68 protein-coding genes and 1 pseudogene (2 of these 69 cut by a window edge) are annotated in these 57671 nt (G+C 37.8%); 20 read left to right on the top strand and 49 right to left on the bottom strand.

Translation table 11 applies throughout. The features are described 5' to 3' along the window. From IEV41_RS00650 to IEV41_RS00635, 4 genes and pseudogenes are all read right to left on the bottom strand, one after another. On the bottom strand, positions 1 to 1751 hold the 5' portion of the coding sequence (locus IEV41_RS00650) for a restriction endonuclease-like protein (protein WP_188386539.1). It extends 745 nt beyond the left edge of the window; only the first 1751 of its 2496 coding nucleotides appear in the window; its start codon is at positions 1749 to 1751; its stop codon lies beyond the left edge, outside the window. Continuing rightward, positions 1723 to 4256, bottom strand: a pseudogene (locus IEV41_RS00645) (MrcB family domain-containing protein). The gene IEV41_RS00650 and the pseudogene IEV41_RS00645 overlap by 29 nt, the downstream one beginning before the upstream one ends. 171 nt (positions 4257 to 4427) lie before the next feature. Then, positions 4428 to 4628, bottom strand: coding sequence for a hypothetical protein (locus tag IEV41_RS00640; protein WP_188386538.1), 201 nt, complete (start codon positions 4626 to 4628; stop codon positions 4428 to 4430). Positions 4629 to 5025: 397 nt separating this feature from the next. Further along, complete coding sequence (locus tag IEV41_RS00635; RefSeq protein WP_188386537.1) at positions 5026 to 6087, bottom strand: patatin-like phospholipase family protein; 1062 nt, start codon at positions 6085 to 6087, stop codon at positions 5026 to 5028. 207 nt (positions 6088 to 6294) lie between these two features. Here IEV41_RS00635 and IEV41_RS00630 point away from each other — a divergent pair, with 207 nt between their 5' ends. Beyond that, positions 6295 to 7455: a transglutaminase domain-containing protein gene (locus tag IEV41_RS00630; RefSeq protein ID WP_188386536.1), complete on the top strand. Its 1161-nt coding sequence runs from the start codon at positions 6295 to 6297 to the stop codon at positions 7453 to 7455. 48 nt (positions 7456 to 7503) lie between these two features. On the opposite strand, the gene IEV41_RS00625 is transcribed toward IEV41_RS00630, so the two are convergent. The 8 genes from IEV41_RS00625 to IEV41_RS00590 all read right to left on the bottom strand — a co-directional run bounded on the left by IEV41_RS00625 (position 7504) and on the right by IEV41_RS00590 (position 12957). Further along, complete coding sequence (locus IEV41_RS00625; protein ID WP_188386535.1) at positions 7504 to 8418, bottom strand: aminoglycoside phosphotransferase family protein; 915 nt, start codon at positions 8416 to 8418, stop codon at positions 7504 to 7506. Positions 8419 to 8488: 70 nt separating this feature from the next. Then, complete coding sequence (locus IEV41_RS00620; RefSeq protein WP_188386534.1) at positions 8489 to 8980, bottom strand: YpuI family protein; 492 nt, start codon at positions 8978 to 8980, stop codon at positions 8489 to 8491. Between the two features lie 12 nt (positions 8981 to 8992). Next, positions 8993 to 9397: a hypothetical protein gene (locus IEV41_RS00615; protein ID WP_229722104.1), complete on the bottom strand. Its 405-nt coding sequence runs from the start codon at positions 9395 to 9397 to the stop codon at positions 8993 to 8995. A gap of 121 nt (positions 9398 to 9518) precedes the next feature. Further along, the gene (locus tag IEV41_RS00610) at positions 9519 to 10112 is read right to left on the bottom strand and encodes an HD domain-containing protein (protein WP_188386532.1); all 594 of its coding nucleotides are present in this window, start codon (positions 10110 to 10112) and stop codon (positions 9519 to 9521) included. 23 nt (positions 10113 to 10135) lie between these two features. Beyond that, positions 10136 to 10780, bottom strand: a complete 645-nt coding sequence (locus IEV41_RS00605; protein WP_188386531.1) for a DJ-1/PfpI family protein — start codon at positions 10778 to 10780, stop codon at positions 10136 to 10138. Positions 10781 to 10928: 148 nt separating this feature from the next. After that, entirely contained in the window at positions 10929 to 11531 is a 603-nt protein-coding gene (locus IEV41_RS00600; protein WP_188386530.1) for a TetR/AcrR family transcriptional regulator, read from the bottom strand. A gap of 67 nt (positions 11532 to 11598) precedes the next feature. Further along, a complete protein-coding gene (scpB, locus tag IEV41_RS00595; RefSeq protein WP_188386529.1) occupies positions 11599 to 12186 on the bottom strand; it encodes an SMC-Scp complex subunit ScpB in 588 nt (195 codons plus the stop codon). An 18-nt stretch (positions 12187 to 12204) separates the two neighbouring features. Continuing rightward, a complete protein-coding gene (locus IEV41_RS00590; RefSeq protein WP_188386528.1) occupies positions 12205 to 12957 on the bottom strand; it encodes a segregation/condensation protein A in 753 nt (250 codons plus the stop codon). Positions 12958 to 13132: 175 nt separating this feature from the next. On the opposite strand from IEV41_RS00590, the gene IEV41_RS00585 reads away from it, so the two are divergent. After that, positions 13133 to 13228, top strand: a complete 96-nt coding sequence (locus tag IEV41_RS00585) for a YjcZ family sporulation protein (RefSeq protein ID WP_188386527.1) — start codon at positions 13133 to 13135, stop codon at positions 13226 to 13228. A gap of 102 nt (positions 13229 to 13330) precedes the next feature. Beyond that, positions 13331 to 13858 (top strand): DUF309 domain-containing protein, encoded by a 528-nt coding sequence (locus tag IEV41_RS00580; RefSeq protein ID WP_188386526.1) that lies wholly within the window; start codon positions 13331 to 13333, stop codon positions 13856 to 13858. A 103-nt stretch (positions 13859 to 13961) separates the two neighbouring features. Here IEV41_RS00580 and IEV41_RS00575 read toward each other — a convergent pair whose 3' ends face one another. From IEV41_RS00575 to IEV41_RS00560, 4 genes are all read right to left on the bottom strand, one after another. Next, on the bottom strand, positions 13962 to 14525 hold the full coding sequence (locus IEV41_RS00575) for a maltose acetyltransferase domain-containing protein (protein WP_188386525.1): 564 nt from the start codon (positions 14523 to 14525) through the stop codon (positions 13962 to 13964). A gap of 34 nt (positions 14526 to 14559) precedes the next feature. Continuing rightward, a complete protein-coding gene (locus tag IEV41_RS00570) occupies positions 14560 to 14931 on the bottom strand; it encodes a GNAT family N-acetyltransferase (RefSeq protein WP_188386524.1) in 372 nt (123 codons plus the stop codon). Positions 14932 to 15076: 145 nt separating this feature from the next. After that, positions 15077 to 15514, bottom strand: coding sequence for a peptidylprolyl isomerase (locus tag IEV41_RS00565; protein WP_188386523.1), 438 nt, complete (start codon positions 15512 to 15514; stop codon positions 15077 to 15079). A 69-nt stretch (positions 15515 to 15583) separates the two neighbouring features. Then, positions 15584 to 16075 carry an NAD(P)-dependent oxidoreductase gene (locus IEV41_RS00560; protein ID WP_188386522.1) on the bottom strand — a complete coding sequence of 164 codons (492 nt, stop codon included), beginning with the start codon at positions 16073 to 16075 and terminating at the stop codon, positions 15584 to 15586. Between the two features lie 216 nt (positions 16076 to 16291). On the opposite strand from IEV41_RS00560, the gene IEV41_RS00555 reads away from it, so the two are divergent. Beyond that, on the top strand, positions 16292 to 17170 hold the full coding sequence (locus IEV41_RS00555) for a DUF1002 domain-containing protein (RefSeq protein ID WP_188386521.1): 879 nt from the start codon (positions 16292 to 16294) through the stop codon (positions 17168 to 17170). Positions 17171 to 17211: 41 nt separating this feature from the next. On the opposite strand, the gene IEV41_RS00550 is transcribed toward IEV41_RS00555, so the two are convergent. From IEV41_RS00550 to IEV41_RS00490, 13 genes are all read right to left on the bottom strand, one after another. Continuing rightward, positions 17212 to 17847 (bottom strand): DUF3885 domain-containing protein, encoded by a 636-nt coding sequence (locus IEV41_RS00550; protein ID WP_188386520.1) that lies wholly within the window; start codon positions 17845 to 17847, stop codon positions 17212 to 17214. 198 nt (positions 17848 to 18045) lie between these two features. Next, positions 18046 to 19374, bottom strand: a complete 1329-nt coding sequence (gene lysA, locus IEV41_RS00545) for a diaminopimelate decarboxylase (protein WP_188386519.1) — start codon at positions 19372 to 19374, stop codon at positions 18046 to 18048. Positions 19375 to 19548: 174 nt separating this feature from the next. Continuing rightward, positions 19549 to 21027, bottom strand: a complete 1479-nt coding sequence (locus IEV41_RS00540; RefSeq protein ID WP_188386518.1) for a spore germination protein — start codon at positions 21025 to 21027, stop codon at positions 19549 to 19551. Next, a complete protein-coding gene (spoVAEA, locus tag IEV41_RS00535) occupies positions 21002 to 21583 on the bottom strand; it encodes a stage V sporulation protein SpoVABEA (RefSeq protein ID WP_188386517.1) in 582 nt (193 codons plus the stop codon). The genes IEV41_RS00540 and spoVAEA overlap by 26 nt, the downstream gene beginning before the upstream one ends. A gap of 5 nt (positions 21584 to 21588) precedes the next feature. Further along, the gene (gene spoVAE, locus IEV41_RS00530) at positions 21589 to 21939 is read right to left on the bottom strand and encodes a stage V sporulation protein AE (protein ID WP_188386516.1); all 351 of its coding nucleotides are present in this window, start codon (positions 21937 to 21939) and stop codon (positions 21589 to 21591) included. Between the two features lie 3 nt (positions 21940 to 21942). Then, positions 21943 to 22956 carry a stage V sporulation protein AD gene (gene spoVAD / locus IEV41_RS00525; RefSeq protein ID WP_188386515.1) on the bottom strand — a complete coding sequence of 338 codons (1014 nt, stop codon included), beginning with the start codon at positions 22954 to 22956 and terminating at the stop codon, positions 21943 to 21945. A 13-nt stretch (positions 22957 to 22969) separates the two neighbouring features. Then, positions 22970 to 23422, bottom strand: coding sequence for a stage V sporulation protein AC (spoVAC, locus tag IEV41_RS00520; RefSeq protein WP_188386514.1), 453 nt, complete (start codon positions 23420 to 23422; stop codon positions 22970 to 22972). A gap of 13 nt (positions 23423 to 23435) precedes the next feature. Next, positions 23436 to 23858: a stage V sporulation protein AB gene (locus IEV41_RS00515; protein WP_275583687.1), complete on the bottom strand. Its 423-nt coding sequence runs from the start codon at positions 23856 to 23858 to the stop codon at positions 23436 to 23438. Further along, positions 23845 to 24465 carry a stage V sporulation protein AA gene (locus IEV41_RS00510; RefSeq protein ID WP_188386512.1) on the bottom strand — a complete coding sequence of 207 codons (621 nt, stop codon included), beginning with the start codon at positions 24463 to 24465 and terminating at the stop codon, positions 23845 to 23847. The genes IEV41_RS00515 and IEV41_RS00510 overlap by 14 nt, the downstream gene beginning before the upstream one ends. 179 nt (positions 24466 to 24644) lie before the next feature. Next, positions 24645 to 25403, bottom strand: a complete 759-nt coding sequence (gene sigF, locus IEV41_RS00505) for an RNA polymerase sporulation sigma factor SigF (RefSeq protein WP_188386511.1) — start codon at positions 25401 to 25403, stop codon at positions 24645 to 24647. Between the two features lie 13 nt (positions 25404 to 25416). Further along, on the bottom strand, positions 25417 to 25857 hold the full coding sequence (gene spoIIAB, locus IEV41_RS00500; protein WP_188386510.1) for an anti-sigma F factor: 441 nt from the start codon (positions 25855 to 25857) through the stop codon (positions 25417 to 25419). Beyond that, on the bottom strand, positions 25857 to 26207 hold the full coding sequence (spoIIAA, locus tag IEV41_RS00495) for an anti-sigma F factor antagonist (RefSeq protein WP_188386509.1): 351 nt from the start codon (positions 26205 to 26207) through the stop codon (positions 25857 to 25859). Before spoIIAA ends, spoIIAB begins: the two co-directional genes overlap by 1 nt. 95 nt (positions 26208 to 26302) lie before the next feature. Next, on the bottom strand, positions 26303 to 27481 hold the full coding sequence (locus IEV41_RS00490; RefSeq protein WP_188386508.1) for a D-alanyl-D-alanine carboxypeptidase family protein: 1179 nt from the start codon (positions 27479 to 27481) through the stop codon (positions 26303 to 26305). A gap of 268 nt (positions 27482 to 27749) precedes the next feature. Here IEV41_RS00490 and IEV41_RS00485 point away from each other — a divergent pair, with 268 nt between their 5' ends. The 8 genes from IEV41_RS00485 to IEV41_RS00450 all read left to right on the top strand — a co-directional run bounded on the left by IEV41_RS00485 (position 27750) and on the right by IEV41_RS00450 (position 33948). Next, on the top strand, positions 27750 to 28169 hold the full coding sequence (locus IEV41_RS00485; protein WP_188386507.1) for a GntR family transcriptional regulator: 420 nt from the start codon (positions 27750 to 27752) through the stop codon (positions 28167 to 28169). Further along, positions 28135 to 29016 carry an ABC transporter ATP-binding protein gene (locus IEV41_RS00480; RefSeq protein ID WP_188386506.1) on the top strand — a complete coding sequence of 294 codons (882 nt, stop codon included), beginning with the start codon at positions 28135 to 28137 and terminating at the stop codon, positions 29014 to 29016. The genes IEV41_RS00485 and IEV41_RS00480 overlap by 35 nt, the downstream gene beginning before the upstream one ends. Then, positions 29006 to 30031: an ABC transporter permease gene (locus tag IEV41_RS00475; RefSeq protein WP_188386505.1), complete on the top strand. Its 1026-nt coding sequence runs from the start codon at positions 29006 to 29008 to the stop codon at positions 30029 to 30031. The genes IEV41_RS00480 and IEV41_RS00475 overlap by 11 nt, the downstream gene beginning before the upstream one ends. Before the next feature lie 4 nt (positions 30032 to 30035). Then, a complete protein-coding gene (locus tag IEV41_RS00470; protein WP_188386504.1) occupies positions 30036 to 31076 on the top strand; it encodes an ABC transporter permease subunit in 1041 nt (346 codons plus the stop codon). 168 nt (positions 31077 to 31244) lie between these two features. Continuing rightward, positions 31245 to 31664: a GntR family transcriptional regulator gene (locus IEV41_RS00465; RefSeq protein WP_188386503.1), complete on the top strand. Its 420-nt coding sequence runs from the start codon at positions 31245 to 31247 to the stop codon at positions 31662 to 31664. Then, on the top strand, positions 31630 to 32511 hold the full coding sequence (locus IEV41_RS00460; RefSeq protein ID WP_188386502.1) for an ABC transporter ATP-binding protein: 882 nt from the start codon (positions 31630 to 31632) through the stop codon (positions 32509 to 32511). Before IEV41_RS00465 ends, IEV41_RS00460 begins: the two co-directional genes overlap by 35 nt. Further along, positions 32501 to 33547 carry an ABC transporter permease gene (locus IEV41_RS00455; protein ID WP_188386501.1) on the top strand — a complete coding sequence of 349 codons (1047 nt, stop codon included), beginning with the start codon at positions 32501 to 32503 and terminating at the stop codon, positions 33545 to 33547. The genes IEV41_RS00460 and IEV41_RS00455 overlap by 11 nt, the downstream gene beginning before the upstream one ends. Positions 33548 to 33600: 53 nt before the next feature. Next, a complete protein-coding gene (locus IEV41_RS00450) occupies positions 33601 to 33948 on the top strand; it encodes a hypothetical protein (RefSeq protein ID WP_188386500.1) in 348 nt (115 codons plus the stop codon). A 384-nt stretch (positions 33949 to 34332) separates the two neighbouring features. Here the strand turns inward: IEV41_RS00450 and IEV41_RS00445 are convergent, their stop codons facing one another. The 7 genes from IEV41_RS00445 to spoIIM form a co-directional block, all read right to left on the bottom strand. Then, positions 34333 to 35637, bottom strand: coding sequence for a pyrimidine-nucleoside phosphorylase (locus IEV41_RS00445; protein WP_188386499.1), 1305 nt, complete (start codon positions 35635 to 35637; stop codon positions 34333 to 34335). A gap of 65 nt (positions 35638 to 35702) precedes the next feature. Continuing rightward, a complete protein-coding gene (locus tag IEV41_RS00440; protein ID WP_188386498.1) occupies positions 35703 to 36509 on the bottom strand; it encodes a purine-nucleoside phosphorylase in 807 nt (268 codons plus the stop codon). Positions 36510 to 36521: 12 nt separating this feature from the next. After that, a complete protein-coding gene (gene deoB, locus IEV41_RS00435) occupies positions 36522 to 37706 on the bottom strand; it encodes a phosphopentomutase (protein ID WP_188386497.1) in 1185 nt (394 codons plus the stop codon). A 274-nt stretch (positions 37707 to 37980) separates the two neighbouring features. Further along, positions 37981 to 38871, bottom strand: a complete 891-nt coding sequence (gene xerD / locus IEV41_RS00430) for a site-specific tyrosine recombinase XerD (protein WP_188386496.1) — start codon at positions 38869 to 38871, stop codon at positions 37981 to 37983. Positions 38872 to 38878: 7 nt separating this feature from the next. After that, complete coding sequence (locus tag IEV41_RS00425) at positions 38879 to 39103, bottom strand: DUF4227 family protein (protein WP_188386495.1); 225 nt, start codon at positions 39101 to 39103, stop codon at positions 38879 to 38881. A gap of 165 nt (positions 39104 to 39268) precedes the next feature. Then, on the bottom strand, positions 39269 to 39721 hold the full coding sequence (fur, locus tag IEV41_RS00420; RefSeq protein WP_188386494.1) for a ferric iron uptake transcriptional regulator: 453 nt from the start codon (positions 39719 to 39721) through the stop codon (positions 39269 to 39271). A gap of 91 nt (positions 39722 to 39812) precedes the next feature. Further along, positions 39813 to 40460, bottom strand: coding sequence for a stage II sporulation protein M (spoIIM, locus tag IEV41_RS00415; RefSeq protein ID WP_188386493.1), 648 nt, complete (start codon positions 40458 to 40460; stop codon positions 39813 to 39815). 101 nt (positions 40461 to 40561) lie between these two features. Here spoIIM and IEV41_RS00410 point away from each other — a divergent pair, with 101 nt between their 5' ends. Further along, entirely contained in the window at positions 40562 to 41143 is a 582-nt protein-coding gene (locus IEV41_RS00410) for a GNAT family N-acetyltransferase (protein WP_188386492.1), read from the top strand. Between the two features lie 244 nt (positions 41144 to 41387). Here the strand turns inward: IEV41_RS00410 and IEV41_RS00405 are convergent, their stop codons facing one another. The 4 genes from IEV41_RS00405 to IEV41_RS00390 form a co-directional block, all read right to left on the bottom strand. After that, positions 41388 to 41999: an alpha/beta hydrolase gene (locus IEV41_RS00405; RefSeq protein ID WP_188386491.1), complete on the bottom strand. Its 612-nt coding sequence runs from the start codon at positions 41997 to 41999 to the stop codon at positions 41388 to 41390. 109 nt (positions 42000 to 42108) lie between these two features. Then, positions 42109 to 42717, bottom strand: a complete 609-nt coding sequence (locus IEV41_RS00400) for a flavin reductase family protein (protein WP_188386490.1) — start codon at positions 42715 to 42717, stop codon at positions 42109 to 42111. A 22-nt stretch (positions 42718 to 42739) separates the two neighbouring features. Then, a complete protein-coding gene (locus IEV41_RS00395) occupies positions 42740 to 43678 on the bottom strand; it encodes a ring-cleaving dioxygenase (RefSeq protein ID WP_188386489.1) in 939 nt (312 codons plus the stop codon). Positions 43679 to 44624: 946 nt separating this feature from the next. Continuing rightward, the gene (locus IEV41_RS00390) at positions 44625 to 45167 is read right to left on the bottom strand and encodes an NUDIX hydrolase (RefSeq protein ID WP_188386488.1); all 543 of its coding nucleotides are present in this window, start codon (positions 45165 to 45167) and stop codon (positions 44625 to 44627) included. Positions 45168 to 45242: 75 nt separating this feature from the next. On the opposite strand from IEV41_RS00390, the gene mciZ reads away from it, so the two are divergent. The 3 genes from mciZ to IEV41_RS00375 all read left to right on the top strand — a co-directional run bounded on the left by mciZ (position 45243) and on the right by IEV41_RS00375 (position 47057). Beyond that, complete coding sequence (gene mciZ, locus IEV41_RS00385) at positions 45243 to 45377, top strand: Z-ring formation inhibitor MciZ (protein ID WP_188386487.1); 135 nt, start codon at positions 45243 to 45245, stop codon at positions 45375 to 45377. Positions 45378 to 45427: 50 nt separating this feature from the next. Continuing rightward, positions 45428 to 46336 (top strand): aldo/keto reductase, encoded by a 909-nt coding sequence (locus tag IEV41_RS00380; RefSeq protein WP_188386486.1) that lies wholly within the window; start codon positions 45428 to 45430, stop codon positions 46334 to 46336. 169 nt (positions 46337 to 46505) lie between these two features. Beyond that, positions 46506 to 47057 (top strand): thioredoxin family protein, encoded by a 552-nt coding sequence (locus IEV41_RS00375; protein ID WP_188386485.1) that lies wholly within the window; start codon positions 46506 to 46508, stop codon positions 47055 to 47057. A 23-nt stretch (positions 47058 to 47080) separates the two neighbouring features. Here IEV41_RS00375 and IEV41_RS00370 read toward each other — a convergent pair whose 3' ends face one another. From IEV41_RS00370 to IEV41_RS00360, 3 genes are all read right to left on the bottom strand, one after another. Next, positions 47081 to 47602: a GrpB family protein gene (locus tag IEV41_RS00370; RefSeq protein ID WP_188386484.1), complete on the bottom strand. Its 522-nt coding sequence runs from the start codon at positions 47600 to 47602 to the stop codon at positions 47081 to 47083. Positions 47603 to 47695: 93 nt separating this feature from the next. Further along, entirely contained in the window at positions 47696 to 48523 is an 828-nt protein-coding gene (locus IEV41_RS00365; RefSeq protein WP_188386483.1) for a polymer-forming cytoskeletal protein, read from the bottom strand. A gap of 13 nt (positions 48524 to 48536) precedes the next feature. Then, a complete protein-coding gene (locus IEV41_RS00360; protein WP_188386482.1) occupies positions 48537 to 49160 on the bottom strand; it encodes a DUF4004 family protein in 624 nt (207 codons plus the stop codon). Positions 49161 to 49457: 297 nt separating this feature from the next. On the opposite strand from IEV41_RS00360, the gene IEV41_RS00355 reads away from it, so the two are divergent. Beyond that, positions 49458 to 50918: an NAD(P)/FAD-dependent oxidoreductase gene (locus IEV41_RS00355; RefSeq protein ID WP_188386481.1), complete on the top strand. Its 1461-nt coding sequence runs from the start codon at positions 49458 to 49460 to the stop codon at positions 50916 to 50918. 43 nt (positions 50919 to 50961) lie between these two features. Here IEV41_RS00355 and IEV41_RS00350 read toward each other — a convergent pair whose 3' ends face one another. Then, a complete protein-coding gene (locus tag IEV41_RS00350; RefSeq protein ID WP_188386480.1) occupies positions 50962 to 51210 on the bottom strand; it encodes a YqkE family protein in 249 nt (82 codons plus the stop codon). Positions 51211 to 51381: 171 nt separating this feature from the next. Between IEV41_RS00350 and IEV41_RS00345 the strand changes: the two genes are divergently transcribed. Continuing rightward, positions 51382 to 51594, top strand: coding sequence for a CDGSH iron-sulfur domain-containing protein (locus IEV41_RS00345; RefSeq protein WP_188386479.1), 213 nt, complete (start codon positions 51382 to 51384; stop codon positions 51592 to 51594). A 376-nt stretch (positions 51595 to 51970) separates the two neighbouring features. Beyond that, positions 51971 to 52768: a GDSL-type esterase/lipase family protein gene (locus tag IEV41_RS00340; protein ID WP_188386478.1), complete on the top strand. Its 798-nt coding sequence runs from the start codon at positions 51971 to 51973 to the stop codon at positions 52766 to 52768. A gap of 19 nt (positions 52769 to 52787) precedes the next feature. On the opposite strand, the gene IEV41_RS00335 is transcribed toward IEV41_RS00340, so the two are convergent. Continuing rightward, a complete protein-coding gene (locus IEV41_RS00335; RefSeq protein ID WP_188388621.1) occupies positions 52788 to 53552 on the bottom strand; it encodes an SDR family NAD(P)-dependent oxidoreductase in 765 nt (254 codons plus the stop codon). Between the two features lie 37 nt (positions 53553 to 53589). After that, a complete protein-coding gene (locus IEV41_RS00330) occupies positions 53590 to 54540 on the bottom strand; it encodes an MBL fold metallo-hydrolase (RefSeq protein ID WP_188388620.1) in 951 nt (316 codons plus the stop codon). 158 nt (positions 54541 to 54698) lie between these two features. Between IEV41_RS00330 and proI the strand changes: the two genes are divergently transcribed. Then, positions 54699 to 55523: a pyrroline-5-carboxylate reductase ProI gene (gene proI / locus IEV41_RS00325; protein WP_188386477.1), complete on the top strand. Its 825-nt coding sequence runs from the start codon at positions 54699 to 54701 to the stop codon at positions 55521 to 55523. Positions 55524 to 55665: 142 nt separating this feature from the next. On the opposite strand, the gene rnz is transcribed toward proI, so the two are convergent. The 3 genes from rnz to IEV41_RS00310 all read right to left on the bottom strand — a co-directional run. Beyond that, positions 55666 to 56595, bottom strand: a complete 930-nt coding sequence (gene rnz, locus IEV41_RS00320) for a ribonuclease Z (RefSeq protein WP_188386476.1) — start codon at positions 56593 to 56595, stop codon at positions 55666 to 55668. Between the two features lie 76 nt (positions 56596 to 56671). Further along, on the bottom strand, positions 56672 to 57172 hold the full coding sequence (locus IEV41_RS00315; protein WP_188386475.1) for a GNAT family N-acetyltransferase: 501 nt from the start codon (positions 57170 to 57172) through the stop codon (positions 56672 to 56674). A gap of 5 nt (positions 57173 to 57177) precedes the next feature. Further along, a protein-coding gene (locus tag IEV41_RS00310) for a DNA polymerase IV (RefSeq protein WP_229722103.1) crosses the window boundary here: on the bottom strand, positions 57178 to 57671 show its 3' portion. Its footprint extends 691 nt past the window's final position; only the last 494 of its 1185 coding nucleotides appear in the window; its start codon lies off the right edge, out of view; the stop codon is at positions 57178 to 57180.

Here is a 57671-nt window from a genome sequence, read left to right as displayed (position 1 = left end):
TTTCCGATGAGATGATCAAGGAATTCCTCCACTAACCTTGTTGCATTTGGCAAAAATGGAAAACCACCAATATTCACTTTCTCTATACTATTATAGAAAGGATGTGTTTCATACACTTCCTCTTGGTTCCAAGGAAACAAAACATATGCGCCATAAGCAGTGCGCTCAAATGGGCCGTTATTATCCGCTACTAATGCATCTCTATAACGATGCATTGTATTAATATCTTCTTCCATAGGACCTGGACTACCATACTCCCTTTTATAAAAGGAGCCTTCTTCTGCAAAGTCGATTCGATATTTTGCATCAAAGATGTACTGGTATTGATAACCCTTTCCCTTTTTCTCTATTGCTAACATAGTATCAGGTTTTTGGGCTACTGTTGGCAAAGACCTATTTCTTTTTTGGAAATAAAGCTCTATTACCTCTTTCGTTTCGGGATGAAGAAATTTTCGCTTTGCAGTACTACTCTCATCTAATGCTACATACAAGCCATCTTGACGAATTATAACAATATCTTGATGGACAGTTGTATATTTTTTAGATAATAATTGGCCTAACTTTAAGTAAGTCCAATATTCATATAATCTCGCCACATCTTTTACAGACATTTTAAATATTTGACCTCTTAACGTTAATCCTCTCGATAGCATTAAAAATATTTGATATGCTTCTCGATAACCAGCTCCCATCTGAATAACAAGTGAAAAGACAGAGCGATCCATTTTGCCAATATTTCTCCAAAACGGATCCTGTAACTCACTCTTTATTCGAAACGTCATTTGGTTTACATGTTCCATAAAAGCTTTATCTATTTTATTTCTTTGAAAACTTTGCTGTAAGTCATCTATTTTATGTGATATTCTTTCAATCATCCACTTAATAAAACGATTTTCTACTGTATCATATGAAATTTCTTTATATGCCGTAATTCCTTTAATCGGTATTTTATTGGTTTCAGTTCCTTGAAAAAGATAGGGTCTTTGTCTCAAATAATTCATTCCAACAGAATCAAGCCTACGAATTTTTTCTCCGGGAACAAGCCTATGTTGAGTAGCAAGCACATGATGTGGTTGTCTCTTAATATACGCAATAGCTTTCATAAATTTATGAAAGGATTCCTTCAATATGCGGTAAAATTCCGCCTTTGAAGGATTATTTGCATACATAGTAGATGCTCCTAAATAGGTCCTCTTTAATATATGAAATGCCAAATTATATATTTCATCATTTACTTCTTCCAAAAGTACTCGGTAGTCAGCCTTATAATCAATTTTTGATGGGAATACTTCGATTGTTATCGCTAATAAAGTCATTCCCTCGCTTCTTATCTCAAACGTTGAATGACCTACCTCGTTCGGGAATGAAATATTCCCCATTAATAGATTCAATGCGCCTAACTGGCTAGGACTTATCGCCTTTCTGAGCAATGGGTGTTCATGATAAAAAGACAGTTTTTGATCTTTTTTAGGTATAACCACAACCTGATAACTCCTATTTTCGAAGAAAATAGGAGGATGCTCCTTACAAAGAACAAGCTTATTTTCCCGGGTATCATATACTAAAACGGATTCCATCTCTCCGGCAACATGAAAATACATCATTTCATCTACTTCAACAGTGTGATGTGATTTTAAACTTTCAAATTTCCCATGGTAAGGATTTCCTTTAATAATTAACGATAAATCCTTAGTCTCAACTTTGACAAGCTCTATCTCATTATTAGACCCAGAAAGAGGTAAAGCCGTCATACTCAAACCTCCTCAACATCTGGTGCAGTTTCTTAGCAGATCGTACATATTTAGCCTGAGATACATCTTCTGAACTGATTTCATCTCTATCAAACTCCTGATTACAGCACAGAGCATATAATTTCTTCAACGCTTCTTCTGTTCTCCCATCGCTTCCTGCAATACGTGGTAAAATCTTTTGGCAAATTTGATAATCTAATGCCTCATCAAACTCTAATAAGTCCCCTTGCTTGTTGTATGCTACATAAAAACAAATCTCATCACGTACACGGTATCCAACCTGTGCACCAATCGGTTCAAGAATAGTATTAATCTCAATCAAACTATTAGAGACTGTTTTAACAAGCTCTTCATGTTCTATAAAGCAACCCTTTAAATGAAGATACTCCGCTGTTAATATACGATTTGAAACATTCTTCGGCTCTACCTCACCTTGATCCTTTAAGAAATCAAAGAAATCCAATTTCACTTCGTTAAACTCAAGTGTGTTCGCTCGATCGAGTACTTTTTTACTGAGTGGGTGAGTCGTTTCATCCATATTAATTGTCCCAATGATATAAACATTCGCTGGAATAGTTATCCTTTCTCCAACGATAGATTCAGATATAACAGAAGAAGTTATAATTTTCCCATTCTCCCATCTACGGCTCTCTATCACGCTTAAGAAATCACTAAAATAATATTCTACACGCGCCAAGTTCATTTCATCTAGTACAACAAAATACGGCTTATCTGGATTTTCTGTTGCATTTTTCAATACATTAATTAATGGTCTTGATTGAAATTCTCCTTGAATATTAACGTACCCAAGCAGATCAGAACTATCACTCCAGTCAGGGCGAACAGGTATAAGTGTAAACTGTCCATTTTCTTCTGTTGCTCCTAGGCTTTCCGCATACCAGTGTATAATTTTCGTTTTCCCCGTCCCTGATATCCCTGATAAAATGACAAACGGTTTTGTTTTAAGTGAGAGATAGAAGTTAATAAGTTCTTTATCATCGTAATAAAATCCCTTACTTCGGATATACGACGATACATGTTCTATCATTGTACACTGATTCATGTCTATAATCGTATTCTTATCTTCCATCTCACCTTTCATCTCCTTCTCTTTCAACACAATATATTGTTCATAATAAGAAAGCATCTCTTCTAAATCATGTACTAATTCTTCTTCACTTGGTATTTTATCAAGCTCATAAGGAATATAAGCTGCCGTAGAATTTGCATATCCCACTGCTTTAGAGCTATTACCGAGAAAAATATCATCGTCTTTTTTCACATTATTCGACATCTTTATATGTTGACGAATCTCTTGTTTAATCCTTATCAACTCTTCCTTAGATGTTTCTGTTACACCTTGTGCTAATGTTAAATATACTCTCTTCATGTCTTCACTAAATAAATAAACGATATAATATCCTCTTTGAGTAGACGTTGTAATATTCTTGTGCATAATAGCAATCCATGGAACAGCTGCCCAATTCCCTTGTCCTACAGAACCTGTTATATTGTATTCATTGCTATCTATACAAGGTAAATTAAGAAATATTTGCTTCATATCATTTCTTACAAATCTAGCTAATTCATTGCTTGCAAGAGCTTCACTTCTTGCCTTCGTATATTCTCTCATTATCCGTAAAAACCCAGTATGCAAATTGTATGTCATGTAATTTTTAGTATTCATATGTATGTACCTATCCAAAGGAATCCAATCTTCATTAATTAACTTCGTATTTTCAAGCCACATAATTACATTATGTGTTCGTTTCTTCGCCACTGATAGTTATCTCCACGCGAGTTCCGAACAATACTCATTCCTATATTCAGTAGAATTTCTTTCTTCTCTGACTTTGAATAATTTTGTAAAAGGTCCAGTATGTAAAGCGAAATTCTAAAATAGTCTTGGTCAAGTAAACATTGTTGAATCTCTCTTACTTTATCCGTTGCTTGACGATAGTTAGCTATAAACATTTCGTTTACTTCATTTATGAAGCCTAGTAACCTTAAATCCTGTCTTCCACGTGATTTAACTGTGTACTGACTCCCGTGAAATTCTTGACTTATATTGGCCGGATCGAACTCCCCGTTCATTGTATCATGTAATAATTTCATTATGTTTGTATATTGCTCACAAGGTAGCTTATCTGTTTGAAACTCTTTTAATGACAAAATATAATTGTCATTTTGTTGTTCCATGTTAATGAAAGGCAGCTGGGCCAAAAAAGATAAAATGAAAATCGTATACTCTTTGCTTCCTTCAAGGTCATCGTCCTTTAATAAGCGATCATATAATAAGCACTCTAAAGCATATTGTAAATCTTCAAATCTCACAATAAAATGTGAAGGGTTCCTTTCCCCACTCATACCTTCTTCATCTAATACGTTAGATTCTACATATACCCTACTCTGATCCATTTCAACTACATGAAATGGATCAAGAGTATCAACTCTATTTAATTGTTTCGTAACCTTAGCAAGTTCAAATATTATATAGGTTAGCATCCTGGCCTCCATACCCACTAGTTAATAACATCCCCATCTATTGCACAAACACCAAGCTCATTCATTAATATTACTAGGTAAACGTTATTTCAATTATTATCCAAAGGCTATTTAAATGTAAATAAAAAATGCTAACATAATTTACATCAACGAATCATACTAGCATTTCCCCTACGAATTGCTACAGACTAACTGTAACTCCCTAACATCATAATAATACCCCAAATACTGCACAAATAACTCTTTTAAATCCTCTTTCTCTAGCATTAACGACATGATAATTGGATAGCTTTTGTTGAATTCAAAAATAACTCTGCGGCCAATACGTTCGTCTTTCCCTAAATCATCTCGGTTAGTTATTTTTGCTTTCATTACTTTCGATACTTGTAGCTCATCGATAATATCCAGCCTAAACTATTCTGGGTATTTTCACGAGCTAACCCCGCAATCCCAAGGTTATAAAACCTCTCTAGAATCTTATTGAAATTCGATTCTTCTATATTCGTAATTGAAAAAAACTGACACAACTTCTTCCCCTTTAAATGAACATACTCTTCTCCTTTTATCACTTCTAACTTATTGGGATATACAACCAATAAACCACATTTATTCTTTTAATAGAATAATTTCACTAGAATTGTTCATGCAAGAAAAGGGATTCACCTGTACTGACTACAATTGATTTTCATCCAAAGTAAAAAGGCACCATGAATCAAGGTGCCTCTTCCTGCTCTTATTTTTCCACTATGCAGATGATTCGTTGAATTGACTAACTCAAATCACCATCCCCCTCAAAAAACTCCTCCGCTCCCTTATATCCAGAAGCAATTAACTGAAGTTGCTTTTCGTTTGAGATGTTGAAGTCGATGGCGGTTACTCCTAGTGTGTTAATATAGATTGTTCGTGCGGCGTCATCTTTATGTAAATGCATACTGTCTTGTCCTTTTATAACTGTTCCTACTAAGTTCCATGCGAAGTCGAAGAAGCTATCGATTTCATGACATACAGGTGCAGCGATATTTCGCATGACGTCTATTTCCGTTTGGGAATCAAGGCGAAATCCGAGCGTTTCTTTATTGTAGACTTGCATGTCTTGGTATACAGAGCTTATTCTTTCTTCCGATGTTTGTGTAATTAGTTCTGTTACTTTTTCGTAGTAGGGTGTCATTTCACAATAATTTTCGTCTGACACGTACTTTTTTTGGTCGAATAAGCGAATTGGGTAGTTATTTAGAACACCTCCGTCTACGTAATAGTTGCCTCTCCAAACGACTGGTTCGAAGAATAAAGGGATAGACATCGAGATTCGTACAGCTTCTGCAACGGACATCGTTGGAGTTGATTCGTGCGAGAATGTCACACTTTGCCTCGTTGAGACATTCGTTCCTTGGAAATATACTGCTTTTCCTGTTATTTGTACTAATTCTTCAAAGGTCAAATCACTATTTTGTCTTCCTTCTTCCATTATTCCTTTCTCCATCCACTCTGCAACCTTAGGGTGAATAATGTCTTTTCGTATCCATTCTAGAAACTTATCTCCCTTATATCTTCCATAGCCACTCACTAATAGTCGGAACGCATCTTTTATAATCCATGAATCATCGTCTTTGAACTCTTCGAATTGTATCTTCTCTAGCTTTTCCTTCAGTTCACTAATGGAATAACCTAGTCCTAAAATTAGTGCTGTCACTGCACCAACAGACGTACCTCCAAACCTTTGAATATTTGGTAAGATGTTTTGTTTATTTTCTATGTATTCTAGTGCTCCCACATATCCAATTCCTTTTATTCCTCCGCCTTCAAATACTAAGTTTCTAAAAGGATAGTTCATTCCACTACCTCCTCAAAGATTGGCTTATACTACCTTTAACCTTTCATAATTTATGCCCATAAAAACTGAATTCTACATATCATCCTTTAATCCTGCTACACTCCCCACCCTCTCAATCACCTACACGTATGCACAATTGCATATTTTTCATACAAAAAGCTGGTATATACTTAGTTTGTATAATTTTGAATAATAGGATGTGACAAGATGAAAAAGAAAAACAAGTACATAGCAACGGTCGCACTTTGTTCGACGATTCTGATTGGAGGATTACAAATCCCAGCTGTTTCGTATGCAGCGACCAGTCAAACAGTTACCGCTTCACAAGGAGACGCAGCACTGTTACAAGCATTTCGCCAAGAAATAAAAAAGCAAGTTGATAACCGTCAAGAGAACATTACGGTTTCGTACAAAACAAAAAGCAGCAATATTAAAGAAGTAATGAATACACTTGTTGGCGAGTATAACAAAGTAGTAGATTCAGATGAATACTTGAAATACAACGTAGCTAGTACAAAGTATTCGATTCGTGGTATTCCAGGAAACTATACATTCACAATGAATATTACATACCGTGAATCGAAACAACAGACGGATTATGTAAAGGCACAGGCAAAATTAATTGTGAACTCTATTATTAAAGCCGGAATGGATGAGCATGAAAAAGTAAAAGCCATTAACGACTACGTAGTGAAACATGTTTCGTATGATACGTCATACAAAGCGTATACGGCATATGAAGCATTAGCGAATCGTTCAGCAGTTTGCCAAGGGTATACATTATTAACCTATCAATTACTACAAGAGGCAGGACTACAATCTCATATCGTAACAGGCACTGGAAATGGACAGCCTCATGCTTGGAATCTAGTGAAGATAGAAGGAAAATGGTATCACCTTGATACAACATTCAATGATCCACTTCCAGACAAGCAAGGGCGCGTGACGTATTCTTACTTTAATATGTCGGATGAACAATTAAGCAAAGACCATCAATGGGATCGTAGTAAATATCCATCAGCAACAACAAACTACTATAATGAACTAACGACTAAGATAAAAGCTGGAAGTCCAAAAAAAGTAACGTATGAACAAATGCTGAAGGATACAGGTCTTATTTACTTATCTGAACAATACGGGGCAACTAATTACAGCGAGTTAAAAACAAAATTACAACAGCAATTTGCATCCAAACCAACGAAAGTAGAGATTCGTTATAAACAATCGATGGATGGAACAATGCAAGACATCAAGAAAGTATTAAATGAAATTTCTTGGCCCAAAGGTGCAAAGCGAGTATCTTACCAAGTAGCACCTTACAACGCACAAGATGGATATTCACTAGCGACAATTACATTTACTTACTAAAAAATAAGAAGGCATCTTTTATAGATGTCTTCTTATTTTTATACTATTCTATGTCTTAATCCTGTACTCCCTATACCAACCCGGCACATATTCTGTGAATCCTTTATGATCATCGTAAATAGTTTGAAGCCTCTTATAACTATCCTCTATCCTATCCGGCACTACTTTATTCGTCCACACAATATCCGGCGCTAAGCTCATTGCGGCGTACAAGGTATATAATTGCCAGAAATTCATTGGTACTTCTCCTTCGTCGTAGAAGTAACCATTGATTTGGCCGACCGCGAATGGGACACTATCATTTCGTGTGAATAGAGCTACTTTGTAAAATTCTTGATAGGCATCGCCGATGTCGAATCGTCCGAAATCGATAACAGCTTCGAATTGTTCGTGATGAATCATGATGTTCGCTGGATGATAGTCGTCGTGTTGGAAGACGATTGGTCGGTCTTGTAATAAATGTCTATGTTCATAGATGAATGATAGGACAGTGTCCATGTCGATTGGATGTGGCGGGACCTCTTCTAGCAAAAGCCGATAGCGTTCGTGTTTCGTCCAGAACATTTCTTCCCATGTTTTTTCGGTATTAGCGATAGTAAGTGTATGAATACGGCGTAATATCTTTCCCGCCTCGTAGCCGATAGTGTATTGTGTATGTTCCGGTAGTGTATGTAAAATGTCTCGACCATCTTGTCCTTCGATATGGCGGAACACTTGGATGCACTTCTTATCATCACGTAAAAATGTGACTGGGCTAGCCATGATGACACCTCTTTCTTCTAATTGCTTCATATAATTCATTTCGGTTTCTTTTCGCGTTGCCTCCTTGATATCACATACTTTGATGAAGTATTTCGTCCCGTCTGTTAGTTCGATAACGTACTTCTTATCAAATGAGAACCCTTTTGTGATTTCGGTTGTCTGTTTGATATATCCAAGATGTTCGTTGATTAACTTCTCCATGCCTATCCCTCCTTTTGTAGCCGACAAAAAAAGAGAAACGATTAAATCGTTCTCTTCTTTTCGTATCGTATTATTTTGACTGCATCATTTTCGTACGATAGTCTGTCTCGTAATATTCTAAGTCCTCACGCATCGCTTGGAATTGTCCTTCTAGTGATGCGATGAGCTGTTTAAGTGATGCAGGTGGTTCTGTTGTGAACGTGATAGCATTCTTGCCTGTATAAGCAGAACGTGAATTTTCGTACCAAAGGTCTGATTTCGGTGCGAAGAATTCAGCAATACATTGATGATAGATTGCGTATAATGTATTTTCCGCTGCGGACTTACGGAACGGATTGCTTTTTAATAGAATGCGAGAAGCGTCTAAGCCTTCTTCACAAAATACGAGCATACGTCGTAAGCTACCAAGTAATCCTTCGTAATATGCTTTATGTTCTTCTGTTCCTTCTTCTGTCAACATCTTAATGTTCGTTTCGTTCAAGTAATCTCTCACCTTAACAACGACGTCTTGGAGAAAAGCTTCTACGTGTTGTGTTTGTGAATATACGATTGAATTGGACATGTAATCTCCCCCTTATTTGAAGGTTGGTGTTTTCGCTTCATACGTTCCTATATTCAAGATTTGTTCCGCAATTCCCTTCAATTCTTCTAGTGAAACATTCTCGAAATACGGTGTGAATTCGTCTTGTTCGCTTATGTATATGCGTTTTCTTTCTGTAAGACGTGGATCTTTTAGTAAACAAATAAGCGCTACAACGTCTTTGAATGTTACTTCTTTTTCTCCTAGTGTAAACAGTGGATTTTCTGTAAATGGTGTGAATTCTGTTAGTTTCTCGTCAAAGAAGCGAACGTATAAGACGTATAACGTTTTCTCCACTCCATCTAGTGTATATGTTACTTCCGAGCGGTTAAAGAAGTCTTCTGACGTATTTGGTTGTGCTTTTTCGAGTTCGTACCCTGCAAAGTTTGAAATAATCACCAACATCACCTCATTGTTTCAATATGTGTTTTTATTTTAGCACACAATGATTTGAATGTTCTAATTATTAAACAGAAAAAGCCATCCTTTCAGAAGGATAGCTTTCAAACACTATGTTTCTCTATTCACTAAACGGTGCATTCGTAACCCAATCAACAAATCCTCTACGAAGCATCGAAGAACTCAAATTATTTGGGTCTTGCCCGTGTTTTAATTGTGCGTCGTATTTCACTAATTCAACAAAAGCCTGCTTGAACCCTAATCTAGGATACGCTTCAAGGATAAAATGGAACGCTTCTTCTGAAATGTCTTCTATCCGTGCACCTACAACATCCATTGCCGCACCGAAATGGACTAATGCAATTTCTGGCTGTTTTTCTCCTGCAAGCTCGGATGTATGCAACATAATTGCTTCACGTACGATATCAATTTTCTCTTGTGGAAGGTTATGAGAACGAAGGAACGTTTCCGCATGGTCCGCACCTTCATATTCAAATGAACATTTACGACATACATGATCTGTAAAACCAACATCATGCAAGACTGCTCCAAGATAGAATAGTTCTCTATCATATTTGAATCCATACGTTCTTCCTAATGCATCACCAAACGCATACGTTCGTAAACAATGATTATACAGAAATTCTGGAGAAATCTCATACACTAACTTCGAAGCTTCTTTCGCCACTCTACTATCTGGAATAATAATTGTCATACCTTTTCCCCCTTGTTTTCCCTTTATAGTTCCTTAGGTGTATCCCCGACTTTTTGCCAAACTGTTCCTCTTCGTTCATACTGTAATAACTGTTCCACTGCATGTGCTATTTGTGGGCCTAACTCTCTTTCAACTAAATAAAGAGAAATATCTAGTCCACACGGTATCCCACTAGTTACAAGATCACCATCATCCACAATACGAGCATTAATTGGAATAGCTTTTTTCGCCTTCAATACATCCATACCTAATGGATGCGTTACTGCATGACGATTCTCTAGCAAATCATTCATTGCCAAAATAAGCGAACCACTACATACTGTTGCTAGAATGATATCTGGTGTTTGAATTGCCTCTTTTAATAGCCTGCCGAGTTCTGTTTGACTAGCTTGCTTTAAGCGTGACGGAATTGAATCTTCTTCCTCTTCATTCATGGAGCCAAATGCTCCTGGGATTAGGATAATCCCGCTGCGAGATACATCAACCTTTCCACTCGTTGGAATCTGAAATTGCTGCACTCCACTTGTAACGTTTCGTTCTCCTTCTGCGCTGACAAATTCAACTGTTACTTTCTCGTTTGAATAGATGGAAGCAGTTACAAACACCTCATAAGGGCCTGTAACATCCAGTAAATCAAAACCATCGAATAGAACAATTTGAATATGCATGAATCATTCTCCCATCCTTACTTATTGGTTATCGGACCGAACGGTTCGGTCCGATAAGTATATTGTACATAGAGATAGCATTTATTTCCAGTATTTAATTGTGATAATTTCGTGAACAAACAAAAAAGAACCAAGGATACGAATGAATCTATCCGTGGTTCTTTACTGAATAATACTGTAAAAGAGTATGTATTTGCTTTACACTATGCTGCATATGTTCATTGTTTAGAGATACACGACTCGCCATAATAGCTCCTTCAATCGTCGAAATTAAGAAAGATGCCAATGAATTCGAATCGATATCTTGACGAAATTCACTCGAAGAAATCCCTTCATTGATAATAGATTGGATGAAATGCATCAGATGTTCGTGCGACTGAGCTGCTTTCTCACGAAGTTCTGGAAAACCAAAATCAACTTCTACAGCTGTATTCAGTAATGGGCATCCACCAGCAATAGGAGGGTGATGAACAGCATCCTCATACACATGAAATAGCGCCATTAATTTATCTGTCGCTGTTCCTTTTGATTCCACAGCGTCTAAGAAACTTTCCCAAAGAATACTACTCGCACGCTCAAATGATGCAATAGCGATGTCGTTTTTATTCTCAAATCGTCTATAGATTGCTCCTTTAGGTAACCCCGCGACTTCCATAATATCTTGTATCGATGTTTGGCTATACCCTTTTTTATTAAATAATGCTAAGGATGTTCGAATAATAAGCTCTCGAGTTTCATCTACCTTGTTCATCTACTTACTCCTTTCTATATCCAGCCTGAAATTCCTATTTCAAAAAAAGCAGAGGGATATCCCTCTACTATTCATTCGTCGCTTCTGTAAATTTGCTGAAGAATAAGTCCGCTTCTTGTTGTTCCGAGTCTACTTCGATTTCTTCCGCTAATGGTGGTAACTCTTCAAGCGAACGTAAGCCGAAATGATTTAAGAATTCTTTCGTTGTACCGTACAGAATGGCACGTCCTGTTCCTTCTGCTCGTCCTACTTCTTTAATAAGAAGCTTCGACACAAGTGTTTGGATTGGGCGCTCTGACTTCACACCGCGAATTTCTTCAATTTCTGTTCGTGTAATTGGTTGTCTATATGAGATAATCGCTAACGCCTCTAATGCTGCTTGTGATAGAGATGAGTTGTTTGGGTTTTCCCATAGTTTCTTATAATAAGAGGCGTGTTCTTTTCGTGTTGATAATTGAAATACTTTGCCGTACTGAACAATATCTAGTCCACGCTTCTGTTCTGCATAGTCGTTCTTTAATTCATCAATTAATGCATGTACCGCATCTAACGGGATATCTAGCACATGACCAATTTGATGAGGTTCAATTCCCTCATCTCCAGCTACGAATAATAATCCTTCGATCACTGCTTTATGTTCTTGTCTATCTGCCACCAAAAATCGCCTTCTTTCTTACGCACTTTCACTTGCTTGAAGGTAAATTTCATCGAAGTTTCCTTCTTGCTCTACTTGTACTAAGTTCTGTTTCATTAATTCTAAGATTGCTAGGAACGTAACGACAATTGCTTCACGTTCTTTGAACGGGAATAAATCATAGAAGCTTCGGCGTCCTGTAAAGCTTCGTAATTCCGTCATGATGTCGCTCATTCGTTGCTCAATTGATATTTCTTGTCGTGCCACTTTCGTTTGGAGTGGCTTTTGTAATTTTTTACGTTTCATTAACTTTTGGAATGCCGCTAACATATCATAGAGCGATACGTTCAGTGATGCATTCTTATCCTCTTCTACTTCCACTGCTGATACGTCCATCACCATTGGGGGTTTCGAGAATAACTGCGAGCGGTCTTCTTCTCGTTCTTGTAGCTGTGTCGCGGCTTCTTTGAACTTCTTATACTCAATTAGGCGCATTATTAATTCTTCACGAGGATCTTCTTCATAATCCATCGATAGTTCGTCGTCTAACAGCTCGTCCTCTTGTTTTGGAAGAAGCATTTTACTTTTAATCGCTAGTAATGTTGCAGCGATAACTAAATATTCGCTCGCTACATCAAGCTGTAATTCCTGCATTGCACGAACATACAATAAATATTGTTCCGTAATTTGTGCAACGGGAATATCATATATATCAATTTCATATCGGTTAATTAAATGTAGTAATAAATCTAATGGTCCTTCAAACGCATCTACTTTTACATTGTATTGCACACTTTTCCACCACGCTATTCTTTTCTATAACAGTATAAGTATAGACGTTTTTAGGGCACAAACCAATAACTTTTTCAATTTATCCAAAAAATAGGCGGATACCCATACATTAGATTACAAGTGACATATGATAACAGTGTAGTTTCATAGTACAAATGGTAAGGGGGATTACAAAATGGGTCAAGGTTACGGTGGATTTCACAATGGATTTGCGCTAATCGTTGTACTATTCATTTTATTAATAATCATAGGTGCAAGCTGGATCTACTAAAATCATCCGAAGTGTCTAGAATTCATTCTAGGCACTTTCCTTATGTACGGGTGACGTTGTAGTATATATAGTAGAAAAACAAAAGAAACGAGGACGAAATCCATGTACGCACATGCATATATTGAATTTCTTAGTCACTTTCACGGTGATCGTGACTATTTCGAATGCCACGAGCTATTAGAAGAACATTGGAAAGAAGATGAGCGAGGCGAACGAAAAATCCACTGGGTTGGGCTTATTCAAATTGCAGTCTCCTTATACCATCAACGACGAGGAAACTTCCGCGGCGCCGAGAAGATGTTAGCAAGTAGCGAACGTATTCTTACAGCGAATCAAGAACCAATCGAAGCACTCGGCTTAGACGCACTAGAACTTCTGTCGCGTATACGTACTCGCTTAGAACTAATTCGCCAGCATGAACCATACACGCATCTCAACTTACCGATTTGTGATGCAAACTTACTGACAACATGTACCGAACATTGTCATGATCGTGGATTCATATTTGCCGATAGTTCTTATATCCCGGACGAGCACATTGTACATAAGCATATGCTTCGCGACCGCTCGGATGTAATTGAAGAACGTGAGAAGCAATTGGTACTCAAAAAGAAAAACAACAAGCGATGAGCCTTCTAGCTTGTTGTTTTTCTTTTATACACATTTAACGATATAGCGCTTTCACAAATTCAATACTATCTTCATAAGGCTCGAGCTCTATCCCCTCTTCTCCCTACTTGTTTTTAATCTGCTTTAATACCCTCGCAGGATTTCCTCCAACGACAACATTATCCGGCACGTCTTTCGTCACGACAGCTCCCGAAGCAACCACTACGTTATTTCCTATTGTAACACCTGGATTAATAATAGCTCTTCCACCAATCCAAACGTTGTCACCAACCGTTACTGGTACGCCATATTCTGCGCCAGATATTCTTTCCATTGCATTCAGTGGATGCGTTGCAGTGTATATATGTACACCTGGTGCGATGAAGCAGTTATCTCCTATTCGAATCTCACAAACATCTAAAAACACACAATCAAAATTAGCAAAGAAATTCTCACCGATATGTATGTTATAACCATAATCACAACGGAATGTTGGTTCTATGTATAGATTGTCTCCTGTAGAACCAAACAGTTCTTTGAGTAGTTCTGTTCGTTCGCTCTCATCTGTCTCTAGACTTTCGTTAAACAATCTTGTTAGCCGTCTTGCATGTACTCTTTCTTTCATTAATTGAGCATCACCTGCTTGATACAATTCTCCAGCTAACATTTTTTCTTTTTCCGTCTTCATTCCACATACCCCCATACAAAAAAAGCAGAGATAATTATCTCTGCTCTACACTATTTTCTATTGTACAAAAACATTTGTCATAAAAATTCATTGTATCTTCACTCGCTGTTATATTCTTTGTCGGATATTCTGCGCTTAATGCTTTTACTATTTGTTTTCCAATTCCTTGCTGCCGATGAGATGGATTAACACATACATGCTCAATTTGAATACTATCACCTTGCACGTATATTCCAATAATACCAATCATATCTTCTTCATGTTTCCAAAGATACAATTTGTAGTTCGGATCTGCCTCATACTTCTTCATCGTCGCACGTAAATTGTTCAAGTTCTTTTCTTTAGGCATAAATGACAACAATCCCATTGCAATCTTTTCATAATGCTTTTTATACCGTATTAACATGATACAACTCCTTACTCATGAATGACTCACAAAATAACCATAACAGCGCTTTGTACAAAAGCCCTAAGAATAGTAAGATTATCATTACCCTATTTTCACCAAGAACTAGTGTATACGTTATATTACGTCCACGTCAAATAGTATATTACTCTTCATCCCAAACTGTTACTTCTTTCATTACATCGCCTTGATGAATGCGGTAAACAGAGTCCAGGCCTTCGATTACTTGACCGAATACTGTATGTACGCCATCTAAATGTGGTTGTGGCTCATGAACGATGAAGAACTGGCTTCCACCTGTGTTACGGCCAGCATGTGCCATTGATAATGCACCTGCTACGTGACGGTGTGGGTTGCCTGCTGTTTCACAGTCGATTTCGTATCCTGGACCACCAGTACCTGTTCCGTATGGGCATCCGCCTTGTGCTACGAAACCAGGGATAACACGGTGGAATGTTAAACCATTATAGAAACCTTGACGGATTAACTTCTCGAAGTTTTCTACTGTTCCTGGAGCATGCTCCGCATATAATTCAATGATGATTTTCTCGCCATTTTCGAATTCAATACTTGCTTTTTTCATAAGATATGTACCTCCTAATTTTGTATCTGATATATCATACCACAAAACAATTGAAATGAACAAAGCTCCTTATGCTTTTTCTTGCTTCCGCTTCGCTTTGTACTCTTCTACAATAGAAGCATATCTCTCATCGTATTGCTTAGCTAATTGTTGCTTAATCTCTTTCGCTAGAACTGGACTTGCGCCTGAAGTAGAGACAGTCAACGTCAACTTGCCTCTCCTTACAACAGCCGGAACGTGAAACGAGGATTCTGATTGTTCACTCACCACATCCACCCACTGGAAATCATTCGCACAAGCTTTCACGAGACGATTCACTTCCTTATCATCCGTTGCCGCAAAGATAAGGTGTGCCTCCTTTATATCCTCTGGCTCGAAGTACTTCTTCTCCCACGTTATAAAAGTAAGTTCATTGAATCTCTCTACAATTTCCGGGCTAATTACTATCACTTCTGCACCCGTCCCAGCAAATCCTTGTGCTTTTCTTAGGCCGATCTTTCCCCCACCAACAATGACAACACGCTTTCCTTCTAACTGAAGCATAGCAGGATAATCAAGCATTCCCATCCCCTCCTTTGCCTCTTATTCTATCATGACATTCATTCGACTAAAAACTACTTAAATCCTTCTACTGACGGTCATTTTTCTCATTTTGGACAAACTCCATAAATGGATAATAATTCCACTTATTTAGAAAAAACGTGACAAATCTCAAAAATGTACTATAATGAACTCACTGCCCTGTACTATTCAAGATATTCAAGGAGGGTGTTACCTTTGTTTAAAAAATTAACAGCTTTAGCCCTAGCGGTGTGCATTACGCTATTACCACTACCAGCGCTTGCAGACGTAGTAGTAGGCGAATCGATCGTTACATTAGGCGAAAATTTATCTACTGAACAAAAAAATCAAGTCTTAAAAGACATGAATGCCCCACAAGGTGTTCAAACAATTACGGTATCAAACCAAGAAGAACATAAATATCTAGGAGATGTTATCCCGAAATCTCAAATCGGCACAAGAGCAATTTCTTCTGCCATGATTACGTATACGAAAAAAGGTACAGGTGTTGTCGTAAAGACGAACAACATTAACTGGGTAGAAGATAACATGTATGCGAGTGCCTTAGTTACAGCTGGTCTGAAAGATGCAGAAATCTACATCACATCACCATTCCCTGTTTCGGGAACAGCTGCTTTAACAGGTATTATGAAAGCATACGAAACATCAACAAATACAAAAATTGACGATGAAGTTAAAATCGTCGCAAACAAAGAAATGGTAACAACGGCAGAGCTTGGTGAATCAATCGGTAATGACCAAGCAGTTCAGTTCATCTCAGAAGTAAAGAAAGAGATTGCGGCAGAACAACCGCAAACAAAAGAAGAAGTTCAATCGCTAATCCAACGACTAGCAGAACAATTCAATCTAACATTATCTGATGAACAGTTAAAGAGCTTAGTAGATTTATTCAATTCTATGAAGGATATCAACATTGATTGGAAAGCAGTCGGCGAAGGTCTTAACAACATTAAAGGCCAAGTAACAGGCTTCTTAGAATCAGAAGAAGGTAAATCATTCTTCGCAGCAATCGGTGATTTCTTCAGCCGCCTATTCGATGCAATCGGCGCATTCTTCAAAACATTATTTAGTTAAGACGACAACAGGACAGTCCACGTAGGCTGTCCTGTTTCTATTTATCTATTAAATACGTTATCGATTGCTGGTCGGTCGTAGTCTAATATCCATTCGTTATATGTATCATATACATAGCGAATTGTTTCCGTTGAAGTCGCAATAACATCACATCCTCGATCATCATACACATGAAAAATCGTATCATTCTTCCTATTAATAAAATACACACAATGATACAGCTTCGGACGCATCCCCATATCTTGATTACAAATCGCTTGTATCATCTGCACGTAACGTATATCAGAAGGACGACAACGTAATGTAAAGCGATGTGTTTTATATAGACCCTCTTCATTATCTTCCGGATACACATATGGAATTGTTTGATGATGTACGCGATATAAATCTTCTTTCTTCTTCACATACGGCGCAAAAATATTTAATTTACGTTTGAACGTTTTTCCATCCGCATAATCATTAACGTCGATAACAATATACACTTCATCATCCAATAGATGCAATGCATGAAACAATGCAATAGCCCTGTTATATACACCTTGTAAATACGTTATCGTCGTATCATTCTCTTTCATAACACCTAATTCGTAACGAACCCCTACTTCCCAGCTATAAAAAACAGCGGAACGTAACACAAGATTAGGAAATGTTTCAGCTAAATAGTTTTCTAATTTCATTCTTTCTTCTCCCTTATTTTGTCTCCACACCTCCATTCTATCACTTCCCTACTCCTCCCAAAAAGGAAAGCCTCCACCACCCTTACTAGCCGCTCCATTTACGTATTTAATCAAGTTACCCAACATGGGAAGAAATTATACATCCACTTATCCCAAAATTAAAAAGAAGGCTCGCACTCACGTACGAACCTTCTTCTCCTATCGTTCATTATTTCTTACGACCGATTTATAGGCTTTATCAAACTTTATAATATCCTCATACGTCTCACGTTCCACAACAACCTGTGCTTCCTCATTCTCAACAAAAACTACAGCTGGTCGTGGCAAACGATTATAGTTACTTGCCATCGAGTAGCAATATGCACCTGTACATGAAATAGCAAGTATATCTTCTGCTTTCGGTGAAGGCAATGTCACATCCCAGATAAGCATATCCCCTGTTTCACAGCATTTCCCTGCTACAGAGACAAGCTCTGTCTTCTCTTCCTTCATCCGATTCGCCAAAGCCGCTTCATATTTCGCATCATATAGAGCTGTACGAATGTTATCACTCATTCCACCGTCTACAGATACGTAATTACGTACGTTCGGAATATACTTCGTCGAACCAACTTTGTACAATGTTGTTCCTGCGTCACCAGCTAAAGCCCTTCCTGGCTCAATCCAAATTTCCGGTAACACCATACCATGAATATGTGTAAAATGCTTCGCTACCGAAATAATATGTTCCACACATACCGCTGGCGATGCAGGAATATCTTCATCGGTATAACGAATACCGAATCCTCCACCAAAGTTCAAGACTGTTGAGATAAATTCAAACTCATCACGCCACTGCACGAGACATTGGAATACTTTTTCTGCAGCTAAGTGAAACGATGTCATATCAAATATTTGCGATCCAATATGGAAATGTACACCTAACAAAGAGAGATACGGTGCTTCTAGTGCGCGTCGCACAGCTTCTGTTGCCCCGCCACTTTGCAAATCAAAACCAAACTTCGAATCTTCTTGCCCTGTCAAAATATATTCATGCGTATGCGCTTCTACACCTGGTGTCACACGTAATAAAATTGGCATACGCTGTTCATATTGTTCCGTTAACTCTTTTAACAACTCTAGTTCATAGAAGTTATCGACAACTATACATCCTATATTGGCACGCAAGGCCATCTCCAACTCTTCTCTACTTTTGTTATTTCCGTGGAAATGAATACGTTCTGTCGGGAAATTCGCTTGTAGTGCTGTATATAATTCGCCTCCAGATACAACATCTAAACTTAATCCTTCTTCTTCTACTACTTGAAGCATTGCAACTGTACAAAATGCTTTACTTGCATAAGCAACTTGCGCCTTCATTCCATGTTTCGCAAAAGTATCAACAAATCCCCTCGCTTTTTGACGTATAAGAGAAACGTCATATACATACAATGGTGTACCGTATTGCTTGACTAACTCTGTCGTATCCATTCCACCAATTGTTAAATTCCCTCGTTCATTTACCGCGCTCGTTCCATGCAAGTACACTACCCTATCTCCCCTCATCCAATGTAGACTAGCCGAACTGTTCTACTCTATTATATGTTCGTATTTTCGAAATGCTTATACTACAAAAACAGTAAATATGCCTCTATTTACTGTTTTTATTGGAATATTTAGATTAATTTATCACACATACTATAAATGCGCAATAGTTTTTGTTTAAGACTGACGTTTCATTTGCATTGGATGAATTCCGCTTGGACGCTTCCGATCACTTGCCATCGGAGGACGAAGGAAAATTTGTAAGAATGCTCCTGGATTAAACGGGATAAGCGGCCATAAATACGGTGTTTGCAATGGCTTTTTGGACGCTAAATAAAGAATGACGAACGTAACTCCAACGACAAATCCTTCTTCATGGAAGAAATATACAAGGATCACTAAAAATAATCCTACTATCCGATTCGCACCTCCAAGTTCATGACTCGGCGTCGCAAATGTACCAAGCATTGCAACTGCAGAATATAATACGACTTCTGGTAAGAACAACCCTACTTCAATCGCAATTTGACCAATTAAGGTGGCTGCGACTAGTCCCATCGCGGTAATAATTGCATTCGGTGTATGAAGAGCTGCCATCCGTAAGAACTCTAAGGCGAGAATCGCAAGAAGAATTTGTGCAACTACTGGCATATTTGAATGTTCTGCTGGGCCGATATAACTTAGTTGTGGTGGCAATAACTGTGGCTCTAATACAAATACGAACCATAAAGGTAGTAATAAAACAGATGCAAATACTGCCATAAACCGGAATAAACGCACCATCGTCCCTTGCAATGTTGCAGTTCGGTACTCTTCCGCATGTTGCAAGTGATGGAAGAACGTCGCTGGTGTGATAAGTGCACTAGGTGACGTATCAACAAGAATTAGCACATGCCCCTCTAATAAATGCGTCGCTGCAATGTCAGGTCGCTCCGTTACCTTTGTTTGTGGAAATGGATTAAAGCCTTGATTAAGTAGAAATTCTTCTACCATTTTCTCAGCCATCGGTAGACCATCGATATTAATATTCGTTAACTCTTGTTTAATAATGTTAATTAGTTCTGGATTCGCCACATCTTGTATGTACGAGATCACGATATCCGTCTTCGAACGGACACCGACCTTGATTACTTCATTACGTAGACGCTCATCACGAATACGTCGACGAATTAATGCCGTGTTTACGATAACATTTTCAACAAAGCCATCCTTTGAACCTGATATAATTTTCTCTGCTTGTGGTTCTTCTGGATTTCGTCCTGGATAAGAACGTAAATCGATACTTAATGCTTTTGCTTCGCCATCAACAAAGATGATAAATAAACCACATAATAATTGTTCTACAATATCTTCAAATGCTTGCAGCGTACTCACTTGTTGATGAATGATTCTCGATTCGACTAAATCAAATATACTTTTGCTATTTTGTGCTGTTTCATTAGGCGTATCAATTAATTCTTCTAATAGTTGAACAATTAACGTAGAATCACATAACCCATTTACATAATAAGCTTGTACTTCTGTACCAGCTACATGAATAGTACGTGAATCAATATCAAATGTAATGCCTATTCCAAGTCTTTCTTTCAAATAGTTCGCATTATCACCAATGAAAGACGACACCGGAATACTAACGGAAGTATCCGTGTTGCTCATTGAAGCCACTCCTCTCAAAGATAATATCAATTGCTTTTTTTGTGATAGGCGAACCTAACTTAATATCGTCCTTTCCGCCCATTTTCCCGATATCTCCGATGCCGATAATAATAGGTACATTTAGTTGATCCAAACAATAAATCGTATCACCATTAATCCGACCAATATCCATCTCCTGAATGCCAAATTTATCAACACCGTACTCTGTCAATTCTCCGAATGCATCGATACTCACATCCACGCGTGTCCACTCCCAATGATGCGTATTTGATGCGACTGCTAACACTCCTACTACATCAATATTCCGATGATTGGCAACATACTTCATTGCCCGTTCACCCGGACCTTCTCCAATGAAACCACTGTCATCAAACATTACAAAAACTGGATCGTGGGGAGTTTGAAGAATTAATTCAACAATTTTGCTACCACTTAGCTTCGACGGATTGCCTTGAGATTGCGAAATACAACGTCCCCCATATTCTTTCGCCAAAAAGGAAATTGTCCGAAACGCATATTCATCACCATCTGTTACCAAAACAATCCTTCGTCTCATCGTGTCTATCCTTTCGGTTTAAAAATTAATGCAGCTAAAAACCCAAAAATAATTGCAGCGGAAATACCAGACGACGTTAATGAGAAAATCCCCATGCCTATTCCGACAAACCCATGTTCCGAGGCCTTCTCCAATGCTCCGTGTAAAAGTGAATGGCCAAAGCTCGTAATCGGTACCGTTGCACCTGCACCAGCAAATTCAATTAAGTCATCATACAAATGAAATGTATCTAACAGTGCACCACTCACAACAAATGTTGCCATTAAATGTGCAGGCGTGAATTTCGCCTTATCTAACAACAATTGACCAATTACACAGATTAATCCACCTACAATAAAGGCCCATACAAATTGCATCCTCTACACCCCTTTCACTCGTTCCAACACAACACCATGTGCAATCGTTGGAATCGTTTCTTTCTGTTGAATCATTGTTGGGCTCAGTAGTGCACCTGTTGCAACAACAAGAACACGGTTATATGTTCCTTTCTTCATCTCATCGATTAAATGAGCGTATGTGACAACCGCACAACATGCACAACCACTACCACCAGCAAATACTTCTTGATCTGGGTTATAAATTAATAACCCACAATCCGTATAGCGGTCGCCCATATCATATCCCTCATCTTGTAACATACGTTTACAGATTGGTTGGCCTACTTTCGATAAGTCTCCTGTCACAATTAGATCATAGTCACTTGGCTTACGATCTAAGTCCTCAAAGTGTTGCTTAATTGTATCAGCAGCAGCTGGAGCCATTGCCGAACCCATATCGAACGGATCTGTTAAGCCCAAGTCTTGTACTTTTCCAATTGTTGCGGATGTCACCTTGATTGCACTTTTTTCTGTACTGACAAGTGCGGCACCCGAACCAGATACAGTAAACGTTGCACTGTCTGGCTTTTGTCCACCATACTCCGTCGGGTAACGGAATTGTCGTTCAGCCGTTGCATTATGGCTACTTGTTGCAGCAATAGCTTTTTTGGCAAAGCCAGCATCAATTAAAGCCGAGGCAACCGCCAACGTTTCCATTGAGGTCGAGCATGCCCCGAACATACAAAGAAATGGTACTTGCATTTCTCTCGCAAGGTAATTCGCTGTGACGTTTTGATTTAATAAATCACCTGCTAGCATAACGTCTACATCATCAATGGTGACATTCGCCTTTTGCAAACAATGATTAACCGCATCCCTCATCAATGTTCGTTCTGCCAGTTCCCAGCTATCTTCGCCACAATATAAATCTTCATATGTTTTATCGAATTTACTTGCAAGCGGACCTTGTGCCTCATCCGGCCCAACAGCTGTCCCTGTTTCATTCACATATACATCATTTTCAAATACCCATGTTTGTTTTCCAGTAAGACGCATTGTTTTTCTCCCTTCACATCCAAATACTTACCGCATAACGAATCATTCCGAGTATATATGCTGCAACAACACCGAATACAATGACACTACCCGCTAACTTAAACATATTCGTCGCAACTCCAAGCACAATGCCTTCACTACGATATTCAATTGCAGCACTCGCCATCGAGTTCGCAAATCCCGTCACCGGTACAGCAGAACCTGCCCCGGCAAATTGACCAAGCTTATCGTATACACCTAATCCTGTTAAAATAGCCGAAATTAAGACAAGCGTTCCAACTGTTGGATCACCTGCTGTTTCTTTTGTGAAATCAAAATATGTAATATAGAAGTTTGAAATAAGCTGACCAATGACACAAATCGTACCACCAACAAGAAATGCTTTCACACAGTTTTTGAAATAAGGGATTTGTGGTTGATACCCTTTTACGTCTTCTTTGTAATTATCTTTTAGCTTTTTGCTCATAGTTGTCTCCTTCTTACTCAATGAAATAAATCCAATGGAATAACGATCCTACAATCTTTCCAAGCGCAATTGCCATTAGTAAATAAATGATTTTCGTTTCTAACCCTACTCGCTTCGTTAAAATAGGAAACACGTTCAATATCTCTGTTAACGCTGCCGCTAACATGCCCACGAACACGCCACACGCTAAGCCAATCGGAATCAACACGTACACAGATAACGTAAATGCCGCATCTTGTAAGCTCATCCATCCATTCACTACGGCTCCTAAAACAACTGCCCACTGCAAATAATGAACATACTTATTTGCTTTTGCTAACTGTGCTAATCGTGGAATGACACCAAGCACAGTCAAAAATGCGACAAACCCACTTCCAACTGCAATGCCGCCCGCAAAACCTGTAAAGACGACGAAACAATACTTAAGAACGATCAATATCCTTCTGCTGTTCCTTCTCGTCATGATGAATCACATATTGATCAAGTGATTGCTGATATTGAAACATTTCTACTTCGAGCGGGCTTGGCTCTTCGTTAATACGCTTTTGAAACACATGATTAAAGAACAAAATCATTCCCACCCCGAGTCCAATAGAGTACGGAATTTGAAATACAAGTGGCTTTTCCTTTACTTCCCCAGTAATCATGTAATAAATACGTTGATGTACTTGTTGCATACTCACATCTTCATGGAAGTAAATAATGGCTAGTCCAGCACCAACAAACAACAACAACCAAGTGACTATAAGAAAAAATGGATTAATCTTCTTCTTTCTCACATTAATCTCAACAAGTGTTTGTGTCGGACCAATGACGTTGCACTCCACATGTGGAACATGCTTTTTGATAGCGTCTAGTACAAACATAATATCGAGAACAACATGTGTTTTGTCCTTCTTACTTATTTCGTAAATGATAATGTCCTGCAATGCATGTACAATTTCTACCTCTCCAATCAATTCCGCTATATCCTTGAGTTTGATTGGATGAGCAGGGTCTACAAGCAAACGATGCCGTAGTCGTATATACAACATTTGACTCACATCCCCACATCCTTTTATGAGTAGTATGAGTATTGTCTTTATTTTCATGCACAGAAAATGAATGGATTTTGAGTGATACTTTCACCTTTTCTGCTAGTGTTACCCACTTATATTACGGCTATCAACACATTTCCATTCCTAATCATCCTCTCCTATAAAAATAAAAAAAGACCGAATGGCTACTCGCCTATTCGATCTTTCATTTGAGCTAATATTTTCTTTTCCAGTCGCGATACTTGTACTTGTGAAATGCCAAGCCGTTCGGCCACTTCAGACTGAGTTTGATCTTTGTAATAACGTAAATATACGATGAGTCGCTCTCGCTCATCTAATTCACGGATTGCTTCTTTCAATGCGATTTTGTCAAACCATTTTGCTTCGCTTTGATCAGCAATTTGATCTAACAATGTAATTGGATCGCCATCATTCTCATACACTGTCTCATGGATAGATGATGGCGTACGGCTTGCTTCTTGTGCTAGCACGATATCCTCTACTGTCATCTCCATATGCTCAGCAATTTCTGAAATCGTTGGCATACGCCCTAACTTCTTCGATAGTTCGTCTTTTACTTTTCGTATTTTGTTCCCTGTTTCTTTCAGAGAACGACTTACTTTTACGGTACCATCATCGCGTAAGAAACGTTGAATCTCCCCGATAATCATCGGAACTGCATATGTCGAGAATTTTACGTCAAACGACAAATCGAATTTATCAACGGATTTCAACAAACCTATACATCCAATTTGGAATAAATCTTCTGGGTCATATCCCCGATTTATAAAACGCTGCACAACAGACCATACGAGCCGGAGGTTATTTTGCACGATTGTATTCCGTGCTTCTTGATTACCTTCTTGGCTCTGCTTAATGAGTTCTTTTATGTCAGCATCTTTCAAACCTGCCTTCTTCTGGTCTTTTCTAACCTCCACATCCATAGGCTATATCTCCTTAATTACACAACGCATTGCTTTTTGATAAATATTTTGAGAGATGAATGGTTGTGCCAGATAATTCGTTCGATTCTACTTCACATTTGTCCATGAAGTTCTCCATAATCGTAAAGCCCATACCTGAACGCTCAAGTTCTGGTTTCGTTGTAAATAATGGCTGACGTGCTTCCTCAACATCGTGAATACCAATCCCTTCATCACGAATCGATAAATGAACCATTCCATCCTCTAATACAATCGAAATATAAACAATACCATTTGGATTTCCTTCATAACCGTGAATAATAGAATTAGTTACGGCTTCTGATACAACTGTTTTAATCTCTGTTAATTCATCTAAAGTTGGATCTAATTGTGCGACGAATGCTGCAACAGCCACACGTGCAAATGATTCATTTTGACTTAACGCCGAAAATTGAAGGTGCATTTCATTTCTCATTATGCCACCCCCAACGTGTAAAGCGCATGTGCTTCATTCTCTTCTAATCGAATGATTTTAAACAAACCAGACATTTCAAACAAGCGCTTCACAGCTGGTGAAATGGAACAAACAACCATTTCTCCGCCTTTGCCTTTAATATACTTATAGCGTCCTAATATCACACCTAAGCCCGAGCTGTCCATAAACGCTAATCCTTCTAAATTCAAAATAATGTGCTGAATTGGCTTATGTTCAAGAACTGTTGTCACCTTCATACGTAACTGTTCTGCCGTATGGTGGTCTAACTCTCCATCAAGTCGGATACAAAGCACGTCTTGCTTTACTTCTAAGTTAATCGAAAGACTCATTGATCCTTCCTCCTTCTTATATGCATAAGGATTTGTTTCGCTGAGTCTCTCCTGAAATCCTTCCACCTGACAAAACTAGTGTAAATTCGATACGATTAGTTAAATCGTGTAAATGAACCCATCGTACGTTTGAAAATTTGCCACCAGCTTGCTTCTTGTACATCTTCACTTGCGATAAGTGGAATTTCAGATACAACTTTGTTTTTGTTCTTCACGACAAGTGTACCTAATTCGTCACCCTTTTTCACAGGTGCTCGCACACTATCTTTTTTCTTCACTTCTTGTGTTAAATGCTCTCCCTTTTCACCTTTACGTAATAAAAGAGATACGTTATACTCGGCAACAAGTGGAAGTTCTTCTTTCTCTCCCTTGCTTACCTTTATCTTCTGGACTAATTGTCCTTTTTCATATAATTGCTTCGTTTCATATGTGTTAAATGCAAAATCGAGTAACTTTGATACTTGTGCATTTCGTTCTTTCGACGTTTGAGCGCCCATCACAACAGAAATAACACGCATGTTACCTTTTTTCGCTGTAGCAGTTAAGCAATATTTCGCCTCACCAGTGAAACCTGTCTTCAATCCATCTACACCTGGGTAAAATTTCACTAGCTTATTCGTGTTCACAAGCCAAAACTTACGATCCGTATTTTCTCGAAGATAACCTTCATATGTACCTGTGTACTTCGTAATAAGCGGATATTTCAATAACTCTCTTCCCATGATAGCCATGTCGTACGCCGATGAATAATGATCTTTCGCTGGAAGTCCTGTTGGGTTTTGGAACTTCGTATTTTTCAACCCTAACTCCTGTGCCTTCTCATTCATCATCTTCACGAACGCTTCTTCTGAACCAGCAATTCGTTCTGCCATCGCCATTGAAGCATCATTTCCAGACGCAATTGCGATTCCACGCAGCAACTCATCGACTGTCATCTCTTCGCCTACTTCTAAGAAGATTTGCGAACCACCCATCGAAGCTGCATACTCACTTGCGCGAACTTTCTCCTCAAGTGTTAACTTCCCACTCTCGATTTGATCCATAATAAGAAGCATCGTCATGATTTTCGTCATACTAGCTGGTGGTAATGCTTGATTGCTATTCTTCTCATACAAAATATTCCCAGTATCCTGCTCGATTACAACCGCAGATGAAGCACCTGGAACTAAGTCTGTACTTGTACTCTCTTCCTTCGACTTATTCGCAGAAACCGTTGAATAAGTTGGTGGCATTACTAGAAGAAGTACAACAAATGCCCCAATTAAACGTTTCATACTCATAACCCTCCATTCTTTATCCCACGCTAAACTTCGCTATTCACTATTTAAGGGAATCTAACCCACGAGTGGTAGCTTTTCTATACCATACCTATTTTTTCCATACACTCTTTTTTTATACGGGTTAAAACGAAGATTTGAAAAAAGTTTACATTTTTTAACTTGTAACTACTTGCTTTTATTACCAAAATATTCTACAATTCAAGTGTATTAGTTAAAGTAGTACACTTAATACACTCAATACACTTTTAAAAGGATGGTGTATATGCACATATATATCGATTCGAGGAGTAGTACCTCGATATGGGAACAAATTGTTCAACAAGTGAAGGAATCAATTGTCAAAGGATATATGACTCCAAACGATAAACTCCCCTCGGTTCGGGAATTATCCTCTATTTTGGTCGTCAATCCGAACACAGTAAGTAAAGCGTATCAAGAATTAGAGCGCCAAGGGGTTATTGAAACAATACGTGGAAGGGGGACGTTTGTCTCTGCTCATTTCGAGCCAAAAGCAGACAAACAACAATTAACAATGATGAAAGAATCACTAAAGAAAATGATTATTGAAGCGAAATATGCTGGAGTAGACCAACAAATGCTACACCAATGGATTGAAGAAATTATGGAAGAGTTAGGGGGAGAAACACATGCTGAGCGTACAAAACGTGACGAAAACAATTGATAACAAAACTGTTCTCAAAGATATTACCTTCACGATCCCACCTGGTTCGATCACAGGATTACTAGGTCGAAACGGTGTCGGAAAGACGACATTAATGCGCACAATGATTGGCATTCTTGATCCAGAAGAAGGACGAGTATTAGTAGACGATGTGGACATCCATCAACAACCGTCTATTAAACAAACAATTATGTTCGTTCCAGACTCGCCTACTGTCATTGAGAAATACAAAGTGAAGGAGCTTGTTACGTTATACAAAGCAATCTATGAAAAATTCGATGAAGCATATTTCTATGAACTAATAGGTCGCTTCTCGTTACACGAACAAAAGATTAGCCGTTATTCAAAAGGAATGAAAGCATTACTTCATATCATTCTTGCTTTCTCTACGAAAGCGACCTACATCTTACTCGATGAACCAACGAACGGGCTTGATCCAATTATCAAGAAACAAATCTTACAATTTATGATTGAAGAAGTATCAGAACGAGAATTATCTCTCTTAATCTCGACGCATCACTTAGAAGAAATTGAGAAAATCGCTGATACTGTCATTATGCTAAATAACGGACAGATGGAAGGCATCACATCTCTTGAAGACATGAAAGGAAACTACGTGAAAGTACACGCTATCTTTGAACGTTCGTTCCCGCAAAAGCTAGAAGCATTATCAAATGTGACGATACTAGAACAAATCGGCCGTGTACACACCGTACTTATCAAAGGGAATGTAGAAGAAACATTGCATAAGTTCAGACAAGAAACTCCTATTTTCCTAGAGGAAATCCCAACGACATTAGAAGACGTCTTCGTCCATTCGTTAGGAGGAAAGAAAGATGTTTCATAAAGCACTTTGGTTACGAAACTGGAAGCAATCGAAGTATGTTGTGGTTGCGTTTTGGATTGCAATGTTTTATTTCTTGCCGTTTCATTATTTGAGTAAACTATGGAATGCTATGTATATTGCTGTAAATTATAACCAAGCAATAAATTACAGAAATTATTTTAATGGAGACGGGCTTGCTTTATACGGGGCAGCCATCCTGATTATTTTGGCAGGAAGCTTAATAGGTAGAGAACGAACAAACGATTCAAGTGATTTTCATTTCTCCTTACCTTTTTCAAGAAAAGATCTCTTCCTCTCGAAATGGCTTTTCGGTGTGGGTCATATCGTTATCGGACTCGGAATAAATATACTAATTGTTATTGCATTAGCAGAAACAACGATGATTAACATGTATGAAAGGTCAAATCATTGGCTACTATTCTATCTCATTGCTGTTGTTGTGTTAACTGCTATTTTCTCATTCGCCTTGTTCCTTGGTACAATTACAGGCAATATCGTTTTACAACTAGTCTTGAGTTTTGTAACATTAATTTTTGCTCATGGACTAACGGCGTTAATGGAAGTGGCACAACGTATACATGTTGACCGTGTATACGGGCTAGTTACACAAACAGAGATATTCTCCACAATCATAACGCATTTACAACCAACCTATATATTACAGGAGTATATAGTAGCTTACGATGAATATAGCGACTTTTCGGTATATTCACTAGATTTGTACTATCTTATGGTGCCCGTTTGCGTCATTATCTTCAGCTTTCTAGTAGGAATGCTGCTATATACACGAACAAAAAGTGAAAACAACGGTAAAGCATTGTTATTTCCTGTGCTACACCTTCCCTTTATTGTATGTACGGTCATTTGCTTTGCATTATTCGGAGGATATTTCATCGCAACCTTATTTAATAGTACGTTAATTAGTTACTATATTGGCTTTATTGGCGCTGGAATTGGAACGTTCTTCTTCCTAAGAAAAATCATAACATTGAAATTGAAATCACAAATGAGGTGAGAACATGTGGAATAAAGCACTGTGGCTACAAAACTGGAAAAACTCAAAATACGTGATATATACACTTTGGATCATCCTTTTTGTAACAATTCCTATATATTATTTACAAGCGTTATCCGATAACTATAATTATGAAAAAAGAAATGGGACATTTGAATATCAACATTATTTTGATATCGCATATCCTACTATCACTGTAACAATACTAATTCTTTGTTTAGCAATCATGTTAACAACAATGGAATACCATAATGAAAATAGTGACTTCCATTTGTCCTTACCTTTTTCAAGAAAAGATATCTTTTTTTCAAAATTCGTTTATGGAGCGATACATATTATCGTAGCTTTAGCAGTGAATATTGCATTAACATTAATTATTATCCAAACAACAGTTATTCATCAGTATGAGACAAATGCATATGCACATTGGGGAATGTTCTTTTTATTAGCGAGCGCCACATTCGTCGCGATTTACGCGCTAGCATTATTTATCGGCACCATTACAGGACATGTAGTTGCCCACTTTACACTAACAGGCATCCTCCTCTTTTTTACACACGGCTGTATTCTCCTAGTAGAACGCATCCTATACGCACACACATGGAGCCAGAATTTCACATTTTACGAGGCACATGATGCAATTAAATCATTTACATTACCAATTATGTTAGCAGAGTATAGCATTACTAATAGTCCTGGTTATGGTACGTCTTATAACGATCCTGATTATCTACCCGTATCATTTGATGTCATGATGCCAACACCTTATTTGTTCTTATCGTCAGCAATTATCATTGCTATTTGCCTTTATTTTGGCCAACAAGCATGTACACATACAAAAAGTGAGAATGGATACAAAGCATTACTATTTCCATCTCTACACCAACCGTTCATTATTTGTACATCCATTTGTGTTGCTTTAGTAGGTGGATTTTTTGACTCTGCTCCTGGATACTTATTTATTAACTATATCCTCCTCATCTTTTGCGGCCTTGTCACATATTTCCTTTTACAATGGATATTTCGCCGAAAGCAAGTAGCTTAGCTACTTGCTTTTTTTGCATCCCTAAAGAAACACATTTACAAAATTATGAATTTTTTTAAAACAATCGTTTCTTTTTCCTAATAATTAACATATAATCATAGTACACTATACACACTAGTACACTTAGTGTTTTGTGATTATGTACCTTTTTGAGGAAGGAGGGCTTCTATGAAGATCCACATTAATCCACGAGGAAGTGTACCTGTATGGGAACAAATTGTGCAGCAAATAAAAGAATTTATCATTAAAGGTGTTCTTTTGCCGAACGAAAAACTACCTTCTATCTTAGAATTATCATCAATGATTATCGTCAATCCAAATACAGTTGGTAAAGCGTATCAATATCTAGAACGACAAGGAATCGTCGAAACAATCCGAGGAAGAGGAACATTCATATCCGAGAAGTTCCATCCCACTGGCAACGAAGAACAACAACTAGAAATAAAAAAAGCATTAAAGAAACTTCTTATTGAAGCAAGCTGTATAGGTGTAACAGAAGAGTTGTTTCGTACATGGATAGAAGATATTATGAACGATTTAGGGGGCGAAAGCGATGCTACAAGTAAAAAACCTATCAAAAAAAATTGATGACCGAAGTATTTTAGAAGATGTCACATTTTCTATTCCACCAGGTTCCGTTACAGGTCTTGTTGGACGTAACGGCGTTGGTAAGTCTACGCTTATGGAGACGATGATTGGTATCCTAGACCAAGACGCCGGAGAAGTGACATACAACGATATGAATATTCATAACAACCCAGCTATTAAACAAAAAATTGTCTTTAGTCCAGACTCTACCTCCATGTTAAAAAACTACACAGTGAAAGAAATCGTCAACATCTATAAAATGATCTACACCACATTCGATGAAGCATATTTTTATACATTAGTAGAACGGTTCTCCTTACCTACTGGAAAAATGGCGAACTACTCCAAAGGCATGAAAGCACTCATTCAAATCTTACTTGCTTTCTCTACACGAGCAGAGGTTGTCTTGCTTGATGAGCCGACAAATGGTCTTGATCCGTTTATTAAAAAGCGCGTTCTACAATTCATTATTGAAGAAGTTTCTGCGCGTAACGTATCTGTTCTTATCTCTACCCATCACCTTGATGAAATTGAGAAAATTGCTGATACCGTTGTTATGCTGAAAAAAGGAAAAGTAGACAGTATTACTTCATTAGGTGATATGAAAAATGATTATATGAAAATACAAGTTGCTTTCGAGAAATCATTCCCACAAAAGCTTGAAGCATTGTCAAACGTCAGTATTCTAGAAACAACTGGACGTGTTCATATTGTATTAATACGAGGAAACGCTGAAGAAACATTATATAAATTTACAAAAGAAACCCCTCTCTTATTAGATGAACTTCCGATGACCTTAGAAGACTTATTCGAATATAATTTAGGGGGGAATGGACATGTTTCATAAAGTATTATGGTTGCACAACTGGAAACAATCGAAGTTTGCCATCTTAGCAATGTGGATTGTAATCTTTTTCTCGATACCATTTGATTATTTAACACTAGTTACTCGTAATTATGAACAGCGTGCTGATGGATTCATGGATCCAATCTATTACGGTAAAGGGTTTAGCCTTATTGCCCCACTTGCGATTACGATTGTCCTTGCTTTATTTGCCGCCTTCTTACTCAACGGGAAACGTAATAACGGTAGCTTAAAGTTTCAATTTTCTTTGCCGTTTTCACGTAAGGAATTGTTTTTAGCAAAGTGGTTTTTCGGTGCCGTGCATATTTTACTTGCTTTAATTGGTAATATCATTATAACAATTATCACTATTCAAACGTCCTTTATTCGGAACTATGAAGATATCTCTCATTGGCCAATGTATTTCTTATTTGCTAGTTTTGCTTATGTTGGTATTTACTCTGTTTGCCTATTCGTAGGGACATTTACGGGACGTATTATTTCACAAGTATTGCTTAGTTTCTTGCTTTTATTCATCGGGCAAACTGCTGTTATGTTAATAAGACCATTTATTCAAGTACTACTGCAAAAGCCTGATCCTGAATTTTATATTGATTCTTTCCACCTTATTAATATTACAACTTTACCAACCATGATGTATGAGTATCACTTTTGGAATACGTCTACCTATGATGGATCTAATCCTACTGATCCACTCTCATACTTCAAAGTAGAATACCCATCATATGACACACTGATCGCAGCAACTATCATTACCGGATTAAGTATATTCATTGGTTCATTTATTTTCTCACGTAATAAGCTAGAGCGTAACGGTCAATTCCTTCTCTTTAAGAAGCTAGAGCCATTTTATATTGCCCTTATTACCGTTATTGTCGCACTAGTTGGAGGAGCATTATCAAATGGAAGCTCGTACTTATACTTCCTCTATTTCTTTGGATTTGGAATCGTTATGTTCTTTATTTTGCGATTACTATTCAAAAGAAACTCAAGGTTTCTTAGTCAACAGTCAACATGAGAAAAAGGGTAATTTATTCACCCTTCTTTACTAAGGAAAAGGAGTGCTAGAATATGAACATAACAAAAGGGATAACAGTCATCTTACCAGCTATTCTTATGTTTACAATTTGTAGCATCATGAAGGAGAATCTTCTACAATACAATGACATGCAACTGAAGGGTTTCTATTTTGGAGTACTTCTTATCTACATTCCAATCTTGTTTATTCTACAAGGAATTACGAATGCATTTTTGAAGTTACCTATTTTCATACCACTAGGTGTATCTGTGATAGCTGCTACTATTTGTATGCTAGTCTATTATAACGATAGCGCTCTCCCTTACGTCGTGTTTTACATGATTTTGTATAGCATTGCATACTTTGTAGCAAAGAAATTTGTAAAAAGGAGACACGAATAAAAGCTCTTACAAAAACATCATAAAAGTTGTTACAGCAATCGCCTTCTCACTTTGCTATGCTGCCTTAGAACATAATATATTTAACTATGGGCCAATGGACATCAAAGCTATCTATAATTAATTCGCTATTTCTTTACTTTCCATCGATGTTTGTTCTACAAGCAATAGCATGTGGATTCTTTACGACATATAGATGGAAATCGCTTAGTTTAAGCATCCTACCCTGTACATTTACATTTCATTTTTACTATAACAGTGTTGTATTTTTAATTAGTTATCTATTCTTTTTATTTTTCGTCTATTTCGTGGAGAAAGCTGCTACAAAAGAAGCAACATCAAAAAGCCCGAACTCTCACATGCCAGGAGAGTTCGGGCTTTCATGCATTATTCAGTAATTACACCGTGTACTAATACTGGTTCAGCAACTTCTTCTTTGCTGATTTTCATGTTTGCGTAGATAATTTCTTTTACTTTCTCTACGTCTTCTGTGTTTGTATACATTGTTACTAAAGACTCGCCTTTAGCAACTTTGTCGCCTACTTTTTTGCGTAACATTAAACCAACAGCTAAATCGATTTCTGATTCTTTCGTCGCGCGTCCTGCACCTAAGATCATTGCTGCTGTTCCAATTTCGTCAGCAACGATTTCGCTTACGTAACCGTCTTCTTTCGCTTCTACTTCAATTACGTATTTCGCTTGTGGTAATTTAGAAGGATCATGTACGATTGAACCGTCTCCACCTTGTGCCTCAAGGAATACTTTGAACTTCTCTAACGCTTTACCGTTATTCATTACTTCGATTAATTTCTCACGTGCATCTTCAAGTGATTCTGCTTTACCAGCTAGGAATACCATTTGGCTACCTAATACTAAGCATAACTCTTCTAAGTCTTTTGGACCTTTTCCTTGAAGTGTATCGATCGCTTCTTGTACTTCTAGTGCGTTACCAATTGCATATCCTAGTGGTTGGCTCATATCTGAAATAACAGCCATCGTGTTACGGCCTACGTTGTTTCCGATGCGAACCATTGCGCCTGCTAATTCTTTCGCATCATCAAAACTCTTCATGAATGCGCCTGCTCCTGTTTTTACATCAAGAACAATTGCATCTGCACCTGCAGCGATTTTCTTACTCATGATTGAGCTTGCGATAAGTGGAATTGAATCTACTGTCGCTGTTACGTCACGAAGTGCATATAACTTCTTGTCAGCTGGCGTTAAGTTTCCACTTTGACCGATAACAGCAATTTTATTTTTGTTTACTAAGTCGATGAACTCTTGGTTGTCGATTTCTACGTGGAAGCCTTCGATTGCTTCTAATTTATCGATTGTACCACCTGTATGACCTAATCCACGGCCTGACATTTTCGCAACTGGTACGTCAACAGCCGCTACTAATGGGCCTAATACTAATGTCGTTGTATCACCTACACCGCCAGTTGAATGCTTGTCTACTTTGATTCCTTCGATATCAGCTAAATCAATTGTGTCACCTGAGTTAACCATTGCCATTGTTAAGTCTGCACGTTCTTGCTCTGTCATACCTTTGAAGAAGATTGCCATTGAAAGCGCACTCATTTGATAGTCTGGAATAGAACCATTTGTGAAACCATCTACAATGAAGTTAATTTCTTCTGTTGTTAATACATGTCCGTCACGTTTTTTCTCGATTAAATCTACCATTCTCATATTAATCATCCTCCGATAAATATAGTAAGAGAGAAACGACTGATTCCAGTCGCCCTCTCCCTCTATTACATTTCGCTAACGATTTCTTTTACTAACGCTAAGAAGTTTGCTTTTACTTTTTCTGTTGTTTCAATTACTTCTTCATGGTTTAATGGTTGATCTAAAATACCAGCTGCCATGTTCGTGATACATGAAATACCTAGTACTTCCATACCAGCATGACGTGCAACGATTACTTCAGGAACTGTTGACATACCAACAGCGTCCCCTCCTACTGTACGAATCATACGGATTTCTGCTGGAGTTTCATAAGAAGGTCCTGTTACACCGAAGTATACGCCTTCTTTTAAATCTAAACCCAGTTTCGTTGCTACACCTTTCGCCACTTCACCTAAACGCTTAGAATACGCTTCTGACATGTCAGGGAAGCGAACACCCATTGTGTTATCATTTGGTCCGATTAGTGGATTTGTTCCCATGAAGTTGATGTGGTCCGTAATTAACATTAAATCACCAGGTACGAAGTCGGTCTGTACGCCACCTGCTGCGTTTGTTACAACGATTTTCTCCACACCTAATTCCTTCATTACACGAACAGGGAACGTTACTTTGTTCATATCGTATCCTTCGTAGAAGTGGAAACGCCCTTGCATCGCTACTACAGGAACTCCTTTAATAGTTCCGAATACTAGCTGGCCTGCGTGACCTTCAACTGTTGATACAGGAAATTCTGGAATTTCGTTATATGGAATGCATACTTGATTTTCAATTTCCTCTACTAATACCCCTAAGCCTGATCCTAAGATTAAACCGATTTCTGGTTTAATTGATACTTTTTCTTGTAAAAATTTCGCTGATTGTTGAATGTTCATTCGTTTCCCCTCCTACTTTAATTCCCCTAAGAAACTCTTTCCATGTTTTGGTAACGAAACGTTGAAGTTATCTGCGATTGTTGCGCCGATATCTGCAAATGTTTCACGAAGTGATAATTCTTTTCCTTCTGCCATACTTGGACTATATACAAGTAACGGCACATACTCACGTGTATGGTCTGTACCTGGATGAACAGGATCATTACCGTGGTCTGCTGTAATGATTAATAAATCATCTTCTTGTAATTTCTCTACTACTTCCGCAAGGCGTACATCATACTCTTGTAATGCTTCCCCGTACCCTTGTGGGTCACGACGATGTCCGTAAAGTGCATCGAAGTCAACTAAGTTTACGAAGCTAAGACCTGTGAAGTCCATGTCTAATGTCTCGTTTAACTTATCCATTCCATCCATGTTCGATACTGTACGAAGTGACTTCGTTACACCTTCACCATCATAGATGTCTGAGATTTTACCGATTGCGATAACGTCTAAGTTGTTATCTTGTAACTCATTCATTACTGTATGACCGAATGGCTTTAATGCGTAGTCATGACGGTTAGCTGTACGCTTCCAATTTCCTGCTTCGCCAAGGAATGGACGGGCGATAACACGACCTACCATATATTTCGGATCTAACGTTAACTCACGAGCGATTTTGCAGTACTCGTATAATTCGTCAATTGATACAACATCTTCATGTGCTGCAATTTGGAATACAGAGTCTGCTGATGTGTAGACGATTAACGCGCCTGTCTTCACATGCTCTTCGCCTAACTCATCTAAAATTTCTGTTCCTGATGCTGGCTTGTTTCCAATTACTTTGCGACCAGTACGAGCTTCAAATTCGTTAATTAACTCATCTGGGAACCCTTCTGGGAATGCTTGGAATGGTTGATCAATGCGTAAGCCCATGATCTCCCAGTGTCCTGTCATTGTATCTTTACCTGCTGATACTTCTTGCATTTTTGTATAGTAAGCCATTGGCTTGTTTGCTTTTTCAATTCCTTTAATTTCACGAATGTTACTTAAACCTAACTTCGCCATGTTTGGCATGTGTAGGCCATTCATATGGTCTGCAATATGTCCTAATGTATCTGAACCTTTGTCGCCGTACTTATCGGCATCTGGTGCTTCACCAATTCCTACTGAATCCATTACGATTAAAAATACACGTTTGTATGAATACTTGCTCATACGTATCCCTCCATTACATCACAGCTGTTTTCTATTTTTATATTATCGACAATTCGTTATTATACTATTACATCTCAAATGAGAAACATTACGTATGATGTCTGACAACTAGAGTATACGCCCGCAAAGATAGTTTTGCAAGCGTTTTACAAAAATTCGTTTTAATAAATTTTAAGCGTTTTCTTTTTGTTCACATCTTTGAGAAATGTATCTTTTTGCCGAGCCTTTACTATATCATACTTAACTAGACATGTGGTAATAACTCCGAATATTATTACGCTCTCGGATGAAATTGTTTGTATACATCACTAAGTCTTGCTTTTGATACATGTGTATAGATTTGCGTCGTCGAAATATCCGCGTGACCAAGCATTTCTTGCACAGCACGTAAGTCAGCACCGTTCTCTAACAAGTGCGTCGCAAACGAATGGCGCAACGTATGCGGTGTTAATTCTTTTTCAATCTTCGCTTCCTTCGTGAGTTTCTTTAATATTTTCCAAAACCCTTGCCTAGATAAACGATTGCCATGGTGATTTAAAAACAATGCATCATTCGTCTTTTTACCAAGTAGCTCACGTCGTCCATGCTGTAAATATTTCTCTACTGCTTCTGTCGCTAATCTCCCAATCGGGATAATACGTTCTTTCTTCCCTTTACCTAAGCAGCGAACAAATCCCATTGTTGTATGTATATCAGATAAATCTAAATTAATAAGCTCCGATACTCGTAAGCCTGTTGCATATAATAACTCTAACATCGCCTTATCGCGCATCCCAAATCCACCTGTATCTTTCGGAGCTTGTAGTAACGCCTCTACTTCTTCTATATTCAATACTTTAGGAAGCTGCCTTTCTCCTTGCGGTGTTTCAATATGCACAGTTGGATCGGTTGTCACTACTTGCTCACGTAACAGAAAATGATGGAACGAACGAACCGATGCAATATGTCTTGCTAGCGTCTTCGCAGAATGGCCTTGCTCCTTTAAATATTTCAAATAATGCAAAATCGAGAATCTCGTCACATCTTTCCACGCCGTTATACTCTCTATATTCTGCAAGTACATCGTATACTTCTTCAAATCACGTTCATACGAAACAATCGTGTTCTCCGCTAGACCTCTCTCTACCATGATATAATGGATAAAATCTTTTAACTCATTCTCCATTCAACCACTACTCTCCCTTTTCATAAAAGAACATCATACGATGAACAAAATCCACTCCTTCATCCATACTAGTACTCGCCTTAATAGACGATTGATTCGGTTCATCATATCGACGATAATTTTGGTATTCTTGATGTATCCATGAAATGCTAATATAAAACAAAATCGTACATCCAGTGAACAACAAAACGACCTTCAGTCCTTCTATTAATAGACTTCTCTTTTTTTTCATTTATTCATTCCAACTTTCTCTTCATATAGTATAACGCATCCCTTTCATATGGGACTACTTGTTACTACAACATATGCCAACAAAATGGCATTTTATACGTATACGAAGAGAAAGTTTATGTACCTAGAAAAAATAGAAAAACCTCTCCCGTTAAAATGGAAAAGGTTATTTTTGTCCGTCATCTTCTTGACAACGATGGCATATACCATAGAATGTTAGTCGATGGTCCTTCACTTGGAATTTCCATGTCGTTTCAACAGCTTTCTCCACGTCAGAAAGCAAGTATTCTTCAACTTCATCCACAGCTCCGCACTCTGTACAAATTAAATGATGATGGAAATGAGTTGCTCCTTCATGGCGTAAATCATAACGGGATACGCCATCACCGAAGTTAATTTTATCTACTATTTTCAATTCTGTTAATAACTCAAGTGTTCGATAAACAGTTGCCAAGCCAATCTCTGGCGACTTTTCTTTCACAAGGAGGTACACATCTTCCGCACTTAAATGATCTTCTTCGTGCTCAAGAAGCACTCGAACAGTTGCCTCGCGCTGTGGTGTTAATTTATAACTAGCTGTTTGTAAATGCTTCTTAATTGCTTCTATTCGCTTCTCCATTTTAGTCTTCACTCCTCCCACGTCGCTTATTTTACTATTATACCAAAAGAAGCGTCGCTTGCAAAAGAAAATAATTGTTACTACTTAATATTTATTCTTTTATAATATCGAAGACCCCTTTCATAAAATACGGAGAAGCAAATGCTTCAAATAACGATGCACACAGAAGAAACACACCGACTAATGTAAATACAGCCGTATATCTCATTAAGAAAGGAAGAAAGGACACAGACTTTCGATTAATAAAATGTTGGCGAATTAATTTCATCGAACAACTTACCGCAAGCGTACTTACAATAATATAGAGCGGGATAATTAATAAATTTTGTGGTAATACCGACACAAATGACAACATGAATCCTTCCCACCCTAACTGATCAACAAGAAAACCAACTGTGAAACCAACGACAATCCCTTTTGTAAATACAAGGATTAGAATAACTGGTAAGCCAATTACAGAAATACCAAGTAACCAAATAAGTGCAATATATTTAAGATGTGAGAAGTAACTCTGCTTAAATATCTCCATCGGATCTCCTAATTTCCCTTGTGATACTTGTCCAAAGAACTGTTCTAAATAAGAAAACAACTCTTTTTTCTGATTCAAGTGAATACTATTTACAATAATGGCACCGAATACTACGCCCATTAACAACAATACACTCACAAACAAATAAATCGAAGAATGTTCTCTTATATGTAGCGTTATTCTATCTTTCAATCCTATTCTTCTCCCCATGTTTGGTTCCTCCTATTAAATCTATTAGTAGATTCTATGAGTAAAAAAGAGGAAATATGATAAAATAATGTGTAATAAATGGAAGGAAGGAGATTAACATAATGAATCCTATTCTACTAGATTTCCCAAGTTCTTTTGACACGAAACGCTTACGTATTCGCAAGCCGTTTCCAGGTGATGGAGAAGAAATTAACGCAGCTATCCGGGCTTCTATTGATGACTTAAAGCCATGGTTACCATTTGCACAAAATATTCCTGAAGTAGAAGAAACAGAAGCTAAATTTCGCGAGGCACATGCAAAATTTTTACGTCGTGAAGATCTATGCTTCCTTATTTTTGACAAGGAAACTGGGCATTTCATCGGTTCGACCGGCCTTCACCGTATTAACTGGGATATTCCGAAGTTTGAGATTGGATACTGGATTCACTCTGCCTATCGAAACAAAGGATATATGACAGAAGCCGTTGAAGGACTTTGCACATTTGCTTTCTCGAAATTACAAGCGAAGCGGCTAGAAATCCGCTGTGATTCTACTAATACTGCAAGTAGAAACGTAGCAAAACGACTAGAATTCACTTTAGAAGGCATCCTCTATCACGATAGTTTATCCGCAGACAAAAGCGAACTCCGCCATACATGCATCTATGCAAAACTAGCAGATACACCCGAAATTGTAGTATAAAAGGAGAGTAATTAGACAGTTGCACTCCCCCTACTTTCATTTCATTTAGAAGTAGGGGGAAAAATAAAAAGAAAATGATAGCATTGTTGCTACGTGAACCCCAGAAGGATTTTGTACAGAAGTTATTGCACTCACAACTTTATTTACAAATTTCCCGTTGAATCACAATTTACCTATTGTATCTAAAATTCGCTTCAATCTGAGCTTTCCAAGCTAAATTTCTTTCTATATAAAATCTTTTTTATCACACATTTAGAAACGTACGATACCACTGAGTCGCTGCTTCTACTTCACTCACAGTCAGTTGATGCCCACTATCTTCCCAATGCATTGCTACATTTGCATTTACCTTTTCTAATAACGTTTGTAACTCCTTAGATTCCATAGATGAACAAATTGGATCATTGGTTCCAGCTGCAATAAACACAGATTTACCAGATAAATCAGGAAGTTCAATTCCTCTTCTTGGTACCATAGGATGATGAAGAATAGCACCCTTTAATGCATGTTGATAATGGAATAATAAACTTGCTGCTATATTTGCTCCATTTGAATAACCAATAGCTACTATATTCCCTCTATCAAAACCATATGTTACTGCTGCTTCATCAAGAAATTCATTTAATTCTTTTGTACGAAAAATAAGATCCTCTTCATCAAAAATACCTTCTGCTAATCTTCGGAAAAAACGAGGCATTCCATTTTCTAATATACTTCCACGAACGCTTAATATAGATGCTTCATCATCAATTCTACCCGCAAGTGGTAATAAATCTAGTTCATTCCCACCTGTACCATGAAGTAATAATAATGTTGGTCTCGATAAATCTTTCCCTTTATGAAAAATATGTTTCATTATTTATCCCCTTCCAAAACTCTAACCTCAATAGGAGGTAGGATTTCTTCTAATTCTTCCCTTTTTGATTCTAACCACGATGGTAACATAAACTTTTTGCTCAGTTCCTTTATTTCGGTCTTTCAATAGAAAACATCTCACCTATTTTCGCATAATGATGACCTGCCAACCGGCTCACTGCTCCCAATCTTTTCGGATCGATTCTTCCCTTTTCATAAATCTCATTATCAATATGAAATTGAATTACTTTTCCTATAATCAAATCACACCCAGGAGAATCCGAACCTCCTAATTCTAAGGAGTGCTCTAATACACACTCCATTCGAACTTTAGCCTCTTGTACCCCTGGTACAGAAATCCGTTCACTCTCTACAATTGTAAAATTCGCCAACTCAACTTCACTTTGATTAGAAGGCAAATTAGCTGCCGTTTTATTCACCATTTCTACATTTTGTTCATCGACAACATGAACGACAAATTCCTTACTAGCGAGAATATTTTTTGCTGTATCTTTTTGTCTACCCTCTGACCGTTGAATTGCTAGCGAAATCATTGGGGGATTAGAGGAAACAATATTAAAATAACTAAAAGGTGCACCATTTAAAACATGTTCCCCTGAGATGGTAGTAACAAAAGCAATTGGTCTTGGAATAATACTTCCAATTAGGAGTTTATAATTTTCTCTTTCAGTATTTTCTAATGGATTTATCGATAGCAAAGAAATCATTCCTTTCTTGAAATTAATCTAACTCTTTTACTTCAAATGATAGTAATACGCGTTCAATCTGTTTTCTATTTGACTCATATTGTTTAGGTAACATTAATTTCTCACCCATAGTTTCTTTGGATTCATCATGTGCGAATCCCGGAGGATCAGTTGCAATTTCAAACAAAATTTCCCCATGCTCTCTAAAATAAATAGCATTAAAATAATTTCTGTCTTGTACAGGAGTAACACCGTATCCATAACGTGAAACATGTTCTTTCCAATCTAATTGATCTTGATCATCGCTAGCGCGCCATGCAATATGGTGAACGGTACCTACACCCATCTGTCCACGACCAATAGAAGTTAATTTTAGATCAATAACATTTCCAATCTCAGCTGAAGAACGGAAGCGAACAAAATCTCCTTCTTCTTCAATTCGCTCTAACCCCATGACCTGTTCTAACAACTCTGCAGTTTTGCTAGGTTGTGCAGATAAAAGAACGGCTCCACCAAATCCTTTAATCGCTACGTTAGGGGTTACTTCACCAAAACTCCAAGTATTTAATTCCCCTTCTTCTCTCTCAACAATTTCTAAATGCAAACCGTGAGGATCATCAAACTCTAAGTACTGTTCTCCAAAGCGAGTCATTTTTGTATATGCAATATTAAACGTTCCTAATCTCTTTTCCCAAAATCCCATAGCTCCTTTCGGAACAACATAAGAAGTTACTCCTACTTGACCATCTCCAATGATTCCTTGACGAGCACCTGCCTCCGGGAAGAAAGTGATAATTGTTCCTGGTTTTCCTCCCCCATCGCCAAAGTAAAGGTGATACGTTTCTGGATCATCAAAGTTAACCGTTTGTTTAACTAAACGTAGCCCTAAAACCCCTGCATAAAAATCGACATTCTCTTGTGGATGACCTACGATTGCTGTAATATGATGAATCCCCATTGTTTTTTTACTCATTTTGCGCACTCCTCTATGTGTTTTTGTTTATCTAATGGAATATAAATCTTAAATAATCTACTACTTAATTTTGTATTTCTAACATGATTAAATACATATAATCGTATTTAATCTTTAATTAAATATTCTCGAGTTTGAGATATATAAGAAAAATAATCTTGAATTCGAGATTTATTATAGAACTTAAAAAATCAATTGTCAATGGATTAGGTTTTATTTATCAAGAGAAAACCTTTTAATTTTTGAAATCCCCCACTTTAAAATTAACGTGGGAACTTGTCCTTCCAACCATATTTAAAACGCTCATTGTCTGTACGCATACTTTCTTGAAAACCAAAAACTCCCTTATAATTTTTCGATATTCGGGGTAAGTCTTTTCTTTTCCGTCCCAGCTATACTCTCCAAATCAAGCGAAATATCTAATATATTTTTAGCCCCTAATCATACAATTACTCACATACTAAAACAATAACGATTGATATCAACATAAAACTAACAGACGCACAACATTTTCTTGAACGATGCTATAAACTAGACAAAGCATCTACATATATAATGTTTGAACCTACCGAAAGAAAAACAACCCTTGAAGAACAACTAGTAGATATACAAGATGCGCTAGAGAAAGACACGTCTACTACATTCATATGTCTAGTAAATAATGAAGCGGCATTAGCTCTTTACACAAAAATAGGCTTCAAAATAGAAAGTATAAAAAACATTCACTGATTATGAAAGATCAATATTACATGGAAAAACCGCTTGATAAATAACAAAAATAAAGCTAAAGACATTGCATCTTTAGCTTTATTTCACGTAGGCATCGTCCCTCAATATGCATGTGTGCCAATATAGAAAGGGGGTTTGAGAAGAATCAACCTCTTCTCCCTATCTATCTTATTCGGACAAGTAGAAAAGGTGTAGCCCTTTTATTATTTTGATAAAACTACCTATTTTTTAAGAGCAGATACTGAAGCGCATAGACTGTCTTCGCATCGTGAATCTTTCCCTCTTTCATTAACACTGCTGCTTCTTCTAATGTTACTTCTAATAACTCTACAAACTCATCTTCATCAAGCGAAGCTGCATTTTCTTTCTTACGTAACCCCTTCGCCTCAAAAATATGAATGTATTCATCTGCGAAACCTGGTGACGTATAAAACGATGTTACATGCTCCATTTCTTCACATACGTACCCTGTTTCTTCTTCTAATTCGCGACCAGCTGTTACAATCGGCTCTTCTCCTGGTTCTAACTTCCCAGCTGGAATTTCCATTAGCGTGCGCTCCATTGCTTTACGGAACTGTTCTACAAGCACTAACTTCCCTTCATCTGTCATCGCAATAATCGCTACTGCACCGGGATGCTTTACAATTTCACGCTTTCCTTTCTTTCCATCTGGAAGTTCTACTTCATCTACTTGCAATGAAATCACTCTTCCAGTAAAAATCGGTGTCGTTGCTATTGTTTTTTCTTCAAATTTTTTCATGAGAACAAAACCTCGCGTTCTAAAGAATCTACTTTCTTCATACATTCTACCACAAATACATGTGGAGGAATTCGGATGAAAATATATCTTTTTGAAAAAAGCATGACATTAGTTGGCAAAGCGTGGGAAATTAAACTTGCGTTAAAAGAATACGGAAAACAACATACAACTGTACAGGCTTTACTTAATACGAAGAAGAAGGAGACGTAAATTGCACCTCCTTCTCTCTCACGTTACAATGAGAGAAGGAGGTGTTTTTTATGCAAAAACGCAAACTAGGACATTCTGACTTATTCATCAGCGAAATTAGCCTTGGTACGATGTCACTTGGTACAGAGAAAGAAAAGGCAATTTCGATTATCGATACAGCACTTGACCAAGGAATTAACTATTTAGATACAGCGGATTTATACGATTACGGCTTAAATGAAGAATTTGTCGGAGAAGCAATCAAACATAAACGCCACGACATTATTCTAGCAACAAAAGGTGGAAACCGCTGGACAGAAGTACAAGACGGCTGGTCATGGGATTCTTCGAAACGCTATTTAAAAGAAGCCGTAAAGAGTAGCTTACGTCGCTTACAAACAGACTATATCGACTTATATCAACTACACGGTGGTACACTTGACGATAACATCGACGAAACAATTGAAGCATTTGAAGAATTAACGAAAGAAGGAATCATTCGTTATTACGGCATTTCATCTATTCGTCCTAATGTTATTCGTGAATATATGAAACGTTCTTCCATTGTATCTGTCATGATGCAATACAACATGTTAGACCGCCGTCCAGAAGAATTATTCCCTCTGTTCGAACAACATAACGTAAGCATTATCGCAAGAGGGGCACTTGCCAAAGGGCTACTAACAAGTAAACAAAAGATGAAGCCATCTGTACAAGAAAAAGGATACTTAACATACACGCCAGAGGAGTTAGCAGAAATAGTTCATGCCTTAACACACGTACAAGAAGAACGCCCACTAGAAGAAACAGCAATTAATTATTGCTTAGCAAACAACGTTGTCGGAACAGTAATTGCTGGTGCAAGTCGTAATGAACAAATCATCGCGAACGTACAGGCCACTACTCATCCACTACACAAAGGGACATACGAACGTATTCAAGCAATCACGAAGCAAGATACATATACAACACACCGTTAAGTTAGTTTTTTGAAGAAGAAGGGTCGTTCATACACATAACTCCTACGGGAATAGTGAGGAAGAGAGACCTCATAGACTTGCCCTGGAGGCTCGCTCTCGTCCGCGAAAAGCGTCCACTCGGAGTGCAGTGAATATAAACAACCTAATCATATAAAAGGAGGAAATAAATATGTTACAAAACTGGTTTGAAAAAGGAATGACGTTTGAACAGTATGTAGAGAAAATGGAAGTAAACAAAGAGGAACTGTTAACAATTTATAATCAAACAGCGTTAACAGAAGAAGAACACGCCTTTTTTGTAGGATTAACAAACAAACCAACAAAAGTAATTGTATTGGCTGCCGATTGGTGCGGCGATGCATTATTATGTATCCCTGTTATGAAACGTATCATGGAAGCAACAGCAACAGACATGCGACTACTTATTCGTGATGAGAATTTAGAGTTGATGGATCAATATTTAACAAACGGGACAGCACGCGCCATTCCAATCTTCATCTTCATGGATAACGAAGGAACAGAACTAGCAGTATGGGGACCACGCTCTGCTTATGTACAAGACTTAGTAATATCCCTTCGCAGTGCACTACCACCAAAAGATACACCAGACTTCGAAGCGAAAGTAAAAGAAGTACACCACACAATGAAAGATAAATTCCTTCATGATAAAACAATGACCGACTCTGTTATTAAAAGCGTTCAAGAAAAGTTCATGAGTTAATACGAAAGAAGCAGATAATGTCCTCACGGCTTATCTGCTTCTTTCGTCCATTGTTCTACTTTTCGATCAATCTTGTTAAGCAATACTTTTTTCTCTTCCGTATACTTCTGTCTATCTTGCTGATATCTCTCTGCTAATTCTTCTTTTTGGCAAGCATAACGCTCTGCTTCCTCTCGGTTCGCAATCATAAATTCTCGAAATATTAGATGGCGCTCGATTTGTTTATTTCCTTGTTGGAAGATGTGCAAATGATAACTACAGTTCCCACCGTCTTTCATGAAGAAACAACGCCCTTGTCCATTCCGTTCGCCTAATGCCTCATACCCAATACGTGCAAGCCTATTCTTCCCGTCACACATGTCATCCAAGTTCTCAACGACCATCAACAAATCAATAATTGGTGTTGATGGCATACCTGGAATAGATGTACTTCCTATATGATAAATACGATATTGCTTTTCTACTGTATCCTTAATTAACTTCGCTTCCTCTTGAAATAACCGCTCCCATCTTTTCTCGTATGGGATTATTTCCACTTGCTCCATATGTTCACCTACCTCACTATTACTTATTTTTCACATTGGTAAGTAGAACATACAAAAAAATCAGCGAGTATTCTCCGCTGATTTGTCTCTTCCTTATAACTTCGTCTCTTTCTCCACTTTTCCACCGTCTACTACTTCAAGAGAATCTTTGTATTCAACCGTACCAATTGAACAGCCTTTACCGATGAAAATTTTGTTTCCACGTACAATTTGTGCTGTCGTATCTTCTAAGTAAATTTCATCACCTTCAATCATTTCTGCTGTAAATGTATTCGTAGTTGGGAAGAAAGATTTCACCATTCTCATAACAAAATTACCAATTACAGAACCTTGTTTAATCGTAATTTTCTCGCCGCCAATTTCTTTCACACGACTGTTACCATTTACGCGAATATTTAATTCCCCAACATTTAACGAGCCATCAATGCGAAGCGCACCATTTACGTCTAACTTCTCCACTTCTGCATTTCCACCTATTTTTAAATCCCCACTACAATCTACTAGTTCTCCGTACACACCACCTACAACATGAATACTTCCGCTTACATGTAACTGTTTAACTTTCGCATCTCCCTCAATTTTCAACGCTCCGCTTGCTTTCGCTTCTTCTGCTGTTAATGTTTTGTCAACTTTCGTACTACCGCTCACTTTGAAATACTTAGCGTTTACATTCCCAAGCACTCTTCCCGATCCACTAATCGATACTTTCTCTGCTGTAACATCGCCTTCTACTTTTCCAGACCCGCTACTTGATAATTCATTACACGTGACATCTCCAACAATTTTTCCACTTCCTGCAATTTTCACCTCATCATAATCTCCACCGCCAGCTTGACCAGCGCCTGCCATTTTGATGCTTCCCTTTTTCACAGTTGTACCACCCGTTTGGACATTTCCATTCGTCATATTCTCTTTTTCCATTTCCTTCATCCTCCTACGTTAATTTTGTTTTAATAACTTCAATAGAACGCGACAATGATAATTGAATGACTTTCTTTGTTCCCGGCTGCAAATAGACTGTGTCACTTTCTTTTTTCAATAACCAGAAGCCTACACCAAGTTGACGTATAAATAGAAGTTCTAACTGCTCTTGTTCAATTTGTTCATGATGTTGAATTAAAAACTGTAACATCTCCTTACTCTCTGCCAAGCTTACTTCATTGGACTTCAATACAGATTCGAATACATACATAGACAATATATCAAAGAATGACAATTCCTCTTTCATCGCGAAAAATGGCTCACATAACGATAAGACATCCTCTGAAACAATGTTTCGCTCTAAAATAATTTCTTTCGTTAATTTTATTGGTGCGAGTGTTGGAGAGAATGCCTCTGCAATATCATCCAATGATAAATCGTCTTTCAAATCAATAATTCGCTGTATACGTGATAATATTTTTTCTTTCGGGAAATACGTCTCTTGCCCGGTAAAGCTTGATTTCTTAATAAACCATTCTTCCGGAATTAAGTTCTTCCGCTTCCAACGATACAATTGTCCGTACGTAATCCCTGTCTCCATCAATAAATCTTTCTTCGAAATATAACTACTGTCCATCTTATCCTCCTCCCAACTGACGTAACATAACATTGTTACACTATTGATATGATTGTATCATAAAAACGTGAATAGTCAAATGATTATTTTCAGAAAATTACACCCACTTAATCCGACACATAAATAGTGATAACCATGAACCTTATCAGTGAAAAAACGAATTAAAAACCCTTAAAAACACGAACATTTTTTTAAAAAAAATAATTAACGTTCATATTTTATGTTGACTCCCAAGCTTTTCCTATGCTACTCTTTCTATGGGTTATGAGTTGAATTTATTGTTTTGGAGGAACGAAAATGACAAATATGTATGATGTAATTGTAGTAGGGGCAGGTCCAGCAGGGATTTTTACTTGTTATGAATTAACACGCAAGATGCCAGAAGCGAACATTCTATTAGTCGATAAAGGCCATGATATATATTTACGTAGATGTCCGATTTTACAAAAGAAAATTCAAAAGTGTCCACCTTCATCAGGACGCAAAGATTTTGCAGGGTGTGTTCCAGCATGTTCAATTACAAATGGATTTGGCGGAGCTGGTGCGTATTCAGATGGTAAATTTAATATCACAACAGAATTTGGTGGTTGGATGACCGATTATTTACCGAATCGTACAGTATTAGACCTAATTCAATACGTAGATGAAATTAACCTTGAGCATGGTGCAACACAATCTATTACGGATCCACTAACAGAGGAAGTTCGCCAAATTGAGAAGCGTGGTTATGCAGCAGGTTTGAAGTTACTACGTGCACAAGTACGTCACTTAGGTACAGAACAAAACCTCGAAATTTTAAAAAGCATTTATGAATACTTAAAAACGCGTATTACGATGATGTACAAAGCAGAAGTAGCTGACTTACTGACAGAAAAAACAGATGAAGGCTACGCAATTAACGGTATCGTTCTGAAAAAAGGCGAAGAAATCCATGCGAAGAAAGTTGTGATTGTACCAGGTCGTGACGGTTCACATTGGTTATCACAAATCTTAAAGAAACGCCGTCTCAAAATGACTGCGAACCAAGTAGATGTTGGTGTACGTGTTGAAACATCAAATGTCGTGATGGAAGAAATTAATAAACATTTATACGAAGGAAAGTTCGTTTTCAATACGTCTGTTGGGACGAAAGTTCGTACATTCTGTAGCAACCCTTCTGGTCATGTTGTTGTCGAAAACCATTCAGGTATTATGACTGCAAATGGTCATGCATACAAAGATCCTGCACTCGGTAGTGAAAACACGAACTTTGCCTTACTTGTATCACATCAATTTTCAGAACCGTTCGACCAACCAAACGAATATGCACATGAGGTATCTCGTCTTGCAAACAAACTATCAAGTGGAAGTGTTATCGTTCAGAAATACGGAGATATTTTACGTGGACGACGTACAACAGAAAAGCGCTTGAAAGAAGGATTCCTCTCTCCTACATTAGAAGAAGCTGTTCCTGGTGACTTAGGCCTTGTTCTTCCATTCAATACGATGAAGAGCTTAATTGAAATGGTTGAAGCGTTAGACCATGTCACACCTGGAATCGCATCTGAACATACGTTATTTTATGGTGTCGAAGCGAAGTTCTACTCCGCTCGCCCAAAACTAAATGATAAATTCGAAACAGAAATTTCAGGGCTATATGTTGGTGGTGACGGCGCAGGTATTACACGTGGCTTAGCACAAGCAAGTGCATGTGGTGTATGGATTGCACGAGATATTATCCATCAATTAGCCGAAACGAAAGAAGCTGTCTATGCATAAAGAAAAGCAGGCACGAGAATCACCATCTCATGCCTGCTTTCGTTTATTTAAATTCTTTCCACGATAAGCTACTTTCGTTAAATAGCTCTTCGAATGACTTATTCTTCTCGCGTTGACGTGCTTCTTCTTTTTTGCGTGCAATCGCTTGTTCTTGACGCTTCTCTTCTACGTCGACTAATTGCTTTTTCTTTTCTTTTAACTGTTGTAGAAGTGCACTATTTAACTGATCGCCTAAGCTAATCGTTTCCTTTTCTTGTTTCGGTAATTGTGGCTGTTTTCTCTTCTTTGCCATTGTTTCATCCCTTCCCTTCAAACATGCTAGACAACAAATATACAATCGTCTATCATAAGGCTACGTCTATTACTCTCATTATACATAATACATGTATTCTTCAAAAGGGATTTTCACCCCTCTTATAGAACAATACTAGACGTAGACAACAATTCAAAGGGAGGATTTTGTATGTCTGAAGAAGTAATTATTAAGGTAAATAATAACGGGTCGTTTCGTGTGACTGGACCTGTTAAGCTGGTAGATGCAGAGGGCAATGCATTTCCAGAGAAAAAAGCTTTCTCCTTATGTCGATGTGGGCTATCGGCAAGTATGCCATACTGTGACGGCAATCATAAGGGCAAATTCGAATCTGTTGTGCAAGCACCGAAAGAAGAAGAGTAAGAAAGCGAGAGATTGTCACATCGACAATCTCTTTTTCTATCTTCGAAGCAATATTTATGACAATCAGAATGTTTCGACCACTTACATATTGGCTATAACAAATAATAAAAAGAGGTTTTTCACCAAAAGACGGGCGTATCATATGCACTGCACTCCGAGTGGACGCTTTCCGCGGGCGAGAACGAGCCTCCTCGGCAGGAGTCGCCACTCTCCGTTCCGTGAATAAGCATCATTTTCATCATTAAATTACCAATATAATTTAATGATGAATCCACAAAGAAAATATTTTCCTATTTGTAGAAAATATTTCTGCTAGTACACACGAAAGACAAATCATTGTATTATCATAAATAAACTTCAAGAAAAGGAGGCACCTATGAAGAAATTTTTCACTATTTTACTACTATTCGTCGCTCTGTTAGGAGGAGCTGGCTATTACGCATATAAGCACTTCTTCCCTTCTGTTGAGAAGCTAGAAAAAGAAATAATTCCAGAGGAGCTAGCAACACCATGGCTCGAAACATTACCCAATGCACCACTTAACCATCTTGTCTTAGGAGATTCCGTCGCATATGGAACAGGCTCTCAACAAAAAGGTTTTGTTTCCATGGCTACAAATACATTAAATAAAGAACACCAAAAACAGTTCAAGCTAGAAAATCTAGCAATGAATGGTATGACAAGTAATCAACTATTGAAATCTGTTCAAAAACCTAAAACACGCCAAAAAATCCAGAAAGCTTCTCTTATTACAATTAGCATTGGTGGAAACGATATTTTAAAGTTAGACAGAAGCCTTGGAATCATGGAAGGTATGAATGTCTTAAAACAAACACGCGAAAACTACGTAAGTAACTTGGAACAAATATTAGAGATTATCCGTCAAGAAAATGAAGATGCTGTCATTGTATTATCTGAACTGTACAATCCAATCCAGTTAGATAATAACTTAGCAAGTATAGCTGATTCGTTCATTGGCGATTGGAACGATGAACTATTCAATCTATCAGTGAAATATGGACCAGCTACTGTTATGGAAACAAGCAAACTTTTAACAGCCGATACACGTAAGTCGTGGGCATTTGACGAAGTACATCCAAACGATAAAGGATATAAATTACTAGCTGATGAAATGGTAAGTGGTTTAGTTGCATTACAAGTAGAGAAAAAATAGGTTAGGACAATGTCCTAACCTATTTTTTGTTTAAGCTTCCTTTTGCGAAAAACTCAAATACAGATGGGAATAGTGCATAGAAAGTCGGGCCAAATCCCATCCAAAATGGGAGATTTATTTCTCGCTTTCGTTTGCCAATTACACTAACTACCTTTTTCGCTACAGTAGACGGCTCTAACATATATTTCTCTACACTTTTTACATAATTCCCTGTCGTATCAGCACGATCGAAGAAATTTGTTTTGATTGGTCCTGGATTAATCGCTGTCACATGAATATTCGTATTTGCTAGCTCCATACGAAGTGCATTCGTAAATCCTAATACAGCATGCTTCGTTGCGGCGTATGCACTTGATTTAGGCGTTGCAATCTTCCCAGCAAGCGACGCAATTTGAATAATATGCCCTTCATTTCGTTCCTTCATATACGGAAGGACAGCTTGTGTACACGCAATCAACCCAATAACATTCACATCAAACATTTCCTTCACTTCTGTTAAATCGGCTTCATCTACAGACGTAAAAACACCAAATCCTGCATTATTAATAAGAACATCAATACGTCCAACTTCTTGCACGATATTCTCAAATACTACTTTTACTTGCTGTTCATCACACACGTCTAATGGATATACATAAGACTGCCTACCATACGTACTTGTAATCTTCTCTTGTATATTCACTAACTTTTGATGTCTACGTGCTACAAGGATTGGAGTACCTCCCCACTTAGCTACTTCATATGCCATCTCTTCGCCAATTCCACTTGATGCACCTGTAATCATTACTACTTTATTTGTTAACTCTTTCAACTCTACACCTCTATTTTGCGTAAAATAACCATTGTTCTTTCGATGTATCAATCACAATTCGATTATGATATTCTAAATAATCTAATTGCCCTACTGTTTCTGACAAGGTTAATGAACCTTGCTTTAAATATAAAGTTGGAAACAACTTCATACACACTTCAAATGCTGTCATCGGTCGTACTTGTAACATGTCATATACTTTTTCTGCTCGTAATCGTTGTTTTCCTAGTCTTTCTTTCACAAGCTCTTTCACATTTATTACATCTTCTCCGTGCCCTGTGAGAATACGCGAAATATTCATCTCAGCCAAACGTCGTAACGATTCGTTATACTGTAAAATTACTTTCGGACGCTCTATTTCGTCATACATAGGTGGTTCAAGGAGTGGATTAGACGACACGTGCGCCAACAATAAATCTCCACCAATTAACAACCCATCTCGCTCACGATATAAGGAAATATGTGTAGAAGCATGACCAGGTGTTTCTATCACCACAAACTCTGGCAATGCCTCAATTATATCTCCTTCTCGAACTTCTTTTGTTAACGGACGATGGCATGAGTGAATGAGCGTGCGCTTAACATCCGGACCTTTTGCTGCTATTTGTACTGGTACTCCCATTTGACGTGCGAACGTCTGAAAATACCCTTCATAGGCTTTCATAAAAGTTGGCTCTTGTGTTATCCATGGCTCATTACGAGGATGGCCGACAATCGTCACATCGTCTGCAAAATAATCTAGCATACCACAATGATCTGGGTGATGATGTGTAATCACAACTGTTTTAATATCGTCAAATGCATAACCAAGTTTACTCAGTTCACTCTCTAATGCATCTCGGCACTTCTCCGTCTTCGTCCCTGTATCAACAAGTGTTAACGTTTCTCCTTCAATGAGATACACATTCACATTGCCAATTGCATATGGTACAGGTAATGAGATACGATAGATTCCCTCAATTCCCATGTTAGTCCTCCTAATTGTCCAACAAACACTGAATGAACATTCATTTTATATTCATTTTACATGGAAGTACCTCATTTGTCATGATGCAGCTTTTAATTTCATAATTTTTTTGTTATTATGATAAATATTTATAAAAAGGAGTTGAGCTTTCTATGAAAAAAATCTCTTTTCTCGGCGCTGGATCGATGGCAGAAGCAATGATTTCCGGCCTACTACAAGCTCAAATATGCACGAAAGAAGGCATTGTTGCCACCAACCGCTCGAATGATGAACAATTAATGTATTTACACGAAACATATGGCATTAACACAACACGAAACAAACGTGACTTCATTCAAGATGCCGATATCATCGTTCTCGCCTGTAAGCCTAAAGATGCAAGTAGTGGCGTATCATCTATTTGTGAATATGTACAAGAACATCAACTTATTATTTCTGTGATGGCAGGTATCCCAACTTCTTACATCACCCAGCTACTTGGCAAAAATAATCCAATCATCCGAGTGATGCCAAACACATCTGCGACAATCGGCAAATCAGCTACTGCTATCTCAGCATCCCTTCACGCAAATGAAGAACATGTGGCACTGGCCCATACATTATTTACTACCATTGGAGTTGTACAAACAGTTGAAGAGAATGACTTAGACGCTGTAACAGGCTTATCCGGAAGTGGTCCAGCATACGTGTACTATTTAGTTGAAGCAATGGAAAAAGCAGCACAAGAAATTGGACTAGACCATCAAACAGCAAAACCCCTCATCCTTCAAACAATTATTGGTGCAGCTGAAATGTTAAAACATAGCCAAAAACACCCTTCTATCTTACGAAAAGAAGTAACAAGCCAAGGTGGCACAACTGAAGCTGGTATCGCGACGTTACAACAATACAACTATGAAGAAGCAATGATTGCCTGCATCAAAAATGCAACGAAGCGTTCCAAAGAAATGGGAGAAGTGTATTCGAAAGAAAAATAAACGGCTTATTAGTGAGAATCTAACATATTTTCATTTGAAGTAGATAATCTATCAATATATGAAATCGATTAATACAATCTAAAAAACGTCCCTTAATTGTTAGATTCGAGCTAACAATTAAGGGACGTTTTACCTTCAGTTTTTAAAACCTTGCCTTCTTCACCACTATACGTGTGAAGTCTTCTGCTAATACTGTATTTGGAAAGATGTCTTGTGCTTCTTGTACTAGCATCGCACAATCTGCACCTTGATAACGAGAGCTCACATGCGTCAAAATAAGCTGCCCTACTCCTGCCTTTTTCGCAACGTTTGCTGCTCCTGCTGTTGTTGAGTGATAAAACTCATATGCATTTGCTTCTTCTTCCGCTGCAAATGTCGCCTCATGCACAAGAACGTCTGCACCTTCCGCTAATACATAATTATTACTACAAATGCGCGTATCACCTAAAATCGCAATGATTTTCCCTTGTTGTGGCGGACCAATAAAGTCTTTGCCGTTAATGATCGAACCATCCACTAGTTCCACCACTTCACCGTCTTTAATCTTTTTGTACAACGGTCCTGGCTTAATTCCTAATGCCTGTAATTTATCAACTAACAATGCACCAGGTACATCACGTTCTACTAAACGATAACCATAAGAAGGAATACCATGCTCTAACTTCCGTACCTCTACACGGATATGGTCATCTTCAAAAATAACGCCTTCTTCGATTTCGACAATATGTAATGGATATTTAATATGTGTATTACTTACTCGCAATGACACCTCGATAAAATCCTTCAACCCTTTTGGTCCGTACACTGTTAACTCGTCTTCTCCACCTTGGAAAGAACGGCTCCCTAACAATCCAGGTAGTCCAAAAATATGATCACCGTGCAAATGACTAATGAAAATCTTCTCCACTTTTCGTAAACGAACGTTCGTATGTAGTACTTGATGTTGCGTTGCTTCTCCACAATCAAATAACCACGTCGTCCCTCTTTCTTCTAATAAATGAAGAGCAATTGCTGATACGTTACGTCCTTTCGACGGTATGCCAGCACCCGTTCCTAAAAAAACAAATTCCACTTTTTATTACACCTCTTGTCTCTCTAACATGTCTTTGTTCATCATACATGATTATTCATAACAAGAAAACACGAAGTTAACGCACCATACTATATAAAGCACAATCAATAAGTCCGAAATGCACCTCTCGTTCAAACGTTAACCCTGTCTTTTTCGCAACGGCAATCGATGCTTTATTGTCAAATTTAATAATTGATACAAGTCGTTTCTCGGACAATGTATCAAAACCATAATCACGTAGATACAAAGCTAACTCAGATGCATATCCTTTTCCCCAATGTGACTTCGTCATCCAGTAACCAATTTCCATTTCTACTTTACGGTCAATTATTTGTGGAATTAATCCCGCATGACCGATATACTCACCTGATTGTTTATCCATTGCGACGAGTAATCCTGTACCACCTTTTGTTTGGTGAATCTTTCGTAACTGATGAAAACGCTCGCGGCACTCATCACGATTACGCGTTCTACCAATACCAATGTACTTCACCATCTCTGGATCTCGCCAAAGAGATACATAAAAATCAAAATCATCCTCTTCATATGGACGTAATACTAATCGCTCTGTTTCCATTTCGCTTACTTCCCTTTCGAAATAATATGATCACCATACTTCTCTTTTAACTTTTCCATCACATGTAACAACGGTTCTTCTTTCACATCTTCCTGAAATGAGAACAAGTCTAATTGTTTCACCGCTTCTTTTCGTTCCGTTAAGTCATGTGCCGTTATTCCGACAAGACGCACAGGATTTCCATTCCAATGTTTTCTCCATAGAAATGTTGCTGCAGAGAAAATATCTTCCTTCGCCACAATTGGATTCACGAGTTTCCTACTTCTTGTGACAAGCGCACGATTATCATAGCGAATCATTACTTGAACATTGTGCGTCATATATCCTTTTTTCTTCAACCTATTACTAACCGATAAAGCTAATGCTTCTAGCTTTTGAAAAATAATAGCCTCTTCCGTCATATCTTGTGGGAACGTCGAGGAGTTACCGATTGTTTTAAATTGATAAATAGCTTCTGGATCGACGGGACGATTATCGATACCATTTGCACGTTCTTTTA

It is taken from the genome of Priestia taiwanensis (genome assembly GCF_014638355.1).
GTDB classification, from domain to species: Bacteria; Bacillota; Bacilli; order Bacillales; family Bacillaceae_G; genus Priestia_D; species Priestia_D taiwanensis.
The sequence above is the reverse complement of the archived record's forward strand: the minus strand, read 5'-3'. Positions and strand labels throughout refer to the sequence as shown.

Coding starts and splice junctions, on each gene's coding strand:
- IEV41_RS00640 (WP_188386538.1), bottom strand. CDS start 4,628: ATGAAAGCAAAAATAACTAACCGAGATGATTTAGGGAAAGACGAACGT.
- IEV41_RS00635 (WP_188386537.1), bottom strand. CDS start 6,087: ATGAACTATCCTTTTAGAAACTTAGTATTTGAAGGCGGAGGAATAAAA.
- IEV41_RS00630 (WP_188386536.1), top strand. CDS start 6,295: ATGAAAAAGAAAAACAAGTACATAGCAACGGTCGCACTTTGTTCGACG.
- IEV41_RS00625 (WP_188386535.1), bottom strand. CDS start 8,418: ATGGAGAAGTTAATCAACGAACATCTTGGATATATCAAACAGACAACC.
- IEV41_RS00620 (WP_188386534.1), bottom strand. CDS start 8,980: ATGTCCAATTCAATCGTATATTCACAAACACAACACGTAGAAGCTTTT.
- IEV41_RS00610 (WP_188386532.1), bottom strand. CDS start 10,112: ATGACAATTATTATTCCAGATAGTAGAGTGGCGAAAGAAGCTTCGAAG.
- IEV41_RS00605 (WP_188386531.1), bottom strand. CDS start 10,780: ATGCATATTCAAATTGTTCTATTCGATGGTTTTGATTTACTGGATGTT.
- IEV41_RS00600 (WP_188386530.1), bottom strand. CDS start 11,531: ATGAACAAGGTAGATGAAACTCGAGAGCTTATTATTCGAACATCCTTA.
- IEV41_RS00585 (WP_188386527.1), top strand. CDS start 13,133: ATGGGTCAAGGTTACGGTGGATTTCACAATGGATTTGCGCTAATCGTT.
- IEV41_RS00580 (WP_188386526.1), top strand. CDS start 13,331: ATGTACGCACATGCATATATTGAATTTCTTAGTCACTTTCACGGTGAT.
- IEV41_RS00575 (WP_188386525.1), bottom strand. CDS start 14,525: ATGAAGACGGAAAAAGAAAAAATGTTAGCTGGAGAATTGTATCAAGCA.
- IEV41_RS00570 (WP_188386524.1), bottom strand. CDS start 14,931: ATGTTAATACGGTATAAAAAGCATTATGAAAAGATTGCAATGGGATTG.
- IEV41_RS00565 (WP_188386523.1), bottom strand. CDS start 15,514: ATGAAAAAAGCAAGTATTGAATTCGAAAATGGCGAGAAAATCATCATT.
- IEV41_RS00560 (WP_188386522.1), bottom strand. CDS start 16,075: ATGCTTGATTATCCTGCTATGCTTCAGTTAGAAGGAAAGCGTGTTGTC.
- IEV41_RS00550 (WP_188386520.1), bottom strand. CDS start 17,847: ATGAAATTAGAAAACTATTTAGCTGAAACATTTCCTAATCTTGTGTTA.
- IEV41_RS00540 (WP_188386518.1), bottom strand. CDS start 21,027: ATGAGCAACACGGATACTTCCGTTAGTATTCCGGTGTCGTCTTTCATT.
- spoVAEA (WP_188386517.1), bottom strand. CDS start 21,583: ATGAGACGAAGGATTGTTTTGGTAACAGATGGTGATGAATATGCGTTT.
- spoVAE (WP_188386516.1), bottom strand. CDS start 21,939: ATGCAATTTGTATGGGCCTTTATTGTAGGTGGATTAATCTGTGTAATT.
- spoVAD (WP_188386515.1), bottom strand. CDS start 22,956: ATGCGTCTTACTGGAAAACAAACATGGGTATTTGAAAATGATGTATAT.
- spoVAC (WP_188386514.1), bottom strand. CDS start 23,422: ATGAGCAAAAAGCTAAAAGATAATTACAAAGAAGACGTAAAAGGGTAT.
- sigF (WP_188386511.1), bottom strand. CDS start 25,403: ATGGATGTGGAGGTTAGAAAAGACCAGAAGAAGGCAGGTTTGAAAGAT.
- spoIIAB (WP_188386510.1), bottom strand. CDS start 25,857: ATGAGAAATGAAATGCACCTTCAATTTTCGGCGTTAAGTCAAAATGAA.
- spoIIAA (WP_188386509.1), bottom strand. CDS start 26,207: ATGAGTCTTTCGATTAACTTAGAAGTAAAGCAAGACGTGCTTTGTATC.
- IEV41_RS00490 (WP_188386508.1), bottom strand. CDS start 27,481: ATGAAACGTTTAATTGGGGCATTTGTTGTACTTCTTCTAGTAATGCCA.
- IEV41_RS00485 (WP_188386507.1), top strand. CDS start 27,750: ATGCACATATATATCGATTCGAGGAGTAGTACCTCGATATGGGAACAA.
- IEV41_RS00480 (WP_188386506.1), top strand. CDS start 28,135: ATGCTGAGCGTACAAAACGTGACGAAAACAATTGATAACAAAACTGTT.
- IEV41_RS00475 (WP_188386505.1), top strand. CDS start 29,006: ATGTTTCATAAAGCACTTTGGTTACGAAACTGGAAGCAATCGAAGTAT.
- IEV41_RS00470 (WP_188386504.1), top strand. CDS start 30,036: ATGTGGAATAAAGCACTGTGGCTACAAAACTGGAAAAACTCAAAATAC.
- IEV41_RS00465 (WP_188386503.1), top strand. CDS start 31,245: ATGAAGATCCACATTAATCCACGAGGAAGTGTACCTGTATGGGAACAA.
- IEV41_RS00460 (WP_188386502.1), top strand. CDS start 31,630: ATGCTACAAGTAAAAAACCTATCAAAAAAAATTGATGACCGAAGTATT.
- IEV41_RS00455 (WP_188386501.1), top strand. CDS start 32,501: ATGTTTCATAAAGTATTATGGTTGCACAACTGGAAACAATCGAAGTTT.
- IEV41_RS00450 (WP_188386500.1), top strand. CDS start 33,601: ATGAACATAACAAAAGGGATAACAGTCATCTTACCAGCTATTCTTATG.
- IEV41_RS00445 (WP_188386499.1), bottom strand. CDS start 35,637: ATGAGAATGGTAGATTTAATCGAGAAAAAACGTGACGGACATGTATTA.
- IEV41_RS00440 (WP_188386498.1), bottom strand. CDS start 36,509: ATGAACATTCAACAATCAGCGAAATTTTTACAAGAAAAAGTATCAATT.
- deoB (WP_188386497.1), bottom strand. CDS start 37,706: ATGAGCAAGTATTCATACAAACGTGTATTTTTAATCGTAATGGATTCA.
- xerD (WP_188386496.1), bottom strand. CDS start 38,871: ATGGAGAATGAGTTAAAAGATTTTATCCATTATATCATGGTAGAGAGA.
- IEV41_RS00425 (WP_188386495.1), bottom strand. CDS start 39,103: ATGAAAAAAAAGAGAAGTCTATTAATAGAAGGACTGAAGGTCGTTTTG.
- fur (WP_188386494.1), bottom strand. CDS start 39,721: ATGGAGAAGCGAATAGAAGCAATTAAGAAGCATTTACAAACAGCTAGT.
- spoIIM (WP_188386493.1), bottom strand. CDS start 40,460: ATGGGGAGAAGAATAGGATTGAAAGATAGAATAACGCTACATATAAGA.
- IEV41_RS00410 (WP_188386492.1), top strand. CDS start 40,562: ATGAATCCTATTCTACTAGATTTCCCAAGTTCTTTTGACACGAAACGC.
- IEV41_RS00405 (WP_188386491.1), bottom strand. CDS start 41,999: ATGAAACATATTTTTCATAAAGGGAAAGATTTATCGAGACCAACATTA.
- IEV41_RS00395 (WP_188386489.1), bottom strand. CDS start 43,678: ATGAGTAAAAAAACAATGGGGATTCATCATATTACAGCAATCGTAGGT.
- IEV41_RS00390 (WP_188386488.1), bottom strand. CDS start 45,167: ATGAAAAAATTTGAAGAAAAAACAATAGCAACGACACCGATTTTTACT.
- mciZ (WP_188386487.1), top strand. CDS start 45,243: ATGAAAATATATCTTTTTGAAAAAAGCATGACATTAGTTGGCAAAGCG.
- IEV41_RS00380 (WP_188386486.1), top strand. CDS start 45,428: ATGCAAAAACGCAAACTAGGACATTCTGACTTATTCATCAGCGAAATT.
- IEV41_RS00375 (WP_188386485.1), top strand. CDS start 46,506: ATGTTACAAAACTGGTTTGAAAAAGGAATGACGTTTGAACAGTATGTA.
- IEV41_RS00370 (WP_188386484.1), bottom strand. CDS start 47,602: ATGGAGCAAGTGGAAATAATCCCATACGAGAAAAGATGGGAGCGGTTA.
- IEV41_RS00365 (WP_188386483.1), bottom strand. CDS start 48,523: ATGGAAAAAGAGAATATGACGAATGGAAATGTCCAAACGGGTGGTACA.
- IEV41_RS00360 (WP_188386482.1), bottom strand. CDS start 49,160: ATGGACAGTAGTTATATTTCGAAGAAAGATTTATTGATGGAGACAGGG.
- IEV41_RS00355 (WP_188386481.1), top strand. CDS start 49,458: ATGACAAATATGTATGATGTAATTGTAGTAGGGGCAGGTCCAGCAGGG.
- IEV41_RS00350 (WP_188386480.1), bottom strand. CDS start 51,210: ATGGCAAAGAAGAGAAAACAGCCACAATTACCGAAACAAGAAAAGGAA.
- IEV41_RS00345 (WP_188386479.1), top strand. CDS start 51,382: ATGTCTGAAGAAGTAATTATTAAGGTAAATAATAACGGGTCGTTTCGT.
- IEV41_RS00340 (WP_188386478.1), top strand. CDS start 51,971: ATGAAGAAATTTTTCACTATTTTACTACTATTCGTCGCTCTGTTAGGA.
- IEV41_RS00335 (WP_188388621.1), bottom strand. CDS start 53,552: ATGATTACAGGTGCATCAAGTGGAATTGGCGAAGAGATGGCATATGAA.
- proI (WP_188386477.1), top strand. CDS start 54,699: ATGAAAAAAATCTCTTTTCTCGGCGCTGGATCGATGGCAGAAGCAATG.
- IEV41_RS00315 (WP_188386475.1), bottom strand. CDS start 57,172: ATGGAAACAGAGCGATTAGTATTACGTCCATATGAAGAGGATGATTTT.